The 41,708-nt window shown below is 73.4% G+C and carries 41 protein-coding genes and 1 pseudogene; 15 read left to right on the forward strand and 27 right to left on the reverse strand.

Annotated elements, in window-relative coordinates; genetic code table 11:
• The coding region (locus ABZU46_RS17640) for a hypothetical protein (RefSeq protein ID WP_354858918.1) at window positions 1-277 on the reverse strand (277 nt) is incomplete at its 3' end.
• Window positions 278-557: 280 nt separating this feature from the next.
• A pseudogene (locus ABZU46_RS17645) lies at window positions 558-1,085 on the reverse strand (RNA polymerase sigma factor); the annotation flags it as partial.
• 525 nt (window positions 1,086-1,610) lie between these two features.
• Between ABZU46_RS17645 and ABZU46_RS17650 the strand changes: the two are divergent.
• Together ABZU46_RS17650 and ABZU46_RS17655 are read left to right on the forward strand one after the other, a co-directional pair.
• Window positions 1,611-2,987 carry a serine/threonine-protein kinase gene (locus ABZU46_RS17650; RefSeq protein ID WP_354858920.1) on the forward strand — a complete coding sequence of 459 codons (1,377 nt, stop codon included), beginning with the start codon at window positions 1,611-1,613 and terminating at the stop codon, window positions 2,985-2,987.
• Between the two features lie 104 nt (window positions 2,988-3,091).
• Window positions 3,092-4,354 (forward strand): nucleotide sugar dehydrogenase, encoded by a 1,263-nt coding sequence (locus ABZU46_RS17655; protein ID WP_354858923.1) that lies wholly within the window; start codon window positions 3,092-3,094, stop codon window positions 4,352-4,354.
• A gap of 96 nt (window positions 4,355-4,450) precedes the next feature.
• On the opposite strand, the gene ABZU46_RS17660 is transcribed toward ABZU46_RS17655, so the two are convergent.
• From ABZU46_RS17660 to ABZU46_RS17675, 4 genes are all read right to left on the reverse strand, one after another.
• Window positions 4,451-6,937 carry an ABC transporter permease gene (locus ABZU46_RS17660; RefSeq protein WP_354858925.1) on the reverse strand — a complete coding sequence of 829 codons (2,487 nt, stop codon included), beginning with the start codon at window positions 6,935-6,937 and terminating at the stop codon, window positions 4,451-4,453.
• Window positions 6,938-7,083: 146 nt separating this feature from the next.
• On the reverse strand, window positions 7,084-7,749 hold the full coding sequence (locus ABZU46_RS17665; protein WP_354858927.1) for a response regulator transcription factor: 666 nt from the start codon (window positions 7,747-7,749) through the stop codon (window positions 7,084-7,086).
• Window positions 7,746-8,954 carry a histidine kinase gene (locus ABZU46_RS17670; protein WP_354858929.1) on the reverse strand — a complete coding sequence of 403 codons (1,209 nt, stop codon included), beginning with the start codon at window positions 8,952-8,954 and terminating at the stop codon, window positions 7,746-7,748. The genes ABZU46_RS17665 and ABZU46_RS17670 overlap by 4 nt, the downstream gene beginning before the upstream one ends.
• A gap of 43 nt (window positions 8,955-8,997) precedes the next feature.
• Complete coding sequence (locus ABZU46_RS17675) at window positions 8,998-9,696, reverse strand: DUF305 domain-containing protein (protein WP_354858931.1); 699 nt, start codon at window positions 9,694-9,696, stop codon at window positions 8,998-9,000.
• Between the two features lie 140 nt (window positions 9,697-9,836).
• Between ABZU46_RS17675 and ABZU46_RS17680 the strand changes: the two genes are divergently transcribed.
• Window positions 9,837-11,288 carry a hypothetical protein gene (locus tag ABZU46_RS17680; protein ID WP_354858934.1) on the forward strand — a complete coding sequence of 484 codons (1,452 nt, stop codon included), beginning with the start codon at window positions 9,837-9,839 and terminating at the stop codon, window positions 11,286-11,288.
• A 181-nt stretch (window positions 11,289-11,469) separates the two neighbouring features.
• The gene (locus ABZU46_RS17685) at window positions 11,470-12,696 is read left to right on the forward strand and encodes an SLC13 family permease (RefSeq protein ID WP_354858937.1); all 1,227 of its coding nucleotides are present in this window, start codon (window positions 11,470-11,472) and stop codon (window positions 12,694-12,696) included.
• Between the two features lie 6 nt (window positions 12,697-12,702).
• Here the strand turns inward: ABZU46_RS17685 and ABZU46_RS17690 are convergent, their stop codons facing one another.
• The 7 genes from ABZU46_RS17690 to ABZU46_RS17720 all read right to left on the reverse strand — a co-directional run bounded on the left by ABZU46_RS17690 (window position 12,703) and on the right by ABZU46_RS17720 (window position 19,571).
• Window positions 12,703-13,179, reverse strand: coding sequence for a DUF1203 domain-containing protein (locus ABZU46_RS17690; protein WP_354858939.1), 477 nt, complete (start codon window positions 13,177-13,179; stop codon window positions 12,703-12,705).
• Between the two features lie 113 nt (window positions 13,180-13,292).
• Window positions 13,293-14,123 (reverse strand): MerR family transcriptional regulator, encoded by an 831-nt coding sequence (locus ABZU46_RS17695; protein WP_354858941.1) that lies wholly within the window; start codon window positions 14,121-14,123, stop codon window positions 13,293-13,295.
• A 55-nt stretch (window positions 14,124-14,178) separates the two neighbouring features.
• Complete coding sequence (locus ABZU46_RS17700) at window positions 14,179-15,780, reverse strand: asparagine synthase-related protein (RefSeq protein WP_354858943.1); 1,602 nt, start codon at window positions 15,778-15,780, stop codon at window positions 14,179-14,181.
• A 4-nt stretch (window positions 15,781-15,784) separates the two neighbouring features.
• Window positions 15,785-16,753 carry a hypothetical protein gene (locus ABZU46_RS17705; RefSeq protein ID WP_354858945.1) on the reverse strand — a complete coding sequence of 323 codons (969 nt, stop codon included), beginning with the start codon at window positions 16,751-16,753 and terminating at the stop codon, window positions 15,785-15,787.
• Between the two features lie 139 nt (window positions 16,754-16,892).
• Window positions 16,893-17,684, reverse strand: a complete 792-nt coding sequence (locus tag ABZU46_RS17710; RefSeq protein ID WP_354858948.1) for an isocitrate lyase/phosphoenolpyruvate mutase family protein — start codon at window positions 17,682-17,684, stop codon at window positions 16,893-16,895.
• Window positions 17,681-18,706, reverse strand: a complete 1,026-nt coding sequence (locus ABZU46_RS17715; protein WP_354858950.1) for a cytochrome P450 — start codon at window positions 18,704-18,706, stop codon at window positions 17,681-17,683. The genes ABZU46_RS17710 and ABZU46_RS17715 overlap by 4 nt, the downstream gene beginning before the upstream one ends.
• A gap of 121 nt (window positions 18,707-18,827) precedes the next feature.
• Window positions 18,828-19,571, reverse strand: coding sequence for a winged helix-turn-helix domain-containing protein (locus ABZU46_RS17720; RefSeq protein WP_354858952.1), 744 nt, complete (start codon window positions 19,569-19,571; stop codon window positions 18,828-18,830).
• Between the two features lie 101 nt (window positions 19,572-19,672).
• On the opposite strand from ABZU46_RS17720, the gene ABZU46_RS17725 reads away from it, so the two are divergent.
• The gene (locus ABZU46_RS17725) at window positions 19,673-21,895 is read left to right on the forward strand and encodes a family 43 glycosylhydrolase (RefSeq protein ID WP_354858954.1); all 2,223 of its coding nucleotides are present in this window, start codon (window positions 19,673-19,675) and stop codon (window positions 21,893-21,895) included.
• A 132-nt stretch (window positions 21,896-22,027) separates the two neighbouring features.
• On the opposite strand, the gene ABZU46_RS17730 is transcribed toward ABZU46_RS17725, so the two are convergent.
• From ABZU46_RS17730 to ABZU46_RS17745, 4 genes are read right to left on the reverse strand one after another with little or no spacing between them, the layout of a single operon-like run.
• The gene (locus ABZU46_RS17730) at window positions 22,028-22,537 is read right to left on the reverse strand and encodes a 2'-5' RNA ligase family protein (RefSeq protein ID WP_354858956.1); all 510 of its coding nucleotides are present in this window, start codon (window positions 22,535-22,537) and stop codon (window positions 22,028-22,030) included.
• Between the two features lie 23 nt (window positions 22,538-22,560).
• Complete coding sequence (locus ABZU46_RS17735; RefSeq protein ID WP_354858959.1) at window positions 22,561-23,217, reverse strand: low temperature requirement protein A; 657 nt, start codon at window positions 23,215-23,217, stop codon at window positions 22,561-22,563.
• Window positions 23,218-23,269: 52 nt separating this feature from the next.
• On the reverse strand, window positions 23,270-23,455 hold the full coding sequence (locus ABZU46_RS17740; protein WP_354859008.1) for a DUF397 domain-containing protein: 186 nt from the start codon (window positions 23,453-23,455) through the stop codon (window positions 23,270-23,272).
• Window positions 23,452-24,219 carry a DUF5753 domain-containing protein gene (locus ABZU46_RS17745; RefSeq protein WP_354858962.1) on the reverse strand — a complete coding sequence of 256 codons (768 nt, stop codon included), beginning with the start codon at window positions 24,217-24,219 and terminating at the stop codon, window positions 23,452-23,454. Before ABZU46_RS17745 ends, ABZU46_RS17740 begins: the two co-directional genes overlap by 4 nt.
• A 197-nt stretch (window positions 24,220-24,416) precedes the next feature.
• Between ABZU46_RS17745 and ABZU46_RS17750 the strand changes: the two genes are divergently transcribed.
• Window positions 24,417-24,713 (forward strand): hypothetical protein, encoded by a 297-nt coding sequence (locus ABZU46_RS17750; RefSeq protein ID WP_354858964.1) that lies wholly within the window; start codon window positions 24,417-24,419, stop codon window positions 24,711-24,713.
• A 294-nt stretch (window positions 24,714-25,007) separates the two neighbouring features.
• Here the strand turns inward: ABZU46_RS17750 and ABZU46_RS17755 are convergent, their stop codons facing one another.
• Complete coding sequence (locus tag ABZU46_RS17755; protein ID WP_354858967.1) at window positions 25,008-25,613, reverse strand: response regulator transcription factor; 606 nt, start codon at window positions 25,611-25,613, stop codon at window positions 25,008-25,010.
• On the reverse strand, window positions 25,610-26,764 hold the full coding sequence (locus ABZU46_RS17760; protein ID WP_354858970.1) for a histidine kinase: 1,155 nt from the start codon (window positions 26,762-26,764) through the stop codon (window positions 25,610-25,612). Before ABZU46_RS17760 ends, ABZU46_RS17755 begins: the two co-directional genes overlap by 4 nt.
• 131 nt (window positions 26,765-26,895) lie before the next feature.
• Between ABZU46_RS17760 and ABZU46_RS17765 the strand changes: the two genes are divergently transcribed.
• Both ABZU46_RS17765 and ABZU46_RS17770 read left to right on the forward strand, forming a co-directional pair.
• A complete protein-coding gene (locus tag ABZU46_RS17765) occupies window positions 26,896-27,795 on the forward strand; it encodes a hypothetical protein (RefSeq protein WP_354858973.1) in 900 nt (299 codons plus the stop codon).
• 63 nt (window positions 27,796-27,858) lie between these two features.
• Window positions 27,859-29,604: a DEAD/DEAH box helicase gene (locus ABZU46_RS17770; protein WP_354858976.1), complete on the forward strand. Its 1,746-nt coding sequence runs from the start codon at window positions 27,859-27,861 to the stop codon at window positions 29,602-29,604.
• 47 nt (window positions 29,605-29,651) lie between these two features.
• Here the strand turns inward: ABZU46_RS17770 and ABZU46_RS17775 are convergent, their stop codons facing one another.
• From ABZU46_RS17775 to ABZU46_RS17790, 4 genes are all read right to left on the reverse strand, one after another.
• Complete coding sequence (locus ABZU46_RS17775; RefSeq protein WP_354858978.1) at window positions 29,652-30,053, reverse strand: DoxX family protein; 402 nt, start codon at window positions 30,051-30,053, stop codon at window positions 29,652-29,654.
• 132 nt (window positions 30,054-30,185) lie between these two features.
• Window positions 30,186-32,516: an endopeptidase La gene (gene lon / locus ABZU46_RS17780; protein ID WP_354858981.1), complete on the reverse strand. Its 2,331-nt coding sequence runs from the start codon at window positions 32,514-32,516 to the stop codon at window positions 30,186-30,188.
• Between the two features lie 38 nt (window positions 32,517-32,554).
• Window positions 32,555-32,836, reverse strand: a complete 282-nt coding sequence (locus ABZU46_RS17785) for a hypothetical protein (RefSeq protein ID WP_354858983.1) — start codon at window positions 32,834-32,836, stop codon at window positions 32,555-32,557.
• A gap of 72 nt (window positions 32,837-32,908) precedes the next feature.
• The gene (locus ABZU46_RS17790; protein WP_354859010.1) at window positions 32,909-33,226 is read right to left on the reverse strand and encodes a manganese catalase family protein; all 318 of its coding nucleotides are present in this window, start codon (window positions 33,224-33,226) and stop codon (window positions 32,909-32,911) included.
• Here ABZU46_RS17790 and ABZU46_RS17795 point away from each other — a divergent pair.
• Window positions 33,225-33,371, forward strand: a complete 147-nt coding sequence (locus tag ABZU46_RS17795) for a LuxR C-terminal-related transcriptional regulator (RefSeq protein WP_354858985.1) — start codon at window positions 33,225-33,227, stop codon at window positions 33,369-33,371. The two genes, ABZU46_RS17790 and ABZU46_RS17795, sit on opposite strands and share 2 nt — an antisense overlap.
• Before the next feature lie 155 nt (window positions 33,372-33,526).
• Window positions 33,527-33,874: an Lsr2 family protein gene (locus ABZU46_RS17800; RefSeq protein WP_007460530.1), complete on the forward strand. Its 348-nt coding sequence runs from the start codon at window positions 33,527-33,529 to the stop codon at window positions 33,872-33,874.
• A gap of 108 nt (window positions 33,875-33,982) precedes the next feature.
• On the opposite strand, the gene ABZU46_RS17805 is transcribed toward ABZU46_RS17800, so the two are convergent.
• The 3 genes from ABZU46_RS17805 to ABZU46_RS17815 form a co-directional block, all read right to left on the reverse strand.
• Window positions 33,983-35,302 carry a hypothetical protein gene (locus ABZU46_RS17805; RefSeq protein WP_354858988.1) on the reverse strand — a complete coding sequence of 440 codons (1,320 nt, stop codon included), beginning with the start codon at window positions 35,300-35,302 and terminating at the stop codon, window positions 33,983-33,985.
• 294 nt (window positions 35,303-35,596) lie between these two features.
• Window positions 35,597-36,463, reverse strand: a complete 867-nt coding sequence (locus ABZU46_RS17810; protein WP_354858991.1) for a hypothetical protein — start codon at window positions 36,461-36,463, stop codon at window positions 35,597-35,599.
• Between the two features lie 52 nt (window positions 36,464-36,515).
• The gene (locus ABZU46_RS17815; protein ID WP_354858993.1) at window positions 36,516-36,746 is read right to left on the reverse strand and encodes a hypothetical protein; all 231 of its coding nucleotides are present in this window, start codon (window positions 36,744-36,746) and stop codon (window positions 36,516-36,518) included.
• A gap of 129 nt (window positions 36,747-36,875) precedes the next feature.
• Here ABZU46_RS17815 and ABZU46_RS17820 point away from each other — a divergent pair, with 129 nt between their 5' ends.
• The 4 genes from ABZU46_RS17820 to ABZU46_RS17835 all read left to right on the forward strand — a co-directional run bounded on the left by ABZU46_RS17820 (window position 36,876) and on the right by ABZU46_RS17835 (window position 39,822).
• Window positions 36,876-37,958, forward strand: a complete 1,083-nt coding sequence (locus ABZU46_RS17820) for an Asp23/Gls24 family envelope stress response protein (protein ID WP_354858994.1) — start codon at window positions 36,876-36,878, stop codon at window positions 37,956-37,958.
• Window positions 37,955-38,515 carry a hypothetical protein gene (locus ABZU46_RS17825; protein WP_354858997.1) on the forward strand — a complete coding sequence of 187 codons (561 nt, stop codon included), beginning with the start codon at window positions 37,955-37,957 and terminating at the stop codon, window positions 38,513-38,515. The genes ABZU46_RS17820 and ABZU46_RS17825 overlap by 4 nt, the downstream gene beginning before the upstream one ends.
• Window positions 38,516-38,678: 163 nt before the next feature.
• The gene (locus ABZU46_RS17830; RefSeq protein ID WP_354858999.1) at window positions 38,679-39,236 is read left to right on the forward strand and encodes a hypothetical protein; all 558 of its coding nucleotides are present in this window, start codon (window positions 38,679-38,681) and stop codon (window positions 39,234-39,236) included.
• A gap of 193 nt (window positions 39,237-39,429) precedes the next feature.
• Window positions 39,430-39,822 carry an FKBP-type peptidyl-prolyl cis-trans isomerase gene (locus ABZU46_RS17835; RefSeq protein ID WP_354859001.1) on the forward strand — a complete coding sequence of 131 codons (393 nt, stop codon included), beginning with the start codon at window positions 39,430-39,432 and terminating at the stop codon, window positions 39,820-39,822.
• 132 nt (window positions 39,823-39,954) lie between these two features.
• On the opposite strand, the gene ABZU46_RS17840 is transcribed toward ABZU46_RS17835, so the two are convergent.
• Window positions 39,955-40,377, reverse strand: a complete 423-nt coding sequence (locus tag ABZU46_RS17840) for an STAS domain-containing protein (RefSeq protein WP_354859004.1) — start codon at window positions 40,375-40,377, stop codon at window positions 39,955-39,957.
• A gap of 201 nt (window positions 40,378-40,578) precedes the next feature.
• Between ABZU46_RS17840 and ABZU46_RS17845 the strand changes: the two genes are divergently transcribed.
• A complete protein-coding gene (locus tag ABZU46_RS17845; RefSeq protein ID WP_354859006.1) occupies window positions 40,579-41,595 on the forward strand; it encodes an SMP-30/gluconolactonase/LRE family protein in 1,017 nt (338 codons plus the stop codon).
• Window positions 41,596-41,708: the final 113 nt, after the last annotated feature.

The raw sequence follows: 41,708 nt of genomic DNA on the forward strand, positions 1-41,708 counted from the left end.
GCGCCAGCGGGTCGGCCGCCGCCTGCGAGGCGGCGGGCGCGCGGGACCGCTCGCCCGCGTCGAGGTCGAGGGCCGCGTCGACGTGAAGCGCCGCGTCGGAGTCGACGGCCGTGTCGACGTGGAGTGCCGCGTCGGAGTCGACGGCTGCGTCGAAGTCCGCAGACGTGCCAGCGCGGAGGGACGCCTCGGGGTAGACGGCCGCGTCGATGCGGGTGGCGTCGAGCAGCCGTTCGGTCTCGGCACGGCCGGCGTGCCGGTCCGGCCGGTACGGGTTCATCCGGAATCCCCTCACGTCAGCCGTCCGCCTGCTCGGCGTGTGACGTCCGCCGGGATCGGCTGGTGCGTCCGCGAGGTGGCGGAACCACCTCAGCGCCGACCGACGGTGCGACGCCGTCGGCGCCGAGGGCCGGCGCCGCAGTCGCGCCCGGCGCGTTCGGCACGGACACCCCGCGCGGCACGGCAGGCGCAGGCCGCGTGGTCGGCGCGGACACCCGGCCCGGCGCGCCGGGCGCTCCGGTCGTGACGGCACCGTCGGATGGCGGTGCGGTCACCGTCTGCCGGTCCAGCAGGGTGGCCAGCCGCCGCAGCCCACGGTGGGCGGCGGTCCGGACGGCCCCGGCCCGACGCCCCAGCACCCGACCGGCCGACTCCGCGTCCAACCCGATCACGGCCCGCAACAGCACCGCCTCGGCCTCGCGCGGAGGCAGCGTGGCGATCAGCGCCAGGGCGGCCTCGGTGCTGATCGTCTCGCCGGCCCGCTCGGCGGTGTCGCCGTCGCCGGCCAACTCGGTGAGCGCCTGCACCGGGACCGGCAGCGACGGTCGTCGACGCAGCCGGCGCAGATGGTCCATGGCCCGGTTACGGGCGATGGTGACCGTCCAGGCGCGGAACTCACCGCCGGTGAAGTTGGGCAGGTCCCGGGAGATCTGCAACCACGTCTCCGACGCCACGTCTTCGGCGTCCGCCCCGACCAGGGCGGTCAGGTAGCGCAGCAGGCCCGGCTGCAGGCTGCGGTACAGGAAGCGGAAGGCGTCCTCGTCCCCGGCCTGCGCGGCGGTGACCGCCTCGGACAGCTCGCCGGTCATCCGCGGCTCACGGGTGGCTCGGGACGGCGGCCCGGCCCGACGCGCCACGCCTGCGTCCGCGCGCGAACCGTCGACCCCGCCGGCTCCCGCACGCGCACCGCCCTCCACCGAATTCGCTTCGCGCCCGCGTCCGGGCCGGCCGGGGCGTCCGCACCGGCGCGACGGCTCTCGGCTCTCGACGCACGGCCGGCCGGGCGGCCCCGAGCCGGGCTAACGGTAAAAGGGGACCATCCGAGCGACAAGTCGGGATCGCGTCACGGAAGAGTGACAATTATCAAGCCGCCAGACCGGCGTGCCGCCGTAACAGGTGTGAACCGCAGGACGCTCCCCGGGCCGGTAGGCGGCCCGGGGCGGTGATCCGGCAAGCGTACGCCGGGATGTGTCGGGTTTTGTCACCCGCCGTCGTCGAGCCGTCACAGATCCGACCGCGTCCATAGAGGTCAGACCGGACGGACCGGCGGGTACGACCACGCGGCCGATCAACCGCAGCGCGCCGTTGCCCGCCACTCTGGGTACGGTAATGCTGTGTTGTCATCGGAGGTCGTGCTCAGCGGGCGGTACCGCCTGGACGAACGTGTCGCCACCGGCGGCATGGGCGACGTCTGGCGTGCCTCGGACCTGGTCCTCGGCCGACAGGTCGCGGTCAAGGTCCTGCTGCCGGCGCTGGTCTCCGATCCGGACTTCATCGCCCGTTTCCGGGCCGAGGCACGGATCATGGCGGCTCTGCGGCACCCCGGCATCGTGCAGGTGTACGACTGCGGCGAGGACGACCTGCCCGACGGCGGTCGGGCGGACTACCTGGTCATGGAGTTCGTCGAGGGTGAGCCGCTGTCCAAGCGGATCGAGGCGGCCGGCCGGCTCGACGTGGCCGAGACGATGTCGATCGTGGCCCAGGCGGCGCACGCGCTGAGCGCGGCGCACCGGGGCGGCATCGTGCACCGCGACGTCAAGCCCAGCAACCTGCTGGTCCAGGAGGACGGCACGGTCGTCCTCGTCGACTTCGGCGTCGCCCGTTCCACAAACGTGACCAGCATCACCAGCACCAACGCGGTACCCGGCACCGCTCTCTACATGGCGCCCGAGCAGGCCGCCGGTCGTCCGGTCAGCGGTGCCACCGACATCTACGCGCTCGGCGCGGTCGCCTACTGCTGCCTCACCGGCGGTCCACCGTTCACCGGGGACAACCCCCTCCAGGTCGCCGTCCGGCACCTGGACGACGAGCCGCCGGAGCTGCCGCACGACATCCCGGAGGCGGTCCGCGCCCTGGTGTCGCGGGCTCTCGCCAAGGATCCGCTCGACCGCTTCACCAGCGGCTCGGCCATGGCCGAGGCCGCCCGCACCGCGGTCACCGGCGGCGAGCCGCCGACGGCGATGGCGGCGTCGGTTCCGCTGCGCGAGGCCGGACCGGGCACCCGCACCGACGTGCCGGTCGGCGCGGCGGTGGCGAGCACGGCGGATGCCGGGCGTCAGCGACGTCGCGGGCCACTGGTCGGCGCGGCGGCCGCGATGCTGGTCGCCCTGATCAGCCTCGGGGCGGCACTGGGTGCGGCGCGCAACACCGGCGACGACGAGCCGGCCGTCAACCTGCCGACGACCTCCGTGACGCAGGGGCCGACCCAGCAGGCGGAGCTGCCGGCGGCGAACGAGCAGAGCACGGACGACCCGGAGCGCCCGAACCGGCCGACCGTCCCGGACGCGACCGCGTCGGCGTCGGTCACCGCCACGCCGAGCGTGCAGCCCTCCCAGTCGTCCAGCCCGCCGTCGGCGACGCCGAGCGCGACCACCACGCCCCCGCCCAGCGACCCGCCGAAGTCCGACCCGCCGCCGAGCAACCCGCCCCCGAGCGAGCCGGTCCCCACCACGGAGGCGCCGACCGGTCCGGGCGAACCGGCGGGCAACTGACCGGCCGTCGCACCAGCACCGATATCACCAAAACGGACTTACGTCGCCGAAGACCCCTCTAGGCTCTCCGCAGGTCATTTCCACCATCTGCCGCGGGAGCCCGGGTGAGCGCTGAGAAGCTGGTCGTGATCGGCCAGGGGTACGTCGGACTGCCGCTGGCCATGCGCGCCGTCGAGGCGGGCCTGGACGTCGTCGGCCTCGACGTCGACGCCGACCGGGTGAAGCGGCTCGCGTCCGGTGAGTCCTTCGTCGAGGACATCCCCGCCGACCGGCTGGGCCGCGCGCTGGGCAGCGGTCGGTACCGCCCCAGCACGGAGTACACCGACGCCGAGGGTTTCGACATCTGCGTCATCACCGTGCCCACCCCGCTGCGCGACGGCACCCCGGACCTGAGCTTCGTCGAGCAGGCCGGCGTCGGCATCGGCCCGTACGTGCGGCCGGGCTGCACGGTGATCCTGGAGTCCACCACCTATCCGGGCACCACCGAGGAGCTGCTCCGACCGCTGCTGGAGTCGGCCAGCGGGCTGACCAGCCCCGGCGACTTCCACCTCGGCTACAGCCCCGAGCGGATCGACCCGGGCAACCCGACCTGGCGACTGGAGAACACCCCGAAGGTGGTCTCCGGTGTCGACTCGGTGTCGTTGGCCCGGGTGCAGGGGTTCTACCAGCGCCTCGTGGAGCGCACCGTCGCGGTGGACTCCACGAGGGTCGCCGAGCTGACCAAGCTGATCGAGAACACGTTCCGCCAGGTCAACATCGCGCTGATCAACGAGCTGACCATGCTCTCGCACCACCTGGACATCGACGTCTGGCAGGCGATCGACGCCGCCGAGACCAAGCCGTTCGGGTTCCTGCCGTTCCGGCCCGGCCCCGGTGTCGGCGGGCACTGCCTGCCGATCGACCCGTGCTACCTGTCCTGGCAGGTCAAACGGCGCCTCGGCCGGCAGTTCCGGTTCATCGAGCTGGCCAACGACGTCAACCACGAGATGCCCGAGCACGTCGCGCAGCGGATCATGGCGGGGCTGAACCGGGCTGGCCGGGCGGTGAGCGGCGCCCGACTGCTGCTGCTCGGGCTCGCGTACAAGAAGAACACCGGCGACATGCGGGACTCCCCCGCCGTCGACGTGGCCCGCCGGTTGCAGGCCCTCGGCGCCGAGGTCTACGCGGTGGAGCCGTACGCGGAGGCCCACCACATTCCCGCCGGGGTCACCATCGTCGAGCTCACCGAGCGAGAGGTGCGGGCCGCGGACGCGGTGGTGGTCGTCACCGACCACGACAGCTTCGACTACGACCTGGTGGTCCGGCACGCCCGCTACGTCTTCGACACCCGCAACCGGTGCGTCGGCGAGATGGTCGAGCGCCTCTAGACCCGGCACCGCTGGCCGGTCCCGCCGCCGGGGAAGACGGCGGGACCGGCCGGCGGATGTCCCAGCCCGAAGGCCGCGAGGCGGAGACGGCCGAGATCACTGGTCGGCGAGCGCCTCGACGACGGGCCGCGACAGCGCCCGACGGGCCGGCAGCACCGACGCCAGCAGGGCGGCCAGCACTGCCACGCCGAGGATCAGCCCGAGCTGACCGAGCGGCAGCACCACGTGGAAGTCACCGCCGAGACGGGCCAGCAGCGCCATCGCGGCGGCGCTGACACCGGTGCCCAGCCCGATGCCGAGCACCGCGCCGACCAGCGCCATCAGGACCGCCTCCGCCGCGAGCATGGCCCGCATCCGGGCCCGGGTCAGCCCGACCGCCCGCAGCACCGCGTTCTCCCGGGTGCGCTCGACCACCGACAGGCTCAGCGTGTTCGCCACGCCGACCAGCGCGATCACCACGGCCAGGCCGAGCAGCGCGGTGACGAAGGCCAACAGCATGTCCACCGTGCCGGTGAGCATCTTCTTGTACGCGCCCTGGTCCATCAGGTTCACCGTCGGATAGCGGGCCAGCACCGCCTCGATCGCGTCGCGGGCCTCTTCGGCGCTCACGCCGCTGGCGGGGTCGATCTCGGCCAGGAAGCCCCGCTCGCGGGGAAAGAGCGCGGCGAAGTCCGCGTCGTCCACCTCGATGACGTGCCCCTCGGGCGCCGCGCTGGCGACCATGGCCGGCGCGTCGTCGGCGACCACCGCTGCCACCCGGAACGGCCGCCCCGCGATGGTGACGGCGGAGCCGACCTGCCAGCCGCGCGCCTGCGCCAACTCCCGGTGCACCAGGACCTGCCCCGGCCCGAGCCGCCCGACGTCGCCGGCCAGCACCCCGGTCAGCGTCCGCCCCACCAGCGCCGGGTGGGCGGCGCGGACCTCGATGTCGCCGGTGACGGTGCTGCGCTGCTCGTGCACCACGCCCAGCTCGGGGCGCGCGGCCAGCTCAGCGGCGAGCGCGGCGGGCAGGTTCTGGCCGATGCCGCTGACCACGAAGTCCGTCCCGATCTCGGCGTCGACGCTGCGTTCGATGCCGTCCTTGGTGCTGCGCGCGCCGACCACGAACGCCGACACCAGTCCGATCCCGATCACCAGGGCGGTCGCCGTGGCGGCGATCCGGCGCGGATTGCGCACGGCGTTGGCCACCGCGAGGCCCACGGTCATGCCGAACAGCCGCCGGGTCGGCCAGCCGATCACCCGGATCAGCGCCGGGACGAGCACCGGCCCGAACAGGACGATCCCGAAGAACGCCAACACGCCGCCGACGGCCACGAGCAGCACCTGACCGGCGCTGGCGGCGCCCGCGAGGGCCGCGACGCCGGCACCGAGCACCACCGCGCCGAAGATCAGGCGCAGCCGACCGGCGCCCCGACTGGGCTGCACCGCGGCGTCGGTGAGCGCGGCCACCGGGGCGACAGTGGTCCCCCGCCAGGCGGGCAGCAGGGCGGACGCCACGGTGAGCGCGGTGCCGAGCAGCAGACTGGTCAGCACGGTCGAGCCGGCGACGGTCAGCCCACCGGAGATCGGCACGTCCAGCCGGGTCATCAGCAGCCGCATACCGGCGGCGAGAGCCACCCCGAGCAGCACCCCGAGCACGGACGCGACGAAACCGACCAGCGCCGACTCCAGCAGGGCGGCCCGGAAGACCTGCCCCCGGGTCGCGCCCACCAGGCGCAGCAGCGCGGTCCGCCGGGTGCGCTGCGCCAGCACGATCGCGAAGGTGTTGGCGATCACGAAGCCGGCCACCACCACCGCGACCCCGACGAAGATGAGCAGCAGCATCATGAACTGGTTCAGGTCCCGAACCGCGTCGTCGACGGCCTCGTCGAGGATCTGCTGACGGCTCTTCACGCTGGCGTCGGCACCCCCGACGACCGCGCGCAGCCGGTCGGCCAGCACCGTCTCGGACGTTCCCGGCCGTGCCGCCACCATGATCCGGCCATAGCCGCGCGCACCGCTGACCGCGAGCGCGTCCGGGCCGACCAGGCCGATGAACGGCCCGCCGACGTCACGCACGCTGCCCGCCACGTCGACCGTACCGACCAGGGTGTACGGGCGGGCCGCGCCGCCGGTGCCGCCGATCTGGACCGGGGCGCCGAGGGTGAAGCCCTCCTCGGCCACGGTGGGCGCGTCGAGCACCACCTCGCCCGCGCGGTCGGGCAGGCGGCCGGACACCACGTCGTACGAGCGCAGGGCGGCCTCGGTGGGGATGGCGGCGAGCACGGCGTAGCCGAGCACCGGCCGGCCGTCGGCGCCGAGAAGTCCTCCGGCCCCGGTCAGCTCCCCGGCCGCGGCGGCCACGCCGTCGACGGCGCGGACCCTGTCGACCAGGCTCGCCGGCAGCGCCTTGTCGCCGCTCGGGTAGACGCCGAGGTCGGTGTGCCGGTCGAAGGTCCCGGCCCGCTCGTACGCGCCGGCGCGTATCCCGTCGACGAAGATCAGCGTGCCGGCGATGAACGCGACGCCGAGCACGACGGCCAGCGCGGAGAGCAGCATGCGCAGCGCCTCGGCGCGCAGCGAGCGCAGGGTCAATCGGATCATGTGCGGGCTCCCGGTGCAGGCGCGGATCGGACCCCTCCGACGCTATGGCCGGTCCGATCCGATCGATCTCCACCTGCGCGCTCGACCCGCGTACGCCCGAGGTAGCGCTCGGCCCGCCGGCCGTACGACCCGGGTCGTACGGCGGGTCACCGGCCGGGCGTGACCAGGCCGCTCTCGTACGCCAGCACGACCGCCTGAACCCGGTCGCGCAGGTGCAGCTTCGCCAGGATCCGCCCGACGTGGGTCTTCACCGTGGCCTCGGCCACGTGCGCCTTGGCGGCGATCTCGGCGTTGGACAGGCCCTGCGCGACCAGCAGCAGCACCTCCCGCTCCCGCTCGGTGAGCTGGGCCAGCCGGGGGTCGGCGGTCGGGCCGGCGCCGAGCTGACCGGCGAAGCGGTCCAGCAGCCGCCGCGTGATCGACGGGGCGACCACCGAGTCGCCCCGCGCCACCACCCGGATCGCGTCCAGCAGCTCCTCCGGCGGGACGTTCTTGAGCAGGAAGCCGCTGGCCCCGGCCTGTAGCGCGGCGAACGCGTCCGCCTCGGTGTCGAAGGTGGTCAGCACCAGCACCCGGGGCGGGCCCGACGGCCGGTCGGCGCAGAGCCGGCGGGTCGCCTCCACCCCGTCCATGGTGGGCATCCGGATGTCCATCACCACCACGTCGGCCTCGGTGCGGGCCAGCACCCGCAGGGCGTCCGCGCCGTCGATGGCCTCCCCGACCACCTCCAGGTCGGGCTGGGAGCTCAGCACCATCCGGAACCCGGCGCGCACCAGCGCCTGGTCGTCCACGATCACCACCCGGACCGTCATGCCGCGATCACCTCCGCTGAGGGTTCCGACGGTAGCGGTAGCCGGACCTGGACCTGCCAACCCCCGGTCGGCTGGGCGCCGGCGGTGAGGCTGCCGTCGTACACCGCCACCCGCTCGCGCATGCCGAGCAGACCGTGACCGCCGGACGGCGCCGGGCTGACCACCGGGCGGCCCCGGCCGTCGTCGACGACCCGGACCACGACGGCCTCGGTGTACGTCAGGGTGACGTCGACGGCGGCCCCGACGCCGGCGTGTTTGAGCGCGTTGGTCAGCGCCTCCTGCACCACGCGGTAGACGGTCAGTTCCAGACCCGGAGGCAGGGCCGGCGGCTGACCGGTGGCACCGTCGCGGATGCGCAGCCCGGCGTCGCGGAAGCGGGCCAGCAGGTCGGGCAGCTCGGCCAGGGCCAGCCGGCGGTGCTCCGGGTCGGCGGCCACCACCGACCCGCCCGCTCCGGACGGGCCCGCGTCGCGCAGAACCCCGACCAGCCGGCGCATCTCCTCCAGCGCCGAACGGCCGGTGTCGGCGACCACCTTCACGGCCGTACGGGCCTGCTCGGGGTCACGGTCGAGCATGAACCGGGCCCCGTCCGCCTGGACGATCATCACCGCCATGCTGTGCGCCACCACGTCGTGCAACTCGCGGGCGATCCGGGTGCGCTCCTCGGCGACCGCCACCCGGGACTCGGCCTCCCGCTCGCGTTCCAGGGTGGCGGCCCGTTCCTCGAGGCTGAGCACGTAGAGGCGGCGGGTCCGCACGTTCAGCGCGACGAGCCAGACCGCGCCGGTGACCAGCGCGTACCACAGCGCGGTCACCCACCAGTCGATGACGCCGGGGGTCTGCGCGGCGGCGAGCAGCACGCCCACGGCGGCGACCGCGCCGGCCAGCACCCCGTCGCGCAGGCGCCTGCCGTACTTCACGACGCTGTAGAGCGCGATGAGGACGGCGACGTCGAAGGCGAGCGGACCCCACCGGGCGATCACCTGGACCAGGGCGAGCGCCGCCACGACGACGGTCACCGCGCTCGGGTGGGTGCGGCGGAACAGCAGCGCCACCGCCATGCCCACGCCGACGCCGGTGGCGGCCCAACCGCCGGGCTGGGCCACCGCCGAGGCGAGGCCGACGAACGCCACCACGGCGGAGACGGCCACGTCGAAGGCGACGCCGCGCAGGGGGCGGCCGAACAGCGTGCGTCTCACGGTCACCCAGCGTACGTGTCGTGGCTGGTGGCGGCCGGCCGGCAGCCGGTCAGGGCGGGGTCAGCTCGCGCAGGCGGGTGATCTCGATGGCCTGCTCGGTGGCGAGTGAGGTGGCCAGCTCGTTGAGTGTCGCATCGACGCCGACCGACAGCAGGTCGGTGGCCATGGTGACGGCGCCCTGGTGGTGGTCGGTCATCATCGCGATGAAGAGCCTGTCGAACTCGACGCCCCGGGCGGCGGTCAGCTGCCTCATCGCCTCGGGTGACTGCATTCCCCGCATGCCGGCGTGGTCGTGACCGGGCGTCGTCTCGGGCAGCCCGCGGGTGGCGAGCCAGCCGCGCAGGACCTTGATCTCCGGGCCCTGGCCGGCGCGGATCCGGTCGGCGTAGGCGCGGATCCGGGGATCGGCAGCCCGCTCCTGGGCCAGCGTGCTCATCTCCAGCGCCTGCTCGTGGTGCGGGATCATCATCTGGACGAAGACGGTGTCCAGGCCGTTGTAGCGGGGTGGGCTGTCGTCGCGCAGCTCCTGGGCGGACCGGGCGACGGCCGGCTCCCCCGGGCGGCCGGGCACGAGCACCGGCGGGGGTGGCGGACCGGTCGGGCTGGTCGTCGGTGACGGTGACGCCGAACCGCGTTCGGCGGTCGGACGGCCGGGGTCGCCGGCGGCGCGGACAGCCAGCACCGTCAGCACCACAATGATGGCCGCCGATATGACGACGGCCAGTAACCGAGCACGTCGGACGGTCATGCCACACCCCCCTCAGGTCGAGGTCGCAGCGATCCTATCCATTGACGAGTCGAGTTAGATGTGACCCAGATCACATCGATGATCTCCGTGTCTCGGTAAGGTACCGACAACGTCATCCCCCCTTTCGAAGGGCGCCGCCGATGATCAAGTTGGCCACCGCACGGCTCCGACAACTCCGCATCGTCAGCCTGGCCGCAACGGGCCTGCTGCTGACCAGCGTCGCCGTGGCGACGCCGAGCAGCGCCCAGGAGGCAGCACCGGCCGCGGCACCACAGGCCGCCGCCGACATCCCGGGCGTCGACGAGATCCGCAGCAGCCCCAACCTGCGGCAGATCGCCAACATCCCCAAGCAGGCGCCGTTCGACACGACGGCCGCGCTCAACAGCGACATGGCGTTCCAGGGCAGGTACGCCTTCGCCGGCAACTACAACGGGTTCGTCGTCTACGACATCTCCCGGCCCAGCGCCCCCAAGATCACCGCTCAGGTGTCCTGCCCGGGCTCGCAGAACGACATCTCCGTCTACGGTGACCTGCTCTTCGTCTCCACCGACTCGTCGCGCAGCGACGACTCGTGCGCGAGCGTCGCCCAGCCCGCCTCCGTGAAGGAGTCGTGGGAGGGCATCAAGGTCTTCGACATCAGCGACAAGGCCAACCCGCGCTACATCAAGTCCGTGGAGACCGCCTGCGGGTCGCACACCCACACGCTGGTGCCGGGCAAGGACCGCAAGAACGTCTACCTGTACGTCTCGTCGTACAGCCCGCGGGCCGAGTTCCCCGACTGCCAGCCGCCGCACGACTCCATCTCCATCATCAAGGTGCCGGTGAAGAAGCCGACCCAGGCGGCCGTCATCTCGACGCCGAACCTCTTCCCGGACGGCGGTTTCCCGGGCAGCGAGACCGGCTCGGCGACCACCGGCTGCCACGACATCACCGCGTACCCGTCGAAGGACATCGCCGCCGGCGCCTGCATGGGTGACGGCATCCTGCTCGACATCAAGAACCGCGAAGCGCCCCGGGTGATCACCCAGGTCCGCGACACGGTCAACTTCGCCTTCTGGCACTCGGCCACCTTCAACAACGCCGGCACCAAGGTCGTCTTCACCGACGAGCTGGGCGGCGGCGGGGCGGCCACCTGCAACGAGACCGTCGGCCCCAAGCGGGGGGCGGACGCCATCTACGACATCACCGGCCGCGGTGACGCTCGGACGCTGGCGTTCCGCAGCTACTACAAGATCCCCCGGACGAACGCCGAGACCGAGAACTGCGTGGCGCACAACGGCTCGCTGATCCCGGTGCTCGGGCGGGACATCATGGTGCAGGCGTGGTACCAGGGCGGCATCTCCGTCTGGGACTTCACCGACTCGCGCCACCCCAAGGAGATCGCGTACTGGGAGCGGGGGCCGCTGTCCGCCACCCAGGCCATCACGGGCGGCGCCTGGTCGACGTACTACTACAACGGCAACATCTACTCCAACGACATCCAGAAGGGCCTGGACGTCCTGGAGCTGAACGACTGGCGGACCTGGACGGCCAACCTGACCCGGTTCCAGGAGCTGAACGTGCAGACCCAGCCCGGTTACCTGAGCTGGTAGCACCGACCGCGCGACCCGGGCCCGGCCTCTCGTCGAGGGGCCGGGCCCGGCCACGTCAGCCGCGTGGATCAGGCCCCTGCCCGGCAGGCCGGCGCCCCGATCGGGGGCAGCCCGGTGGGGCCCGTCACCTGGGCGGGGGCGGCCGGCCGGGCCGGCGGGTGATGTGCCAACGTGGTCAGCTGTGAAGTCTGCCGCCGGCGCGCCGCCCGCCCCGCCCGAGCCGACCGCGCGCTGGCGCCCCCACCCGCTCGACCTGGTGGCGGTCGTCCTCGCGGTGGCCGGTGCGGCCTGCGCGCTGAGCGGGCTGCTGCCCCGCGCCGAGACCACGGCGACCCTGCACCGCATCCTGCCGCTGCTGCTCTTCCTCGGCACCGTGATCGTGCTGGCCGAGCTGACCGCCGTGGCCGGCGTCTTCGACGTGCTGGCCAGCCGGCTGGCCATCGCCGCCCGCGGCCGCTGGGCGGCGCTGTTCCTGCTCTGCGGTGGCCTCGCCACGGTGACCACGCTCGTGCTCAACCTCGACACCACAGCCGTGCTGCTCACCCCGGTGCTGCTGGCGCTGGCGCGCACCCTGCGGGTCCCGGCCGCGCCGCTCGCGGTCACCACGGTCTGGCTGGCGAACACCGCCAGCCTGCTGCTGCCGGTGTCCAACCTGACGAACCTGCTGGCCGCCGACCGGGTCGGCCTCACACCACTGGCGTACGCCGAGCGGATGGCGCTGCCGCAGCTCGCCGCCGTGGCGGTCACGATGGTGCTGCTCTGGTACGGCTGGTGGCGGCGCGAACGGCCGACCGGCGGACGCTTCGTCCCGCCGGAGCGGCACGTGCCGCCCGACCCGGTGCTGCACCGCACCGCGCTCGCCGGTTGCCTGCTCTTCGTCGCCGGCATCCTCGCCGGGGTGGAGATCGGGCTCGCCTCCAGCGTCGCGCTCGCGCTGGTGCTGGTGGGCTTCGTGGTCCGCTCCCCGGCGACGCTGCGCCCCGGGTTGGTGCCCGTACGGCTGCTGCTCTTCGTCGTCGGCCTGTTCCTGGTGGTGCAGACCCTCGGTCGGCACGGGCTGGACGACCTGGTGGCCGGCCTGGTCGGGGCCGACGGTGGGGCGGCCGGCGCGCTGCGTGCCGGCGGCACCGGGGCGCTGCTGGCCAACGCGGTGAACAACCTGCCGGCGTACCTGGCCGGTGAGTCGGTGCTGCCGACCGCCGACCACACCCGCCTGCTGGCCCTGCTGATCGGCACGAACGTCGGCCCGCTGGCCGCGCCGTGGGCGTCGCTGGCCACCCTGCTGTGGTTCGAACGGTGTCGGGCGGCCGGTGTGGCGGTGCCGGTGAAGCGGTTCGTGCTGACCAGCACCCTGCTCGCCGTCGTGGGCACGCTCGCGGCGGTCGGCGCGCTGCTGCTGGTCAGCTGAGGACCGTCACCCGGCGGCCCGCTCCACCACGAACATGAAGCAGCCGTAGACCACGTTGCGGCTGTGCAGCTGGTGCACCTGCGGGTCGGCGAACAGCTCCGCGATCACCGCCTCCGGGTCCGTGCCGTCATGCAGCCGGCCGCCGCAGATCCGTCCCTGCCGGTCGTACGCCCGCAGGACCTGGGGACGTCCCCGCCAGGCCGACGGATGGCCGCCGCCGTGATCCGGACCGGGGCAGGCGGCGGCGTGCGCGAAGATCGGCCCGATCTCCCGGTATGCGACGGCGGCGATCGGCGGGGCGTAGCCGAAGAGCAGCAGCGCCTCCCCCGCCTCGGCGTCGCGCAGGCAACAGCGCAGCGGCTCCCCGCCGCCGGCCAGGCGCCCTTCGACGAGATGGCCGGCGGCGTCGCGGCCGGTCCGACGGACGAGGTCGAGCGCCGCGGCCGGCAGGGCCTGGACGCGGAAGGTGGTGGTGGTGGTCATGCGTCCAGCCTGGCCCGGCGGCGGCGCGGGTGCTGGCGGCGATCGGACCTGGCGCTGGGGACGGTCCGGGCTCCGGCCGCCGACGCGCCGCCGTCGGGACGGCAGCGCGACCGTCAGGCGCGGTAGACGGCGAGCTGAAGCTCGGTGACGCCCTGCTCCGGGGAGTCCTGGCAATAGTCCAGGTACACCTCACGGGCGAATCCGTCGGTGCGGTAGCCGTTCTCCTCGATCCACCGGGCGAGCACCTCGACGCTCTGCTCGACGTCGTCCATGGCGCCGTGATGGACGATCGTCGCGGCCGTGCCCACCGCGGGCAGATCACGTACCGCCAGGTCAGGACCTGCCGACACGCCGGCGCCGACGGTCACCCCGGCGTGCACGACGACCGCGTCGCCGTCGTCGTCGCCGGCGGGTTCGTACCAGGCGATGGCCGGGTCGGTCGGCGTGATCCCGGCCTCGGCCAGCCGGCGGAACAGCTCCGGGTAGAGCGGCTGGATCACCGGACCGATGTCCTGGCTCTCATAGCTGGGCGCGACGGCGGTCAGCTCCGCGAGGCGAACCGGCGCGATGTCCTTGAGGACGACATCCTGGGCGGTCATCCGACCCTCCGATTCGATCATCCGGAGCCTCGCCTCGACGGCCGCGAGCCGGGCGGTGTCGGCGGCCAGTTGCGCCGTCAGCTGACCGCGACGCAACCGCAGCATGCCTCGCAGCTCGGCCACGTCGACGGCGTCGTCCAGGATCGCCCGCACCTGCTCCAGCGTGAGACCCAGGTCCTTGAGGGCGAGCACCCGGTTGAGCCGACGCAGCTGGTCCGCCCGGTAGAAGCGGTAGCCGGTGTGCGCGTCGACGCTGGCCGGGCGGAGCAGGCCGATGCTGTCGTAGTGGCGCAGCATCCGCACCGACACGCGGCCCAGTCGGGCGAAGTCTCCGATGGTGAACATGGTCCCCTCACGCTCGTCCCTGACACGGTGTCAGAGTCAAGCGTCGGGTGGGTGCTCAGCCGACGGGTGAGCGGCGGGGCGGGCGGGGCCCGACCAGTCGGCGGACCATCGGCGCGGCGTTCCACCTCGCCGCCCCGACCAGGTCGCGGGCGTGTTCCAGGACCGTGTAGTCGGGCCGGTTCATCCCGTCGGCGATGGCCCGGTCCAGGTCGTTGCCGCAGCGGCTGAGCACGGTGTCGAAGTCACGGCGGACCGGTTCCAGCAGGTCGTAGCCGAACGACCGGTGCATCCGCGCGAACAGCGGCTTGTAGAGCCGGACCCGCTCGTGCAGCCCGGAGGAGTACGACATGGGGTTCTTCGGCCGCCGCAGGACGTAGTCGGGCAGCACGTCGGCGAACGCCCGCCGCACGATCCACTTCTCCTGGCCGTCGCGCACCTTCAGGTCCAGGGGCAGACGCATCGCCAACTCCACCACGCTGAGGTCGAGGAACGGCACCCGTGCCTCCACCGCGTGCCCCATGGCGGTCCGGTCGACCCGTTGCAACTCGGTACGGCACAGGTTACGGATGCGGTGCAGGAACAGCCGACGCGACGCGATCGGGTCGACCTGGCGGTACATCGGGTACCCGCCGAACAGCTCGTCGGAGCCGTCGCCGGTGAGCACCACCTTCACGCCGAGGTCGCGCAGCCGCCGGAAGATCGGCACCGAGACGACGGCGTTGATGATGTCGCCGTACTCGGTCAGCTCGGAGATCCGGATGGCCTCGCGGACGTCGGCCAGCCGGATGTCGCGTGGGCGCAGCTCGACCACCACGTGCGGCACGTCGAGGTCGGCGGCGAGCCGCCGGGCGTACGCCACGTCGGGGCTGTCCGGCACGCCGACCGTCACCGCCACGCAGTCCGGGTGGATGTCCCGCACCTGCCGCAGCGTCAACGAGCTGTCCAGCCCGCCGGAGAGCACCACCCCGACGGTCAGATCGGTCTCCACCCGCATCCGGATGGCGTCGGTCAGGGCAGCCCGGACGAGCAGGGTGGCCTCGTCCGGGTCGTCGATGACCGGCAGACCCGCGCCGATGGTGAGCAGGTCGACGTACGGGCGCAGCCGCACGGGCCCGTCCGGCTCGGCCCAGCCGTGGTGTCCGGGCGGCACCTCGGCGACCGGGGCGTGGTGCCCGACGAGCGCCTTCACCTCGGAGGCGAGGTGCAGGCAGCCGGGTCGCCGGGACCAGTACAGCGGTTTCACCCCGAGCGGGTCGCGGGCCAGGTACGCCCGACCGCTGGCGCGTTCGACGACCGCGAAGGCGTACTCGCCGCGCAGCCGCGTCACCGCGGATTCGCCCCACTGTTGGAACGCGGCCAGCAGCACCTCGGTGTCGCTGTCGGTGCGGAACACCTGCCCGAGCCGGGTGAGCTGCGCGCGCAACTCCCGGTGGTTGAAGATCTCGCCGTTGAAGCAGAGCAGCCAGCGCTCGTCGGTCGACGTCCAGGGCTGCACGGCCCGGTCACGGTCGACGACGCGCAGTCGGCGGGTGCCGGCGAGCAGCCCGCGTTCCAAGCGGGTCTCGGTGACCTCGCCGCGCGGGGCGAGGACGGCGAGCATCCGCCGGAAGGTCGCGGGGTCGGCCTCGGGGCCGAGGCTCAACGCGATGCCACACACGGGCTCAGACCCCCATCTCGGCCTCGTACGCCCGGCGCAGACGACGCCGGGCGGAGGGTGCGAGACACAGGTGCCAGGCCTGTCCCTCGTCGATCACGTTCAGCTCGCCGGCGTCCTGGCGGGCCAACAGCAGCTCCGCGAGGGTGTCGCGTGCGCCGAACCGCTCGAACCAGGCCAGCTCGACGTCGGCCGAGTAGCCGAGGCAGTGCCCGCTGGGCAGCATGGCGGCGTAGCCCAGGCGACGCAGCCGGTACTGGTGCTCGGTGCTGCGCACGAGGCTGGTCACCCACAGCGGCGGGGTGGCCGGCGGCGTGGCGGCGGCGAACTCCCGGCCGAGTTCGTTGAGCAGGGCCACCACCTCCCGGCGGGCCCGACGGAACAGCAGCCCGGCGGTGCGCGGGCTCGCGTCGGGTAGCAGTCGCCGACGCAGTCCGCGCGCGGCGCGGCCCAGGACGGTGGTGGGCTGCTCCTGGTACCGGAAGCGCAGCAGGTCCCGGCGGCGCAGCCACTCCAGGTCGACGAGGTCGGCGCTGCCGTTGACCTGGTCGTCGGTGACGAAGATCGGGGCGTCCTGCCACCACAGCACGTCGATGCGGGAGAGCAGGTAGATCCGGACCAGCGCGGTGAGGTCCCGCGCCGAGGTGCGTTCGTTCGGCTGGTAGCGGGCCATCTCCAGCAGCAACGTCTCACGCGCGCCGAGCAGACCCTGCGGGGTGGCGTCGAGGACGGCCGCCAGGGCCGGCTCGCGCAGCCGCTCGTCGATGAGCACCTGGCGGGCCCGGGTGCTGGTGGCGTCGGCCAGGGCGCCCACCTCGACCAGCAGGTCGGCCACCGCCGCCCGGTAGGCGGCGAGGTCGGGCGCGGCGGCGGGCAGCCGGCGGGCGGCGGCGCTGGGTGGCCGGCGGCGGGCGGGGGCGGCGGGCGACGCGGGCGGTCCGGGCTGCTGCCCCGGACTACGGCTGGGCACTCGCATGACGGGGTCCCTTCTCCGGCCACGGCGCTGGGTAAATCACCCTGAAACACACCGTAATCATCGGGACCGGCAGAGACCGAACAATCCTCCGATTTACCCCTGAACGGACGCGACCACCATCGCAGGCCGGCGGGGCCCGTCAGTCGCCCGGCACCAGGTCCTGCACCTCGGCGTACGACGGCAGCCCCGGCGGTGCGGTGAACCCTCCGGCGCGGACGGCGTCGGCGGCGGTGACCGCAGCACCCAGCGCGGCCCGGAACAGCAGGGAGCCGGTGCTGACCCGGGCCACGCCGGCCCGGCCAAGCTCGGTCAGTCCGGGCCCGCCCGGCTGGTACAGCGCGTTGACCGGCGCGTCGAGCCGCTCGGTGAGCAGGCGCAGCGTCGCCTCGTCGACGACGCCCGGCACGAAGATGCCGTCCGCGCCGGCCGCCCGGTAGGCGCGAGCGCGGGCGAGGGCCTGCGGCAGCGGGTCGGCCACGTTCAGCCACCACGGGTCGGTGCGCGCGTTCACGAACAGGTCCGGCACCGCCGCCTTCACCGCCGCGATCTTCTCCGCGACGCACTCGGGATCGGCAAGCGTGCCGTCGGAGCGCCCGTCCTCCAGGTTGATCCCGACCACACCGAGGCCGGCCAACTCCGCCACGTACCCGGCGACCTGGGCCGGGTCGTCGCTGAACCCGGCCTCCACGTCGACGCTGAGCAGCACCGGCAACCGGGCCAGCCGGCGAGCCAGGGCCAGGGTCTCCTCGGCGGTGGCCGCCACGCCGTCGGGAAGGCCCGCGGTCGCGGCGACCCCGAGGCTGGTGGTGCCGACCGCCGGATGGCCACGCGCGGCGAGCGCCGCCGCCGAGGCGTGGTCCCAGGCGTTGGGCAACAGCAGGGGACGGCCGGTGTGGTGCAGGGCATGGAACGCGGCACGGCGCTCGATCATCGGACGCTCACCTCCACGGTGGTCGGGACGCGCAGGGTCGGGTGCGGCTCGTGGCGCAGCGGAGTCGGGGTGCGCCGACAGCGTTCCCGCAGCACGTCGAGCACCCCGCCGGCCAGCGCGAGGGCATGCCGGTCACCGGGGCAGCCGCGCTCCCCCGCGCCGAAGGTGAGCAGACCGGCGCCCGGCCGGCCGGGTCGGAACGTCTCCGGCTCGGCGAACGCCCGCGGGTCACGGTTGGCCGCGTCGAAGCGCAGCAGCACCGCGCTGCCGGCCGGCAGGTCGCGTCCGCCCAGTCGTACCGCGTCGACGGTGACCCGTCGGGTGGCCCGGACCGGGGGGTCGAGGCGCAGCACCTCGGTCAGCAGGTCGGCGGTCCTCGCCGTGATCGGGACGGCCGGGCTCAGCAGGTGGTGGGCGGCGGCGCCGATCAGGCCGGCGGTCGCGTCGCACGCCTGGACCAGCAGACCGATGAGGTTCGCCCGTACCTCCAGCGGGGCCGGCGGGCAGATCGCCAGCAGCGCCGCCACCGCTCGGTCGGCCCGCTCGGCCAGCGCCGGATCAACCCCCGGGTGGTACGCCGCGGCGACGACCGCGACCGCCGTCCCGGCGGCTGCCGGATCGACGAGACCGAGCTGGTCGGCCAGCACCCGCAGTGGCACCGGCCGGGCCAGTTCACGCATCACGTCAAGGTGGTCACCCGCCCGGTCGAGGAGGGCGACGGTCAGCCGGGCCGCCTCGTGCCGCAGCTCGTCCGGGTTCAGCTCGGCCAGCGCGGTCACCCCGATCGCGCGGCGCTCGGCGTGCCGCTGAGGCGGGCTGAACCTGCTCACCGAGGCGCGCAGCCAGGCGAGCGTGCCGGGCGGACCGCTGTCGACGGCTGGCACCCGGAACGCCGGGTCGGTCAGCGCCGCCCAAACGTCGGCGTGCCGGGTCACCCACCACCCCTTGCCCGGCTCGAAGGCGGGCGGGCCGCACGCCGGCGTTCCCGCAACGGGCGCGATGTCAGGCCAGATGTCGATCACCGCCCGACCGTAGAGCCCGAACCGTTCGCTCCCCACCGAACCGTCCCGCACCGCGCCCCACCGGACAGAATCGTGCGTGATCCGGGATGTCGTGCCGCGCCGGAGCGCGGCGGCCGGCGGGTCAGGCTCGGCCGCTGGACGGCGCCGGGGGCGTGCCGGGAACGAGGGTGCTGACGGGCACGCCCAGGCTCTCGGCCAGGGCTGCGCGGCCGATCGGGGTGAGGCGTACCGCCCGGCCGGCGCCCTGGGTGATCCAGCCCAGATCGGAGAACTGGCGGCAGAGTGCCGCGCCGAGCGCTCCGGCGAGGTGCGGCCGACGCTCCGTCCAGTCCAGGCAGTCGCGGACCACCGGTCGGCGGGCGGCGCGCAGCACGTCCACCGGTACGCCCAACTCGCTCACCCAGGCCCACCCGTCACGCGTCAGCGCCAACCCACTGGACCGGTCCAGCCGGCCGGCGGCCAGCAGTGCGTCGTACATCAGCACGCCCAGCCGCCCGGCGAGGTGGTCGTAGCAGGTCCGGGCGTACGCCAGGGCGGCGGTGGCACGCGCCGCGCGCAGGGACGTGGTCGGCGCGGGCGGGGTCGGCGCGTGCCCGGCAAGGTCCTCGATCAGCTGGGCCACCGACGGCCCGGCCAGGCGCAGGTAGCGGTGCCGGCCCTGCCGTTCCTCGACGAGCAGCCCACCCCGGACCAGGCGGGTGAGGTGGTCGCTGGCTGTCGACGGGGCGACGCCGGCACGTCGGGCCAGCTCGCCGGCGGTCCAGGCCCGGCCGTCGAGCAGCGCCACGCAGATGCCCGCTCGGGTGCCGTCGGCCAACAGGGCGGCCAGCTCGGCCATTCCCCGGCCGTCGGTGCCAGTACTCATCGACCCAGTCTAGGGAGACGCCACCGCAGACTCTTTACAACGTTGTATCCAACGTTGTAAGAACGGAGGGCACACCGCCCACTCCCCCGAGGCAGGTCCACATGCGACATCTCCGCCGCGGCGGCGCGCTCGCCGCCGTGCTCGGTCTGCTCCTGGCCGTGTCCCCGTCCACGTCGGCCGCCGGATCCGACGGCCCGTCCCGCTACCGCAATCCGATCTCCGCCGACGTCGGCGACACCTTCGCCGACCCCGTGATCGTCCGCGGCGACGACGGCTTCTGGTACGCCTACGGCACCACCGACCCGCTGCGCGAGGGCGAGGGCGTCTTCCACCGGGTGCCCACCGCCCGCTCGGCCGACCTGGTCGACTGGACGTACGTCGGTGACGCGTTCGGCCCCGACCAGCGCCCGCCCTACGCGGCGCCCGGCGCGGCGTACTGGGCGCCGGACGTCCGCCGCCTCGGCGACCGCTGGGTCATGTACGTGACGGTCACCGACACCACCGTCTCCACCGAGGGCAGCGACTACGCGATCGGGGCGGCCACCGCCCCCACCCCCGCCGGGCCGTGGACGTTCGCCGACCAGCCCGTCGTCGCCCCGCGCCCCGGCGGCGGTGGCGGCTGGCTGTGGACCATCGACCCGAGCCAGTTCACCGACGTCGACGGCCGCAGCTACCTCTACTACGGCAGCTACTACGGCGGCATCTCGGTCACCGAACTCAGCCCGGACGGCCTGCGCGCGGTCGGCGCACCGACGCTGGTGGCGATCGACAACAAGTTCGAGGGCAGCTACGTGCTGCGCCACGACGGCTGGTACTACCTGTTCGCCTCCACCGCGAACTGCTGCGCCGGCCCGGCCACCGGCTACTCCGTCCAGGTCGGACGCGCACGCAGCCCGCGCGGCCCGTTCACCGACCGCGACGGCGTCGCCCTGACCGCGTCCCGGGCCGGTGGCACGCCGGTGCTCACCCAGAACGGCAACCGCTGGATCGGCACCGGGCACAACGGGTTCCTCACCGACCTGTCCGGCCAGGACTGGATCGTCTACCACGCCATCGACCGGGCCGACCCGTACCTCGACGAGCCCTTCGGCATCAACGAGCGCCCCATGCTGCTCGACCGGCTGGACTGGATCGACGGCTGGCCGACGGTCAACGCCGGCGCGGGCCCGTCCGAGGGCACCCGACCCGCACCGGTCACCACCGGCCGCGTCGACGAACGCTTCGACACCGCGAGCCTCACCGGCTGGCAGCGCGCCGGCCAGTGGCGGGTCACCGACGGCCGGCTCAGCGGCAGCGGCGCGCTCACCAGCCGTACCACAGTCGGCGGGGACGTGCGCGCGGAGGCCGACCTGCGGCTCACCGGCGCGACCAGCGCCGGGGTCACCCTCGGCGATCGGGTCGAGGTCCGGGTGGACGCCGCCGCCGGCCGGCTGGTCGCCCGCGACGGCCGCCGCCAGGCCAGCGCGCCGCTGCCCGCCGGGCTCGACCTGGGTGATCGACACAACCTGGCCATCGAGGTACGCGGACAGCAGCTCACGGCCGAGCTGAGCCCTGCCCGCCTCGGTGACCAGCTCGCCGTGGTGTCCCTGCGGCTGGACCGCCCGGTCGCCGGCCGACCCGGGCTGACGGCCACCGGCGGCACGGCCGAGTTCGACAACGTCAGCGTGGCGCGGCTGTACCAGCCGGCCAGGCGGGCCGTGCCCGAGCCCCGGGTCGGTGCGCCGCTGCCGGCGTACTCCGACGAGTTCGGCGGCGGGCTCGACGACGACTGGCAGTGGGTACGCGCGGACCCGGCGGCCACCGTCGCCGACGGGGCGCTGCGCTGGCCCGTGCAGGCCGCCGACCTGACCGGCACCGGCAACACGGCCGGCGTGCTGCTGCGCGACGCTCCGCAGGGTGACTACGTCGCCGAGACGAAGGTGACGCTGGACCTGGGCGAGGAGACGGTCCGCAACTACCAGCAGGCCGGGCTGGTCGCCTACGTCGACGACGACCGGTTCGCCCGGCTGACCCAGGTGGCGATCTGGAACACCCGGCAGGTCGAGTACGGCTACGAGCTGCCCTTCGCCGGCCAGCCGGTGTACGGCGGCAGCATCGTCGGCACACCGGCCACCACCACCTGGCTACGCCTCGCACACCACGTCGACCGGGCCACCGGGGAGCACGAGTTCCGGGCCGGCTCCAGCTCAGACGGGCGTACCTGGACGTGGGGCGCGGTGTGGACGTTCCCGGCCGACACCACCCCCCGGATCGGGCTGGTCGCGCACGGCGGCGCCGAGCCGGCCGTCACCGCCGAATTCGACTACCTGCGCTTCTACCGCTGACGCAACGGCCTGGTCGGCCGCACGCGGGAGCGCCTCGGCGATCGGTGGCAGTTCAGCAGTGCGACCCTCGGCGTGTCGGACTGCTCAGCTGCCACCGATCGCGCAAGGAGCCCTTCAACAGCGCCGGCGACGTCATCGGAGCGGGGTCACCGTCCGGTCCGTACCGTCGTAGCTGCGGGCGGCGACGAACGCGCCCGTCGGGCGCTGCCCACCGGTCACGGCGCGGGCCATCCGCAGGTCCGCGTCGCGGAACCGCAGCGCCAGGCTGAGGTGCGGCACCCACGCTCCCGGGGCGTGCCAGGGACGGTGCCCGTCGGCCTGGTCGAGGACGTCCCAGACGGCGGCGTGCAGCGCGGTCAACGCCGGCGTGGGCCGTACGAGCCAGACCAGCGGGGCGCTGCCGTCGAGGACGACGACCCGGTCGAGCGTCACCGGCACCGGCAGCGCGGCGTCGAACAACTCGGCCAGGCGGTGCTCGACACCGGGCGGGAACTCGTCCACGGCCGCCATGGTCAGATGCGGCCGGTTCGTCGGATGGATGTTGCGGGCCAGGCTGGGCAACCCGGCGGCCGCCAACCGCACCCAGGCCGTCCGGATCGCGGCGTCCAACCCGGGCGAGCAGACCAATTCCACCGTACGCACGCAGACACGCTAGCCCGAACGCGTCACCGGTCCCGGCCGTACAGGTGACTGGCCCCGCCGGCGGCCGTCGGGTTGACCGCGCCCATGACCCGCGCTCGGATCGTCAGGTCGAACGCGGCGACGGCGGTGATGGTCGCCGCGCCCAGCAGACCCACAGCCAGTGGCGGGAGTTGTGCCGCCACCGGGCTCAGGATCAGGCAGCCCACCACAGCCGTGAGGCAGTACTTGGTCAGCTGGCCAAACACCCATGCCTCGAAGATCAGCCGCCCGACGAGGAAGAGCAGCGGACCGACCAGGATCGCGACCACGTCACCGGCCGACATCTGCCCTGCGGGCGCCTTCAGCATCAGCTCCCCGCCGATGCCGGTGAGCAGGATGCCCGCCACCATCAGCAGGTGGGTGTAGCCGGCCCGCAGGTTGACCCGGTACGGGTCGGCGGATTCGTTGATCTTCACGGCGAGGTTGCTCGTCGTTCGATAGAAGTACGTCCACCAGAGGAAGACGACCGTCCAGAAGGCGAGCAGGAAGATCACGGCCTGCGCGGCGGCAACCCAGCTGGGCTCCTCGGCCAGGGTCGACGACAGACGGCCGAGGGTGAAGATGAAGACGAGGTCGAAGAACAGTTCGACGGCGCTTGCCCGGACCGGGTTGACCAGGCCCGCCGCGACCTTCCTGGGCATCAAGCCATCATTGCATCCAATTCGGACACGAGGGCCTGACTTGTCCCATCGGTCAGCGCTGGGCCCGCGCGAAGGCCACGAAGCCCCGCCACACCTCCGGCGCGAAGGTCAACGTCCCACCGTCACGGTCCTTCGTATCCCGAACGAGAACGACCCCCGGCAGATTGTCGGCGACCTCCACGCAGGCCCCGCCGTTGTTGCCGCTCTTGGTGCTCTTACGCCACTGCGCACCGATCAGGTCCATGAGGATGCCGCTTCCCTGAGCAGGTCTAGGGACTGTCCGCGAGAGAGAGCCTCCCCACGAATGCGTTCCCATCGTCGGTCAAGGGTAGCAATTTCTGCCTGCTGCTCAGATATTTGCGCCTGCGCCTGTCCGTCGATGTGGGCGACGCGTCCGCCGCCTTCCAGCTCGGCGAGGATGAACGGACCACCCAGGCCCGGGTACATGCCGACCACTGTCGGCACCACATAGACCTGCACCGACGGGAGTTGAGCGCACGCCACGAGATGCTCACACTGGTCGCGCATCAGATCCCGGTCGCCGTACGCCGACCGCCGCACAATGGCCTCGTCCAGCACTGCGATCAGAAGGGGTGGCCGGTCGCGGTGGAGGACGCCCTGTCGTCCGAGACGGGCCTGCACAAGATGATCGACGTCCTCGGTAGACAACGATTCTCCGGCCAGTGTCGCCCGTGCGTATGCCTCGGTCTGCAAGAGGCCGGGCACCCAGGCCAGCTCGTACCAGCGCAGAGCGACGGCCTCACGTTCAATGTCGGCCCATGGCCGGAACCAGGCTGGTTCGCGGCGCTTCAGGATGTCCGGCCACAGCTCGGTTACCTCTCGGCCGAGGATCGCCGCGACCTGGGCGCGGTGTCGGGTCTGCGGGATCCGTCCAGGGTTTGCCCAGCGGGCGGCGGTCTTCGGGTCGACGCCCGTTTGAGCGGCGAGGGAGTCGGCCGTCTCACCGCACTGGGTCATGGCCTCCACGACGGCGTGGTTCATCCGCTGTCCTCCCAGGATATCCCGAACGTCCTACCGCCATAGTGCAACGCAGTGTAGTTGGGCCGCAACAGTCGGCAGGGTGTTGGTGGAACGGCGCGGCCGGCAGGGACCCGAGACCCGGCGGACGCGTTCGCAACGGAGCCGTCCCTGGGGATGACGCTCAGGGGCGGCTCCCTCCACCTCGGAAGGAGCGCGACGTGTCAGAGGATGTCGCGGCGAATGCCCGCACGATCAGGGTCGGAGACGTTCTGTACCTGACCCGTGCCGCCAGTCCGCAGTTCGTCCGCCCGCTCACCCTGCGGGTCGTACGCGAGTTGACCGACCGCCACACCTACCACGGGTGGACGTGGGTCGAGGGGTACGAGCTGGGTCGCGGCGGCCTGGCCGTGGCGAAGCGGGAGGTGTTCGTCCTCCGCGACGGGCTGCGGTGGCTGTCCGTGGGGCCCGAGCGCGGCCCGGCTCGGGGGCCGGCACGCACGGGAGCATCCGGGTGAGGCGGCGCGCCCTCCCCCACCTGCCGACCCGTCCCACCTGGCGGTGCCAGTCGTGCGGGATCGCCTGGCCCTGCTCGGCGGCGAAGCTGAGTCTCCTCGGCGAGTACCGCGAGAACCGAGCGGCCCTGCTGGTCCACCTGACAGCCCTGAGGGACGAGGCCGCCGAGCATCATTCCGGCATGTCCACGCCAGATCTCGACGATCGGTTCGTCGCCTGGGCGCGTTGCCGGTAGCCGAGCCTTTCGAAGGCCCGGTGTTGCGTGGGGTGAAGCAGAGCAAAGGGGTGACGACAGGTCAGAGCCAGCCGTTGTCCCGGGCGGTCCGCACCGCCTCGGCACGGTCGGTCGCGCCGAGCTTCTGCACGGCGGCGGAGAGATGGTTGCGCACGGTGCCGGTGGACAGGTGCACCCGGCGGGCGATCACGGCGACCGGTGCGCCGAACTCGGCCAGCCGCAGCGTCTCCAGTTCGCGGGGCGTCAGCGGGCACGCCGGCAGCGTCAACGCGTCGGCGGCCAGGGACGGGTCGACGTACCGGCCGCCGGCATGCACCCGGCGGATCACGTCGGCGAGCGCGCCACCGGGCGAGCCCTTGGGCAGGAAGCCTCGGGCGCCGGCGGTCAGCGCCTGGCGCAGGTGACCCGGCCGGCCGTGCCCGGTGAGGACCACCACCGCACACTCGGGCCGCGCTCGGGCCAGTTCGGCGGCGACCGCGATGCCGTCCAGGCCGGGCATCTCCAGGTCCACGACGGCCACGTCCGGGCGGTGCGCGAGCGTCGCCGTGACCGCCGTCGGCCCGTCGGCGGCGTGTGCCACCACCTCGATGTCCGGCTCCAGACCGAGCAGCGCGCCGACGGCGACCCGGATCAGGTCCTCGTCGTCGGCGAGCAGGACGCGGATCACGTCACCACCGGCACGGTGGCCTCGAGCGTGAACACGGCGTCCTCCCGGCGTACCCGCAGATCGCCGCCGGCGGCGGCGAGCCGGTCGGCCAGGCCGCGCAGGCCGTGGCTGTGCGCGTCCGGGCCCCGGTCGTCGGCGCCGTCGTTGACCACAGTCATCCTGGCCACGTCGTCCTCCCGGTCGATGTGGATCCGGCACCAGTCGGCCCGGCTGTGCCGCAGCACGTTCGTGCCGGCCTCGCGCAGCACCGCCGCCAGTTCGGTGGCGGCGGACTGCGGCAGGTCCGCCGGCGGCGGCCCGACCGTGCACCGTACGCCGCAGGACCGCAGCACCCCCACGATCGCGGTGAGCTGTTCGTCGAGGTCGACGACGCGGTAGCCGTGCACGGTCTCGCGTACCTCGGTCAGCGCCGACGCGGCGAGTCGCTGCACCTCGGCGGCCTCCCGGCCGGCCCGTTGTGGGTCGACCGGGGCGAGCCGGGCGGCGAGTTCGGCCTTCAGGGCGATCACCGTGAGGCGGTGGCCCAGCACGTCGTGCACGTCGCGGGCGAAGCGCAGCCGCTCCTCGGCGGCGGCCAGCCGGGCCTGCGCCGCCTGGCCCTGCCGGGCGTCCACCAGGAGGTCCCAGAACCAGACCTGCAAGCCGTTGACTGCCGCGACGGCCACCCCGATCCCGCCGGTCACCGCCAGGTGGCGGGCGACGGAACCACCGGTCCACCCGGCGACGGCCACCGACACCAGCAGGACGGCTGCCGCCACCGCGAGCGCGGCCGGTGGCCGGACGAGCAGCGGCGCCATGCCGATCAGCGCCGCCCCGAGCCAGGCCCAGGTCGGCCAGGCGCCGGCCGCCACCGGCCCCACCAGCGGAACGGTCAGCACCGCCGCCCCGGCCAGACCCAGGTGGGCGCGGCGACGCCAGCGCCTGTCGAGCCACGGCGTCACGGCCGCGTACAGCACGGCGGTCTGGGCGATCACGAAGGCGAGAACGCCGACCGCGCCGAGCACCGCCCTGCCCGCATCGGGCTCGCGGGCCAGGCCGACCGCGGGCAGCAGAACACTCGCCCAGACGCCGGTGACGAGCGACAGCAGCGTCGCCTGGCGGGCCCGGCGCAACCGGCGGTCCGCCCGGGGAGTCCCCGCCTCGCTCAGCACGCACCGATCCTAGGACCGCCCCGCGCACGGTCCACCCCTGCGAGATGTCACGGTCGAACCGTGCGGCCCGCACGATCTTCCGATGACGGACGCATCTGCCCTTGCCGCCGCGCCGCCGGCAGGGTCGAGGCATGAACAAGACACAGATGTACGCGGACACCGCACCCGTCGTACCGTCGGCCGCGCCCGTGCCGACCGGTCAGCCGGCGCCCCCGGTCCCGGCGGCGACCGGCGGCAGGCGGGGGTGGTGGTGGCACCTCGGCGAGATGGCGATCGCGATGCTCGTCGGGATGCTGCTGCTCGGCCCGCTGTGGGACGCGGCCGGCACCCTGCTCGGGGTGAACGCGACGTTGGCTCGCCCGGAGGTGGCCGCGCTGGTGATGGCCACGAACATGACCGTCGGCATGACCGTGTGGATGCGTCACCGGGGGCACCGCTGGCGTGGGGTGGGCGAGATGGCCGCCACGATGTACGTTCCGTTCCTGCTGCTGCTCGTGCCGTTTCGGGCCGGTCTGCTGGACGGCGACGCCCTGCTGCTCGGCGGGCACCTGCTGATGGTGCCGGCCATGGTGCTGGTGGCGGTCCGCCACCGGCACCACACACCGACGGCGGTACGCCGGCACCCGGCCGGGGTGGCGCTCGCCCGCCGTTGGCCGACCGGGCTCGCGCTGCTGATGACCGTCGACATGTGGGTCGACCCGGGGGTGCTCAGCCCGTGGACGATGCTGGTGCTGCCCGGCGGCTACCTGGTGATCGGCGTGGCCCGGCGGACGCTGCGCGGGCCGGGCGTGCTCGCCACTCAACTCGCCGGTCTGGCGGCCTGGGTCGCCCTGACGCTGGTCGCCGTCGCGGCGGGCGGACGGACCGCCGCGTGGCTGGTGGCGTTCGGGTGGCTGACGCACGCAGGCTGGGACCTGGTGCACCACCGCACCGGCCGGGTGGTGCCACGCGCCTACGCCGAGTGGTGCGGGGTGCTCGACGCGGCCCTCGCGGCGGTGATGGTGCTGGCGATCCTGACCGCCGCCGGCTGACCCGGGTGCGCTCTTGTGCCGGTCGGCGCAGCGGCCCGGACGGCGGAATGAAAGGCTTGGCACATGAGTTCCGCACCTGCACAGCACGATGCACCGACTGACGCACCGACTGACGCCACCCCCGCCGGCACCGAAGAGGTGTACGCCTTCACCGAGCTGGGGCTGCGACCCGAGCTGCTGGGCGCGTTGGCCGCCCTCGGCTACGAGGAGCCGACCCCCATCCAGCGGGAGGCTATCCCACCGCTGCTGGAGGGTCGGGATCTGCTGGGTCAGGCCGCCACCGGCACCGGCAAGACGGCGGCGTTCGCGCTGCCACTGTTGAACCTCATGACGGCCCACCGCGACGGCGGGGACCCGGTGGCGCTGGTGCTGGTGCCAACGCGGGAGCTGGCGGTGCAGGTGTCCGAGGCGTTCCACCGCTACGGCAAGGACCTGGGCGCGCGAGTGCTGCCGATCTACGGTGGGCAGCCAATCGGGCGGCAGCTACGGGCCCTGGACATGGGCGTCGACGTGGTGGTGGCCACCCCGGGTCGTGCCCTCGACCACATCGCCCGGGGCACCCTGCGCCTCGGTGGCCTGGCCACCGTCGTGCTCGACGAGGCCGACGAGATGCTCGACATGGGCTTCGCCGAGGACATCGAGGCGATCCTGGAGCACGCCCCCGCGCAGCGCCAGACGGTGCTGTTCTCGGCCACCATGCCGTCCCGGATCGACGGGATGGCCCGCCAGCACCTGCGCGAGCCGGTCCGCATCGAGATCGGCCGGGAGCCGACGGTGGCCGGCGAGGCGCCCCGGGTGCGGCAGAGCGCGTACATCGTGACGCGCGCGCACAAGCCGGCCGCGCTGGGCCGGGTCCTGGACGTCGAGTCGCCCACGGCGGCGATCGTGTTCTGCCGCAGCCGCGAGGAGGTGGACCGGCTGACCGAGACGATGAACGGCCGGGGCTACCGCTCCGAGGCGCTGCACGGCGGGATGAGCCAGGAGCAGCGCGACCGGGTGATGGGCCGGCTGCGGGCCGGCACCGCCGACCTGCTGGTCGCCACCGACGTGGCCGCCCGTGGGCTGGACGTCGAGCAGCTCACCCACGTGGTCAACTACGACGTGCCGTCGGCGCCGGAGTCGTACGTGCACCGGATCGGTCGGGTGGGCCGGGCCGGTCGGGAGGGCGTGGCGATCACCCTCGCCGAGCCGCGTGAGCACCGGATGCTCAAGACCATCGAGCGGGTGACCGGCCAGCGGATCACCATCGACAAGATCCCCACCGTGGCCGACATGCGGACCCGCCGGCTGGAGCTGACCCAGGCGGCGCTGCGGGAGAGCCTGCTGGAGGACGACCTGGACCCGTTCCGGGTGATCGTGGAGACGCTGACCGACGAGTTCGACCTGATGGAGGTCGCGCTCGCCGCGGTGAAACTGGCGCACGAGGTGACGTCCCCCGGCTCCGACGACGAGGAGGAGATCCCGCAGGCGCCGGTGCGCGGCCCGCGCGAGGGTCGGCCGGAGGCCGGTGGCCGGGGCGGCGACCGGCGCGGCGGGGGTCGGCCCCGCTCGGGCGGTGGCAACACCGTCCAGGTCTTCGTCGGCCTGGGCCGGCGCGCGGGCGTGCGCCCGCAGGATCTGGTCGGCGCGATCACCGGCGAGACCGGGATCCGCGGCCGGGACATCGGCTCGATCGAGATCGCCGACCGTTTCTCCCTGGTGGAGGTGCCGCAGGGGGTGGCCGACGAGGTGATCTCCGGGCTGCGCTCCAGCACCATCAAGGGCCGCAAGGCCACGGTTCGTCGCGACCGCGGCGGCGAGGGGCGCTGAGCGCGCCGCCGGCGACCGCCGGGGTACGACGGTCGCCGGCGAAAGGCTCAGAAGGAGTACGGCCCGAATCGGCCCCACGCCACCAGGGCGGCGAGGACGAGCAGCACGACGCAGGTGATCGCGCCCTGGATCTCCAGCTTGCGTCGGTCGCCGGTGCGCGTCTTCATGTCGCGCAGGTGCACCAGGATGCCGCCGACCATGACGATGACCAGCCCGACGGCGGCGAGCGGGGTGAGCACGGTGGCGATGCCGGTGAGGGCGGGCAGCACGAGCCCGATGGCGGCCAGCAGCTCGACGGCGCCGAGGGCCTTGACCTGGGTCGGCGGGACCGGGTCGACCCAGCCCATCCGGTCGCGCAGCTTCTCCTTGGGTTGGGTCAGCTTGGCCAGGCCGGCGCCGGCGAAGACGACGGCGAGCAGGATCTGGATGATCCAGAGCACCAGGTTCACGGGGGTTTCCTCCGGGGGAACCGCCTCGCGGCGGAGAGGTGATTGAGGGTTCAAGCGAGACAGTAGACCCCTGTGCGCGTACATCAATGGCCCCCGCCGTCAGAAGACGGCGGGGGCCATTGGTTCGGAGCGTCAGACCTTGAAGAGCGCCGGACCGTCCAACGCCTCGACGTCGGCCGGGCGCAGCGCCAGGGCGAGCACGTCGGCCACGTCGGCCAGGGTGTGCACGGTCAGCGCCTCGCGCACCTCGGTCGGCAGGTCGTCCAGGTCCGGCTCGTTGCGCGCCGGGATGATCACCTCGGTGAGGCCGGCCCGGTGCGCGGCGAGCAGCTTCTGCTTCACCCCGCCGATCGGCAGCACCCGACCGGAGAGCGTCACCTCACCGGTCATCCCGAACTCAGGGCGGACCGGGCGGCCGGTGACCAGCGACGCCAGGGCCGTGACCATGGTGATGCCGGCGCTCGGACCGTCCTTGGGCACCGCGCCCGCCGGGAAGTGGACGTGGATCCGGCGCCCGGCCAGGACGTTCGGGTCGATGCCGAACCGCCGCCCGTTGGAGCGCAGGTAGGAGAGCGCGATGTGCGCCGACTCCTTCATGACGTCGCCGAGCTGGCCGGTCAGGGTCAGCCCCGGCTCGCCCTCCATGCTCGTCGCCTCGATGAAGAGCACGTCTCCGCCGGCGCCGGTGACGGCGAGGCCGGTGGCCACGCCGGGCACCGCGGTGCGCTCGGCCGACTCATGGGTGAACTTCGGCCGCCCCAGGTAGCCGGTGAGGTTGTCGGTGTCGACGCGTACCGGCGACGGGTCGGTCGCCAGCGTCACCGCCACCTTGCGCAGGATCTTGGCCAGCGCCCGTTCGAGCTGCCGGACGCCCGCCTCCCGGGTGTACTCCCCCGCGATCAGCGCCAACGCCTCGTCGGCGACGCTCACCTCGTCGGCGGTCAGACCGGCCCGCTCCCGCTGCCGGGGCAGCAGGTGGTCGCGGGCGATGGCGACCTTCTCGTCCTCGGTGTAGCCGTCCAGGGTGACCAGCTCCATCCGGTCCAGCAGGGGGCCGGGGATGGACTCCACCACGTTCGCGGTGGCCAGGAACAGCACGTCGGACAGGTCCAGGTCGACCTCCAGGTAGTGATCCCGGAAGGTGTGGTTCTGCGCCGGGTCGAGCACCTCCAGCAGGGCGGCGGCCGGGTCACCGGCGTAGCCGGCGGCCAGCTTGTCCACCTCGTCGAGGAGCACGACCGGGTTCATCGAGCCGGCCTCGCGCAGCGCGCGCACGATCCGGCCGGGCAGAGCGCCCACGTAGGTACGCCGGTGACCGCGGATCTCCGCCTCGTCGCGGACGCCGCCGAGCGACACCCGGACGAAGTTGCGCCCGAGCGCCCGGGCCACGGACTCGCCGAGGCTGGTCTTGCCGACCCCGGGAGGACCGGCGAGGGCGAGCACCGCGCCGGAGCCGCGACCGCCGACCACGCCGAGGTTGCGCTCGGCCCGGCGGTTGCGCACCGCGAGGTACTCCAGGATGCGGTCCTTCACGTCGGCCAGGCCGGCGTGGTCGGCGTCGAGCACCGCCCGGGCCGCGGCCAGGTCGGTGTTGTCCTGGGTACGCGTACCCCACGGCATTTCCAGCACGGTGTCCAGCCAGGTGCGGATCCAGCCCGCCTCCGGGGAGGCGTCACTGGCCCGCTCCAGCTTGCCGACCTCGCGCATCGCCGCCTCGCGGACCTTGTCCGGCAGGTCGGCGCTCTCCACCCGGGAGCGGTAGTCGGCCGAGCCGTCGGGCTCGTCCTCGCCCAGCTCCTTGCGGATCGCGGCGAGCTGCTGGCGCAGCAGGAACTCCCGCTGCGACTTCTCCAGGCCCTCGCGGACGTCGCTGTTGATCTGCTCGGTGACCTCCTGCTCGGCCAGGTACGCCTTGACCCAGCCGACCAGCAGCTCCAGCCGGGCGGTGACGTCCGGCGCGGCGAGCAGCTCGGTCTTCTGGTCCAGGGTCAACCAGGGCGCGTAGCCGGCCGAGTCGGCCAGCTCGGACAGGTCGGTCATCCGCTCCACCGCGTCGATGACCTGCCAGGCGCCTCGCTGCTGGAGCACGGAGGTCACCAGGGCGCGGTACTCGCGGGCGAGTTCCCGGGCACGGCCGGCGGGAGCGGGTTCGTCGAGTTCGGTCGCCTCGACCCAGAGGGCCGCGCCGGGGCCGGGCACGCCGGAGCCGATCCGGGCCCGGGACAGGCCACGGACCACGGCGGCAGGCTCACCGTCGGGCAGCCGGCCGACCTTCTCGATGGTGGCGACCACGCCGACCGGGCCGTACTCGCCGTCGATACGCGGCACGGCCAGCAGCTTGCGGTCGCCGGTCGTCCGGGCCGCGTCGATGGCGGCCTGGGTGGTCGGGTCGAGGGTCACCGGGATGACCATGCCGGGCAGCAGCACGGCGTCGGTCAGGGGAAGTACCGGAAGAGTTGCCATCGAACACCTGCTATCGCGTTGAGTTGAGCGTGTCTCACTCAAGTAACAAAGCGTTCCCCTTGTTCCGAGGTGTGACCCAGACCACTGCCCGGTGCCGGCGGGCGAATCGGCAGCACCAGCTCCCGGACCGCCCGGATGCCGCCGGCAAGCGCCACGGCGACGGGAATGGCCAGGCTGGTCAACGACAGGGCGAGCACCACCCGGGCGGGCAGCCCGACACCGACGGCGAGCGCGGTCAACACCGTGCAGACCGCCAGCTTCACCCGGGTACGCGACAGCGGGACCACGGCGGTGTCCCGGACGGGCGCGACGACGGACATGCGCTTCTCCCTCTCGTTTCCTGGGTGGGCCGGTCCCGTCCCGTGCGGGGCGGGCGACCCGACGAGACGATCTCAGGTGAGCTTGCTCGTGACGGTGTCCACGGCGCTGCCGGCCATGCCCGGGTTGGTGCCGTACAGCCGCGGGTCACCGGGCGGCAGCACCGGCTCGGGGGCGTTCGCGCGCGGATTGTCGTCGTAGCGGAACTCGCCCCTGCCGTCCGGCGCGGGCCCGGACGCCCAGCGCCCCTGGGCGGCGTCGGTGCCGGAGGAGAAGCCCAGGTAGGTGTAGCCGAACTCGTCGGTGAACTGTCCGGAATCCGGGAAGGCGTCCGGCACCGGCATGTCCTCCAGGCCGTCCTCCTTGAGCTGCTCGATGGCGGCCAGCCACATGAGCACCGTCGACGTCGCCGAGGAACTGCACGTCTCGGAACGGACGGTGAAACGGATGACCGCCGCGCTGCTGCGCAAGCTGCGGGTCTCCAACCGCGCGCAGGCGGCGGCCATCGCCGGCCACGCCGGCCTGCTTACCGATTGACGCGGCGGCAACGCCCGCGATTCCGCGTCGGTTCGCGGTTTTGTGCGCCACTCAATCGCGACGCGCCGAATGAATGGGACGCATATTGTTGCGGATTCCCCGGGTGGTAGGTCAGACTTTGGACACATCCCGCCACACACAGGGAGTAATCGGCAATGGCGAGAAAAGTAATCACGGTCCTGACCGACGACCTCGACGGCGGGAAGGCCGACCGGACGGTCGAGTTCAGTCTCGACGGCGTGGCCTACACGATCGACGTCTCGGACGAGAATGCCGGCGTCCTGCGTAAGGCGCTGGACCCGTACATCAATGCGGGTCGGCGGATCGGTCGGGGCCCGGCGGAGAACACACGGACAGTTCGGCGGCCGGGGCGACCCAGCGGCGCCGGAATGGACCGCGAGCAGAACCGGGCGATCCGGGAATGGGCCGTCAAGAACGGCTACAAGATTTCCGAGCGGGGCCGGATCCCGGTCGAGGTCGTCGAGGCGTACAAGAGCCGCTGACACACGGCAACAGCGACGGGGTCCCGCCGGAAACGGCAGGACCCCGTCGCTGTGTGCGTGGCCGGCCACCCGGGGCTGTCCACCCCGACTGGCCGGCCGACTGTCGAATCAGTTCACGTTGATGCGGATCGAGTCGAAGGCGGGGGTCTGGTTCGCCCGCTCCATCATCGGCAGACGGTGCGAGCCGTCACCGGCCCAGACCGAGCACTGCGCCGTACCCGATTCCGGCAGGCCCGGAATCTGAATGGTCACGTCGTCCGGCTGGGCGCCACCGCGACCGTCCTCGGTCGCGACGAAGAACGCCGGCACCTCCTGCGGCTCCGGCGGCGCGGTCAGGCTGTCCAGCATCCGGCAGGCGGTGTGGAAGTGACCCCGGACCAGGCCCTGGGCGTTGAGCAGCGAGCTCTCCACGTAGTACCCACCCTGACCGGCCGCGAGGAAGCGGTCACGGACCAGGTTCTTGGTGCTGACCCGCAGGGTGAAGGGCTGGTTGCGGCCGACCTGCTGCGGGAACTGGGTGATCAGCAGCGACGGGTTGTTGGCGGCGGCGCCGACCTCACCGAACTCGGTGCTCACGCACCGGTTGCCGTTCTGGAAACCGTTGTGCGGCTGCAACTGGCTCTCGTCGCAGTTGTTGGCCAGCACGCCGAGCCCCGCGCCCGGGGCGGTGCCGCCATTGTTCCCGCCGTTGTTGTTGCCGCCGCCGGTGTTTCCGCCACCGCCGGTGTTTCCGCCACCGGTGTTCCCACCGTTGTTGTTGCCACCGCCGGTGTTCCCACCGTTGTTGTTCCCGCCACCGGTGCTGCCGCCGTTGTTGTTACCGGTCGGCTGCACCTGGCACTCGGCGAGCTGCGCCAAACCCTGCGGACGCGGTCCGACCCGGTCGATAGCGGTCGTGATCCGGTCCAGCACCGCCTTACGCTTTCCGGCCAGCGGCTGCAGGATCGCACTGCGGATGAAATCGGCGCCCTTGTTGCCCTCGGCGGCCAGCCGTCGATCGGCCTCGGCGATCTGGGTCTGCAACTGTGCGAGATTACGGTCGACCTCGGCTCGCGCCCGATCCGGCACCTGCGGCAGCTTGGCCGCCACATCGGGACAGGCGACGGCCGAGCCGGTGCCCACCGTGCCGTCCTTGGCGTCCTCGCACTCCGCCACCGACTCCTGACCGTCACCCCAGTGGTTACGCACCCACCGACCGTTCTGCCAGGTGCGGCTGGTCGAGGCGCCACTCGGCGCGGTCGAGCCCGGGCTCGGCTCCACGCACTGCCCGGCGGCTGGCCGGGGCTTGTTCGTCCGCCGGTCCTGGGCCGACGAGATCTGGGTGACGGCGACTACTCCGCCGAAGACCACGAGCGTGCCGACAACGGCCAGCAGACGCTTGCTCCGCGCGATGCCGGGTGACCGGCGCGCCCGAGTGGACCTGCGCATCGAATTGCTCTCCTTCTCGATCCGGTAGTGGATTCCTGCCCTCGGCGGACCGACGGATGTGAGATGGCACGCCACGGCGGCGACCACCGCGACCTACCCGGTAACGTGTCGATGGCCGACGATGCCCTTTCCGCACCGTCTCCCGCGTCCGGTCGACGCGGTTGGGGAGATCCTCTTCATTCGCGCAGGAGTACGGGACGGCGACGGGGAAGGTTCAACCCGCGCACAGGAAAATTTGCTCCGCCCCCCGAGCGGATCGGGTGCGGAGCAGGGTTCAGCAGGGAAAGTGGCCGGTCAGTCCGCGCAGAGGTGGTCGAACGCGAAACCGCCCACCAGCTCGTCCCGCCGCCGGCTCAACGCGACGATCTCCGTGGTGAGGTCCGCGCGCGCCAGCAGGTCCGGGCCGTCCGGCCGCACGGCGCGCAGCCGTTCGCCGACCGCGACGGTCGCCAGGTCCTCGGCCAGCCGGGCCGCGTCGACGCCGCAGGAGAAGCGCTGCGCGGTCACCGAGACCCGCTCGACCAGGCAGGCGTCCGGGCGCACCTGGACCCAGCTCCAGCCCTCCGCCGGGCCCTCGGCCCAGTGCACGTGCAGCCCGCGCACGATCGGGTCGGCCAGGCGCCCGGCCACGTACGCCTCGACCGCCGCCGCGCGGGTCAACGTGCCGAGGTCGTTCACCGGGCCGGTCCGGCCGTCCGGAAGCCGTCCGAGGATGTCGCGGAAGCCCACCGGAGCGGGCTCGTCCCCGGTGCCGCCCGCCGCGTAGGCGCGCGCGTCGACCACGTACTCGACGAGGCGCCGGCCGTGCTCGGCGGCCCGCAGCGTCGGTGACCCGATGCGCAGCACGGGCAGTCCGACGGCCGCGCTCACGGCGTCGGTGAGGCGCTCGACGCGCTGCTCGGCCGACCCGGCAGGCGGGACCGGACCGATCGCCACGGCGACAACCGGCCGCCCGGTGTCGGCGGCGCTGACCACGAGGTCGAACGCCGCCCGGCTGGCCGAACCCCACTGGCTGCCCGTGACGCCGGGCGGACGCCCCTGCACCAGCTCGCTGAGCCGGCACGTCCCGTACACCCGGTGGCCGGCGCGGTCGAACAGCGCGTCGCGTCCACCATCGGCGGGCATCGCCCGCAGCCAGCCGCGATCACCGCTGCTCGTCATCTGCCTGATCCATCCGCCGGTCGGTCGAACCGCGCCGAGTCTAGGCGGTCGATCATGGTGTGCGCCTCGGCGGTGCGGCCCGGACGGCCGGGCCGGGCGGGCGTTCCCCGGGGAGCTGCTCCCAGTACCCCCGGGTGACGGCCATGTCGTGGTGGGCCGCGTTGCCCGCGCCGGGCGCGTCGACGCCGAGCACCAGGACTGGGCGGGCCGACCCGGAGACGTTCGGGGTGCCGCGGTGGATGGTCAGTCCGAATGGATCTCCACCGTTGTAGAAGCCTGTCAAGGGTCGGCGGGCGATGCCAGCGCTCGACAGGCTCCTGTGACCTGGATCACATCCGAGTCGTGTTCCAGGACGCCCGGCGAGGTGTATCCAGCGAGGTCGCCCGTAGCGGACCGGCTGGGAGGTCAGCGCATGTCGCGTCAGCAGTTCGGCACCCTCGCCGCGAGCGGGCCGGGTCCTCGCCGACCCCGGGGGGAGCGCCCGCGTCGACCTCGCCAGCCGCGCCCCGCCGGTGATCCGACCATCCGCCGCCGACCGAACGCCGACCGAGCGGGACGACACCACAGACTTCCCCCGCGCCCCACCCCCACCCGTTCCACCCCGAACGCCGACCCGACCGGCGGCGGGCCGCGCCCCGCCGCGCAGCCGCTGGCCGGCGAAACCGGCGCGGCCCAGGTCGGGCGGATCGCGGCCGACGCGGCCGGACGGGTGCCGGGCGTGTCCGACGTCCGCCCGGCAACCGTCCGCGTGGGCGACCGGTCCGTGGGCCTCGACCTGAACCTCATCATCGAGTACGGCCACCACGTGCCCGCCGTCGCCGACGCGGTCCGCCGGGCGGTCGCCGAGCAGGTGCTCGCCGGCACCGGCCGCGCGGTGGCAGCGGTGACGATCACGGTGCGGGACCTGGTGGTGACCGGCTCGGCCGACGACGTCCCGCCGCACCGACCGGTCGCACGCCCCGAGCTGACCACGGCGACCGCCAACCGGGTGGCGTCCGCGCTGCTGGCCGTCGCCCTGCTCGCCGGCGGCGTCCTGCTGGCCGCGCAGGCGCTGCTGGTCACGCTGGGTCGCCCGACGCCGCTGCTCATCCGCCCCGGGTGGTACGGCGCGCTGACCACCACCCGGTGGCACGATCCCGGCGTACGGGCAGCGGCCGCCGCCGCCGCGCTGCTGGGCCTGCTCGTCCTGACCGCCCAACTGCGCCGGTGGACGCCGGTCCGACTGCGAGTCGACCCGCGCGACGGCTGGCACCTGCACCGGCGGTGCGTGGAACGCCGGCTGACCGACGCGGCGGACACCGTGCCGGGCGTACGCGGAACCCGGGTGCGGGTCCGGCGCCACGGCGACCGGTGGCGACCCCGGTTGCGCGCCACCGGCGACCCGGCGGCCCGCGCCGAGGTCGAGTTCGCCGTGCGCCAGGAGCTGCGTCAGCTCGCCTCGCCACGCGCCGACCACGTCGACGTCCGGCTGCTGCCCCGCCGGCGGCCGGCATGACCGATGCCGCGCACCGCCTGCTGTGGACGATCGTCGCGCTGCTGCTGGTCGCCGGCGGTGCGACCGCGCTGGCAGCCGGTTCCGGCACGCTGCCGTTCGGCGACCCCGACGCGGTCCTGCTCGGCGGCGGGCTGGTGGACGCGTGGCGGCTCGCGACGCCCTGGAGCACCCTGGCCGCGGCGGTCGGCGGGCTGCTGACCGCCGTCGCCGGCCAGCGCCTGCTGCACCGGGCGCTACGCCGACCCGACCGGGCCCTGCGGGGCACGCTGAGCCGCCCCGGACGCCTGCCCGGTCGCACCCGAATGGCCAGTGAGGTGCTCGTACGCGCGCTGGAACGGGACCTGCTGCGCGCGCCCGGGGTGCACCGGGCCCGGGTGGTGCTCACCGGCACGCCACCGCGCCCCGACGTGTGGGTCCGGATGGACCTGACCAGCGACGCCCGCGCCGCCGGAGTCCGCGAGCACGTCCACGAGTCGGTCCGCCGATTCGCCACGACGGCCGGCTGCCAACCCGCACACCTCGACGTGACGGCCCGGATCGCGCCGGCCCGCCCCTGAGCCGGTCGCCGCCGAGGCCCCACCAGACGACCACCCCGAACAGCAGGGCCGTTGGGGGTCCAAGGTCCCGGGCCGGTGCGGTCCGTCGGCCCTGCCGAGGGCGCCGCCGCGAGCGTCTGATGGAGATGCCACCGGGAAGCGCGGTGCGAGGCAGAGAAGGGACGTGGACACCATGACCGCGACGATCGAGCGGACCACCGCCGAGACCACCGCTCCGGCGACCGGCACCACCCGAGAGAAGGCCACCCGGTACGTCCTGGCCGGCACCCGGATGGCCCTCGGCTGGATCTTCCTCTGGGCCTTCCTCGACAAGCTGTTCGGCCTCGGCCACGAGACCGGGTCGAAGAACGCCTGGATCAACGGGGGCAGCCCCACCAAGGGCTTCCTCACCTTCGGGGTCGCCGGCCCGTTCAAGGACGTCTACACCGGCATCGCCGGCGCCGCCTGGGCCGACTGGCTGTTCATGGCCGGCCTCGCCGGGATCGGCATCGCGCTCCTGCTCGGCGTCGGTATGCGAGTCGCGGCCGTGGCCGGTGGGCTGCTGCTGGTCCTCATGTGGACCGCCGTCCTGCCTCCGGAGAACAACCTCTTCATGGACGACCACCTGATCTACGCCGCGGTGCTCGCGGTCCTGGCGCTGGTCGACGCCGGCGACACCTGGGGCCTCGGGAAGCTCTGGGCGAAGCTGCCGATCGTCGCGCGGGTGCCCTGGCTGCGGTGAGCACCACCGCACCGTCGCACGGCGGGCGTCACCACCGGTGACGCCCGCCGAGACGCGTACCCCAGTTCGGTGATCCGGGGTCGGGTCCGGGCGCGTCGGGGCAGGTGGCGGGTCCGCCGCACATCGGTGACGCGCTATCCGGCAGGATCGACGGTGACCGGACACATCACCCAACACGGCAGGAGATCCCCGCATGAACCAGGCAGCAGGCGCCCGATCGGGCAAGCCCGAGGTGGGTCCGATCGAGGGTGCGCCGCCGGCCGACCTCGTGATCGAGGACATCACCGTGGGCGACGGCCCGCAGGCCGAGCCGGGTCAGTTGGTCAGCGTTCACTACGTCGGCGTGTCCCACTCCACCGGCGGCGAGTTCGACTCGTCCTGGAACCGGGGCGAGGCGTTCGAGTTCCCGCTCGGCGGCGGTCAGGTCATCGCCGGCTGGGACCAGGGCGTGGCGGGGATGCGCGTCGGCGGCCGTCGCCGCCTCACCATCCCGCCGCACCTGGGGTACGGCGACCGCGGCGCTGCCGGCGTCATCAAGCCGGGCGAGACGCTGATCTTCGTCGTCGACCTGCTCGGCGTGGGCTGATCGAACGTGGCAGGGGTCGTTCGGCTCGATGCCGGGCGGCCCCTGAGCGCGCCCGCTGCCGGCGTCAGACCGCTGGTCGGCGTGCGCACGTCCGCGTTTCGGACGGGGCCCCTGCTCACACCGCGGTCAGCGTCAGGCGGCCAGCACCAGGCCGCCGGCCGCGGCCGGCGGACGACGGGCGGCCTCGACCAGATCGGCTGGCACCGGACGACGGGCGGCCTCGACCACCCGGCCGGGCTCGAGGATCGGCATCACCCGGTGCAGGCCGGTGGCGCGCAGCACCCGGGCCACCACCGGGGTGGGATCGACCAGGACCAGCTCGCCGCCCCGGGCCCGGACGCGCAGGTGCGCGGCGAGCAACGCGCGCACCCCGGCCGCGGAGAGCAGGCGCAGCCCGGACATCTCCAGCTGCACGACCGGCCGTGCCGGCGCGGACCACAGAGCGGACCGGAAGGCGGCAACGGTGGCGATGTCGACCTCGCCGGCCACCCGCACCTGGACCACCTGGTCACCCACGATGACCTGCACGTCGATCCGGTCGCTGCGCTCTTCCATGAGGTGAAATCTAGCCCCCACCACCGACAGTTTCGCCCCTCCGCGGAGTGATCCCGGGTACGCCCAGGGTCATCCCCCGATGTGCCCCTCATCCCCCTAGGGGTGGAGGCCAGGGCCCTCGCGGTCGGCCGAACGGCCAGGTGCCGCGCCGCGTGCACGGCGCTCCAGGTCGACAGGGCATCGGCGGTGGAGAATGACCCGATGGTGATCCCCCGGCCCCGGCCGCCACGGCTGATCCGTCCCGTCCGCGAACCGGCCACCGTCCCGCCTCCGCTCAACGGCGTGTGGGCGGCCACGGACCGCCGGCTCGACCAGGTCGACCTCCTGCCCCTCCCCCCGGGGGCCGTCGGGCCGGAGGACGTGCTTGTCGACCCGAGCGGCCGGGTCATCAGCGGCGACGAGGACGGCAACATCTGGTGGTGGCCGGCCGACGCGCCGGCCGGCACCCAACCCCGGCTGCTGGCCGAGACCGGCGGCCGGCCGCTCGGCATCGAGGCGGATCCGTCCGGGGAGGCGCTCATCGTGTGCGACGCGTACCGCGGGTTGCTGCGGGTCACGCCGGACGGGGCGGTCCGCGAGCTGACCGGCACGGCGCCGCCGGTGCACCTGGCCAACAACGCGACGGTGGCCCGCGACGGCACCGTCTACTTCACCGACTCGTCGGACCGGTTCCCGGTCTCGCACTGGAAGCGGGACCTGCTGGAGCACCGCCCCAACGGCCGTGTGCTGGCCCACCACCCGGGCAGTGGACGCACCGAGGTGGTGGCCGACGGCCTTTACTTCCCCAACGGGATCGCGCTGACCCCCGACGAGTCGGCGCTGATGCTGGTCGAGACCACCACCCACCGGCTGCTCCGCGTGGAGTTGCGCGGCGGGGTGCGGGTGCTCGCCGACCTGCCCGCGTACCCGGACAATCTCTCCGCGGTGGGCGACGGGACGTACTGGATCGCCCTGCCCAGCCCCCGGGTGCCCATCGCCGAACGGCTGCTGCCGCACCCGCGGCTGCGCCAGCTCGCCGCTCTGCTGCCCGACGCGATGCAGCCGCAGCCGCGCCGCTACGGGCTGGTCGCGCTGGTCGACGGCGAGGGCACGGTCCGTCGTACGCTGCACGGCCCGGCCGGGAACTACTGGATGATCACCGGGGTACGACAGCACGGCGACCAGCTCTGGCTGGGCAGCCTCATCGGGCCCGGCGTGGCCCGCGTACCCCTGGGATGACCGCCTGGCTCGCGCCCGGCGTGTCGGGCGGTGACGGCAAGATAGACGGCGTGCTGGCCGCCAACGACGGTCTCGGCAACGCGGCCATCTCGATCCTGAAGAAGAACAAGCTC

It is taken from the genome of Micromonospora sp. NPDC005197 (assembly GCF_040608295.1).
Classification (GTDB): domain Bacteria; phylum Actinomycetota; class Actinomycetes; order Mycobacteriales; family Micromonosporaceae; genus Micromonospora.

Excerpts from the sequence above, each read along its gene's own strand:
- ABZU46_RS17660 (WP_354858925.1), bottom strand. The coding sequence starts at position 6,937 with ATGATCCGATTGACCCTGCGCTCGCTGCGCGCCGAGGCGCTGCGCATG.
- ABZU46_RS17665 (WP_354858927.1), bottom strand. The coding sequence starts at position 7,749 with ATGACGGTCCGGGTGGTGATCGTGGACGACCAGGCGCTGGTGCGCGCC.
- ABZU46_RS17675 (WP_354858931.1), bottom strand. The coding sequence starts at position 9,696 with ATGACCGTCCGACGTGCTCGGTTACTGGCCGTCGTCATATCGGCGGCC.
- ABZU46_RS17680 (WP_354858934.1), top strand. The coding sequence starts at position 9,837 with ATGATCAAGTTGGCCACCGCACGGCTCCGACAACTCCGCATCGTCAGC.
- ABZU46_RS17690 (WP_354858939.1), bottom strand. The coding sequence starts at position 13,179 with ATGACCACCACCACCACCTTCCGCGTCCAGGCCCTGCCGGCCGCGGCG.
- ABZU46_RS17695 (WP_354858941.1), bottom strand. The coding sequence starts at position 14,123 with ATGTTCACCATCGGAGACTTCGCCCGACTGGGCCGCGTGTCGGTGCGG.
- ABZU46_RS17705 (WP_354858945.1), bottom strand. The coding sequence starts at position 16,753 with ATGCGAGTGCCCAGCCGTAGTCCGGGGCAGCAGCCCGGACCGCCCGCG.
- ABZU46_RS17710 (WP_354858948.1), bottom strand. The coding sequence starts at position 17,684 with ATGATCGAGCGCCGTGCCGCGTTCCATGCCCTGCACCACACCGGCCGT.
- ABZU46_RS17720 (WP_354858952.1), bottom strand. The coding sequence starts at position 19,571 with ATGAGTACTGGCACCGACGGCCGGGGAATGGCCGAGCTGGCCGCCCTG.
- ABZU46_RS17725 (WP_354858954.1), top strand. The coding sequence starts at position 19,673 with ATGCGACATCTCCGCCGCGGCGGCGCGCTCGCCGCCGTGCTCGGTCTG.
- ABZU46_RS17735 (WP_354858959.1), bottom strand. The coding sequence starts at position 23,217 with ATGCCCAGGAAGGTCGCGGCGGGCCTGGTCAACCCGGTCCGGGCAAGC.
- ABZU46_RS17745 (WP_354858962.1), bottom strand. The coding sequence starts at position 24,219 with ATGAACCACGCCGTCGTGGAGGCCATGACCCAGTGCGGTGAGACGGCC.
- ABZU46_RS17765 (WP_354858973.1), top strand. The coding sequence starts at position 26,896 with ATGAACAAGACACAGATGTACGCGGACACCGCACCCGTCGTACCGTCG.
- ABZU46_RS17770 (WP_354858976.1), top strand. The coding sequence starts at position 27,859 with ATGAGTTCCGCACCTGCACAGCACGATGCACCGACTGACGCACCGACT.
- lon (WP_354858981.1), bottom strand. The coding sequence starts at position 32,516 with ATGGCAACTCTTCCGGTACTTCCCCTGACCGACGCCGTGCTGCTGCCC.
- ABZU46_RS17785 (WP_354858983.1), bottom strand. The coding sequence starts at position 32,836 with ATGTCCGTCGTCGCGCCCGTCCGGGACACCGCCGTGGTCCCGCTGTCG.
- ABZU46_RS17795 (WP_354858985.1), top strand. The coding sequence starts at position 33,225 with ATGAGCACCGTCGACGTCGCCGAGGAACTGCACGTCTCGGAACGGACG.
- ABZU46_RS17790 (WP_354859010.1), bottom strand. The coding sequence starts at position 33,226 with ATGTGGCTGGCCGCCATCGAGCAGCTCAAGGAGGACGGCCTGGAGGAC.
- ABZU46_RS17800 (WP_007460530.1), top strand. The coding sequence starts at position 33,527 with ATGGCGAGAAAAGTAATCACGGTCCTGACCGACGACCTCGACGGCGGG.
- ABZU46_RS17805 (WP_354858988.1), bottom strand. The coding sequence starts at position 35,302 with ATGCGCAGGTCCACTCGGGCGCGCCGGTCACCCGGCATCGCGCGGAGC.
- ABZU46_RS17810 (WP_354858991.1), bottom strand. The coding sequence starts at position 36,463 with ATGACGAGCAGCGGTGATCGCGGCTGGCTGCGGGCGATGCCCGCCGAT.
- ABZU46_RS17820 (WP_354858994.1), top strand. The coding sequence starts at position 36,876 with ATGTCGCGTCAGCAGTTCGGCACCCTCGCCGCGAGCGGGCCGGGTCCT.
- ABZU46_RS17825 (WP_354858997.1), top strand. The coding sequence starts at position 37,955 with ATGACCGATGCCGCGCACCGCCTGCTGTGGACGATCGTCGCGCTGCTG.
- ABZU46_RS17835 (WP_354859001.1), top strand. The coding sequence starts at position 39,430 with ATGAACCAGGCAGCAGGCGCCCGATCGGGCAAGCCCGAGGTGGGTCCG.
- ABZU46_RS17840 (WP_354859004.1), bottom strand. The coding sequence starts at position 40,377 with ATGGAAGAGCGCAGCGACCGGATCGACGTGCAGGTCATCGTGGGTGAC.
- ABZU46_RS17845 (WP_354859006.1), top strand. The coding sequence starts at position 40,579 with ATGGTGATCCCCCGGCCCCGGCCGCCACGGCTGATCCGTCCCGTCCGC.